Source organism: Mergibacter septicus (assembly GCF_003265225.1).
Taxonomy (GTDB): Bacteria; Pseudomonadota; Gammaproteobacteria; order Enterobacterales; family Pasteurellaceae; genus Mergibacter; species Mergibacter septicus.
Window position 1 is genome coordinate 288,357 of sequence record NZ_CP022013.1, and the last position, 57,671, is coordinate 346,027.

57 protein-coding genes, 1 tRNA gene and 1 other RNA gene (1 of these 59 only partly in view) are annotated in these 57,671 nt (G+C 36.6%); 28 read left to right on the plus strand and 31 right to left on the minus strand.

Annotated elements, in window-relative coordinates; genetic code table 11:
- The 4 genes from panF to CEP47_RS01415 form a co-directional block, all read left to right on the plus strand.
- Positions 1-693 carry the 3' portion of a sodium/pantothenate symporter gene (panF, locus tag CEP47_RS01400; protein ID WP_261919759.1) on the plus strand. 732 nt of this gene lie to the left of the window's left edge, so the window shows 693 of its 1,425 coding nt (coding positions 733-1,425); its start codon lies beyond the left edge, outside the window; its stop codon occupies positions 691-693.
- Between the two features lie 39 nt (positions 694-732).
- Positions 733-1,614, plus strand: a complete 882-nt coding sequence (gene prmA / locus CEP47_RS01405) for a 50S ribosomal protein L11 methyltransferase (RefSeq protein WP_261919758.1) — start codon at positions 733-735, stop codon at positions 1,612-1,614.
- Positions 1,615-1,879: 265 nt separating this feature from the next.
- Complete coding sequence (gene uhpT / locus CEP47_RS01410; RefSeq protein ID WP_261919757.1) at positions 1,880-3,265, plus strand: hexose-6-phosphate:phosphate antiporter; 1,386 nt, start codon at positions 1,880-1,882, stop codon at positions 3,263-3,265.
- Positions 3,266-3,675: 410 nt separating this feature from the next.
- Positions 3,676-5,682 (plus strand): BCCT family transporter, encoded by a 2,007-nt coding sequence (locus tag CEP47_RS01415; protein ID WP_261919756.1) that lies wholly within the window; start codon positions 3,676-3,678, stop codon positions 5,680-5,682.
- Positions 5,683-5,773: 91 nt separating this feature from the next.
- Here CEP47_RS01415 and arcA read toward each other — a convergent pair whose 3' ends face one another.
- From arcA to CEP47_RS01440, 5 genes are all read right to left on the minus strand, one after another.
- Positions 5,774-6,484: a two-component system response regulator ArcA gene (arcA, locus tag CEP47_RS01420; protein WP_261919755.1), complete on the minus strand. Its 711-nt coding sequence runs from the start codon at positions 6,482-6,484 to the stop codon at positions 5,774-5,776.
- A gap of 195 nt (positions 6,485-6,679) precedes the next feature.
- On the minus strand, positions 6,680-8,269 hold the full coding sequence (gene prfC, locus CEP47_RS01425) for a peptide chain release factor 3 (RefSeq protein WP_265482661.1): 1,590 nt from the start codon (positions 8,267-8,269) through the stop codon (positions 6,680-6,682).
- 336 nt (positions 8,270-8,605) lie between these two features.
- Entirely contained in the window at positions 8,606-11,710 is a 3,105-nt protein-coding gene (locus CEP47_RS01430) for a type I restriction endonuclease subunit R (RefSeq protein ID WP_261919754.1), read from the minus strand.
- Positions 11,711-11,874: 164 nt separating this feature from the next.
- The gene (locus tag CEP47_RS01435; RefSeq protein ID WP_261919753.1) at positions 11,875-13,170 is read right to left on the minus strand and encodes a restriction endonuclease subunit S; all 1,296 of its coding nucleotides are present in this window, start codon (positions 13,168-13,170) and stop codon (positions 11,875-11,877) included.
- Positions 13,167-14,735 (minus strand): type I restriction-modification system subunit M, encoded by a 1,569-nt coding sequence (locus CEP47_RS01440; protein ID WP_261919752.1) that lies wholly within the window; start codon positions 14,733-14,735, stop codon positions 13,167-13,169. The genes CEP47_RS01435 and CEP47_RS01440 overlap by 4 nt, the downstream gene beginning before the upstream one ends.
- Before the next feature lie 295 nt (positions 14,736-15,030).
- Between CEP47_RS01440 and CEP47_RS01445 the strand changes: the two genes are divergently transcribed.
- The 5 genes from CEP47_RS01445 to CEP47_RS01465 all read left to right on the plus strand — a co-directional run bounded on the left by CEP47_RS01445 (position 15,031) and on the right by CEP47_RS01465 (position 19,982).
- On the plus strand, positions 15,031-16,344 hold the full coding sequence (locus tag CEP47_RS01445) for a nucleobase:cation symporter-2 family protein (RefSeq protein ID WP_261919751.1): 1,314 nt from the start codon (positions 15,031-15,033) through the stop codon (positions 16,342-16,344).
- Between the two features lie 159 nt (positions 16,345-16,503).
- Complete coding sequence (gene rph, locus CEP47_RS01450; protein ID WP_261921015.1) at positions 16,504-17,220, plus strand: ribonuclease PH; 717 nt, start codon at positions 16,504-16,506, stop codon at positions 17,218-17,220.
- 23 nt (positions 17,221-17,243) lie between these two features.
- The gene (gene pyrE, locus CEP47_RS01455; RefSeq protein WP_261919750.1) at positions 17,244-17,885 is read left to right on the plus strand and encodes an orotate phosphoribosyltransferase; all 642 of its coding nucleotides are present in this window, start codon (positions 17,244-17,246) and stop codon (positions 17,883-17,885) included.
- A 140-nt stretch (positions 17,886-18,025) separates the two neighbouring features.
- Positions 18,026-19,291, plus strand: a complete 1,266-nt coding sequence (gene nadR / locus CEP47_RS01460; RefSeq protein WP_261919749.1) for a multifunctional transcriptional regulator/nicotinamide-nucleotide adenylyltransferase/ribosylnicotinamide kinase NadR — start codon at positions 18,026-18,028, stop codon at positions 19,289-19,291.
- A gap of 4 nt (positions 19,292-19,295) precedes the next feature.
- Complete coding sequence (locus CEP47_RS01465) at positions 19,296-19,982, plus strand: metallophosphoesterase family protein (protein ID WP_261919748.1); 687 nt, start codon at positions 19,296-19,298, stop codon at positions 19,980-19,982.
- 76 nt (positions 19,983-20,058) lie between these two features.
- Here the strand turns inward: CEP47_RS01465 and CEP47_RS01470 are convergent, their stop codons facing one another.
- The 11 genes from CEP47_RS01470 to prmB all read right to left on the minus strand — a co-directional run bounded on the left by CEP47_RS01470 (position 20,059) and on the right by prmB (position 29,898).
- A complete protein-coding gene (locus tag CEP47_RS01470) occupies positions 20,059-21,357 on the minus strand; it encodes an adenylosuccinate synthase (RefSeq protein ID WP_261919747.1) in 1,299 nt (432 codons plus the stop codon).
- A 119-nt stretch (positions 21,358-21,476) separates the two neighbouring features.
- Positions 21,477-22,409, minus strand: coding sequence for a protease modulator HflC (gene hflC / locus CEP47_RS01475; protein ID WP_261919746.1), 933 nt, complete (start codon positions 22,407-22,409; stop codon positions 21,477-21,479).
- Positions 22,409-23,659 carry an FtsH protease activity modulator HflK gene (hflK, locus tag CEP47_RS01480; RefSeq protein WP_261919745.1) on the minus strand — a complete coding sequence of 417 codons (1,251 nt, stop codon included), beginning with the start codon at positions 23,657-23,659 and terminating at the stop codon, positions 22,409-22,411. Before hflK ends, hflC begins: the two co-directional genes overlap by 1 nt.
- A 43-nt stretch (positions 23,660-23,702) precedes the next feature.
- Positions 23,703-23,779, minus strand: a tRNA-Arg gene (locus CEP47_RS01485).
- Positions 23,770-24,633, minus strand: a complete 864-nt coding sequence (gene rapZ / locus CEP47_RS01490) for an RNase adapter RapZ (RefSeq protein ID WP_261919744.1) — start codon at positions 24,631-24,633, stop codon at positions 23,770-23,772. The genes CEP47_RS01485 and rapZ overlap by 10 nt, the downstream gene beginning before the upstream one ends.
- A gap of 24 nt (positions 24,634-24,657) precedes the next feature.
- Entirely contained in the window at positions 24,658-25,185 is a 528-nt protein-coding gene (gene ptsN / locus CEP47_RS01495; protein ID WP_261919743.1) for a PTS IIA-like nitrogen regulatory protein PtsN, read from the minus strand.
- Positions 25,186-25,224: 39 nt separating this feature from the next.
- On the minus strand, positions 25,225-25,950 hold the full coding sequence (gene lptB, locus CEP47_RS01500; protein ID WP_261919742.1) for an LPS export ABC transporter ATP-binding protein: 726 nt from the start codon (positions 25,948-25,950) through the stop codon (positions 25,225-25,227).
- Positions 25,951-25,958: 8 nt separating this feature from the next.
- Positions 25,959-26,507 (minus strand): lipopolysaccharide transport periplasmic protein LptA, encoded by a 549-nt coding sequence (gene lptA, locus CEP47_RS01505; protein ID WP_261919741.1) that lies wholly within the window; start codon positions 26,505-26,507, stop codon positions 25,959-25,961.
- A complete protein-coding gene (lptC, locus tag CEP47_RS01510) occupies positions 26,491-27,054 on the minus strand; it encodes an LPS export ABC transporter periplasmic protein LptC (protein ID WP_261919740.1) in 564 nt (187 codons plus the stop codon). Before lptC ends, lptA begins: the two co-directional genes overlap by 17 nt.
- Before the next feature lie 142 nt (positions 27,055-27,196).
- Positions 27,197-28,894 (minus strand): D-lactate dehydrogenase, encoded by a 1,698-nt coding sequence (dld, locus tag CEP47_RS01515; protein ID WP_261919739.1) that lies wholly within the window; start codon positions 28,892-28,894, stop codon positions 27,197-27,199.
- 32 nt (positions 28,895-28,926) lie between these two features.
- Positions 28,927-29,898, minus strand: coding sequence for a 50S ribosomal protein L3 N(5)-glutamine methyltransferase (gene prmB / locus CEP47_RS01520; protein WP_261919738.1), 972 nt, complete (start codon positions 29,896-29,898; stop codon positions 28,927-28,929).
- Between the two features lie 160 nt (positions 29,899-30,058).
- On the opposite strand from prmB, the gene smrB reads away from it, so the two are divergent.
- Positions 30,059-30,595 carry an endonuclease SmrB gene (smrB, locus tag CEP47_RS01525; RefSeq protein WP_261919737.1) on the plus strand — a complete coding sequence of 179 codons (537 nt, stop codon included), beginning with the start codon at positions 30,059-30,061 and terminating at the stop codon, positions 30,593-30,595.
- Positions 30,596-30,606: 11 nt separating this feature from the next.
- Here the strand turns inward: smrB and era are convergent, their stop codons facing one another.
- From era to lepA, 4 genes are all read right to left on the minus strand, one after another.
- A complete protein-coding gene (gene era / locus CEP47_RS01530) occupies positions 30,607-31,542 on the minus strand; it encodes a GTPase Era (RefSeq protein WP_373463117.1) in 936 nt (311 codons plus the stop codon).
- 61 nt (positions 31,543-31,603) lie between these two features.
- The gene (rnc, locus tag CEP47_RS01535) at positions 31,604-32,284 is read right to left on the minus strand and encodes a ribonuclease III (protein ID WP_261919736.1); all 681 of its coding nucleotides are present in this window, start codon (positions 32,282-32,284) and stop codon (positions 31,604-31,606) included.
- 2 nt (positions 32,285-32,286) lie between these two features.
- Entirely contained in the window at positions 32,287-33,258 is a 972-nt protein-coding gene (lepB, locus tag CEP47_RS01540; RefSeq protein WP_261919735.1) for a signal peptidase I, read from the minus strand.
- Positions 33,259-33,268: 10 nt separating this feature from the next.
- On the minus strand, positions 33,269-35,065 hold the full coding sequence (gene lepA / locus CEP47_RS01545) for a translation elongation factor 4 (protein ID WP_261919734.1): 1,797 nt from the start codon (positions 35,063-35,065) through the stop codon (positions 33,269-33,271).
- Between the two features lie 339 nt (positions 35,066-35,404).
- Here lepA and rpmH point away from each other — a divergent pair, with 339 nt between their 5' ends.
- The 5 genes from rpmH (at position 35,405) to mnmE (ending at position 39,208) form a co-directional block, all read left to right on the plus strand.
- Positions 35,405-35,539 carry a 50S ribosomal protein L34 gene (gene rpmH / locus CEP47_RS01550; RefSeq protein ID WP_261919733.1) on the plus strand — a complete coding sequence of 45 codons (135 nt, stop codon included), beginning with the start codon at positions 35,405-35,407 and terminating at the stop codon, positions 35,537-35,539.
- Positions 35,540-35,552: 13 nt separating this feature from the next.
- On the plus strand, positions 35,553-35,912 hold the full coding sequence (gene rnpA / locus CEP47_RS01555) for a ribonuclease P protein component (RefSeq protein ID WP_261921014.1): 360 nt from the start codon (positions 35,553-35,555) through the stop codon (positions 35,910-35,912).
- Entirely contained in the window at positions 35,876-36,148 is a 273-nt protein-coding gene (yidD, locus tag CEP47_RS01560) for a membrane protein insertion efficiency factor YidD (RefSeq protein WP_261919732.1), read from the plus strand. The genes rnpA and yidD overlap by 37 nt, the downstream gene beginning before the upstream one ends.
- Positions 36,148-37,767, plus strand: a complete 1,620-nt coding sequence (yidC, locus tag CEP47_RS01565; protein ID WP_261919731.1) for a membrane protein insertase YidC — start codon at positions 36,148-36,150, stop codon at positions 37,765-37,767. Before yidD ends, yidC begins: the two co-directional genes overlap by 1 nt.
- A 79-nt stretch (positions 37,768-37,846) precedes the next feature.
- Positions 37,847-39,208, plus strand: a complete 1,362-nt coding sequence (mnmE, locus tag CEP47_RS01570; RefSeq protein WP_261919730.1) for a tRNA uridine-5-carboxymethylaminomethyl(34) synthesis GTPase MnmE — start codon at positions 37,847-37,849, stop codon at positions 39,206-39,208.
- Between the two features lie 204 nt (positions 39,209-39,412).
- Here mnmE and CEP47_RS01575 read toward each other — a convergent pair whose 3' ends face one another.
- The 3 genes from CEP47_RS01575 to zapA form a co-directional block, all read right to left on the minus strand.
- Positions 39,413-40,030: a 5-formyltetrahydrofolate cyclo-ligase gene (locus CEP47_RS01575; RefSeq protein ID WP_261919729.1), complete on the minus strand. Its 618-nt coding sequence runs from the start codon at positions 40,028-40,030 to the stop codon at positions 39,413-39,415.
- A gap of 28 nt (positions 40,031-40,058) precedes the next feature.
- Positions 40,059-40,248, minus strand: a non-coding RNA gene (gene ssrS, locus CEP47_RS01580) — 6S RNA.
- 68 nt (positions 40,249-40,316) lie between these two features.
- The gene (gene zapA, locus CEP47_RS01585; protein ID WP_261919728.1) at positions 40,317-40,646 is read right to left on the minus strand and encodes a cell division protein ZapA; all 330 of its coding nucleotides are present in this window, start codon (positions 40,644-40,646) and stop codon (positions 40,317-40,319) included.
- Positions 40,647-40,786: 140 nt separating this feature from the next.
- On the opposite strand from zapA, the gene CEP47_RS01590 reads away from it, so the two are divergent.
- From CEP47_RS01590 to CEP47_RS01605, 4 genes are read left to right on the plus strand one after another with little or no spacing between them, the layout of a single operon-like run.
- Positions 40,787-41,338, plus strand: a complete 552-nt coding sequence (locus tag CEP47_RS01590) for a YecA/YgfB family protein (protein ID WP_261919727.1) — start codon at positions 40,787-40,789, stop codon at positions 41,336-41,338.
- Positions 41,339-41,369: 31 nt separating this feature from the next.
- Positions 41,370-42,701, plus strand: a complete 1,332-nt coding sequence (gene pepP, locus CEP47_RS01595) for a Xaa-Pro aminopeptidase (protein WP_261919726.1) — start codon at positions 41,370-41,372, stop codon at positions 42,699-42,701.
- Positions 42,702-42,724: 23 nt separating this feature from the next.
- Positions 42,725-43,918, plus strand: a complete 1,194-nt coding sequence (gene ubiH, locus CEP47_RS01600; RefSeq protein WP_261919725.1) for a 2-octaprenyl-6-methoxyphenyl hydroxylase — start codon at positions 42,725-42,727, stop codon at positions 43,916-43,918.
- 9 nt (positions 43,919-43,927) lie between these two features.
- Positions 43,928-45,142: an FAD-dependent monooxygenase gene (locus tag CEP47_RS01605; RefSeq protein WP_261919724.1), complete on the plus strand. Its 1,215-nt coding sequence runs from the start codon at positions 43,928-43,930 to the stop codon at positions 45,140-45,142.
- On the opposite strand, the gene CEP47_RS01610 is transcribed toward CEP47_RS01605, so the two are convergent.
- From CEP47_RS01610 to fkpA, 5 genes are read right to left on the minus strand one after another with little or no spacing between them, the layout of a single operon-like run.
- Positions 45,139-45,441, minus strand: coding sequence for a DsrH/TusB family sulfur relay protein (locus CEP47_RS01610; RefSeq protein WP_261919723.1), 303 nt, complete (start codon positions 45,439-45,441; stop codon positions 45,139-45,141). The two genes, CEP47_RS01605 and CEP47_RS01610, sit on opposite strands and share 4 nt — an antisense overlap.
- A gap of 15 nt (positions 45,442-45,456) precedes the next feature.
- The gene (tusC, locus tag CEP47_RS01615; protein ID WP_261919722.1) at positions 45,457-45,816 is read right to left on the minus strand and encodes a sulfurtransferase complex subunit TusC; all 360 of its coding nucleotides are present in this window, start codon (positions 45,814-45,816) and stop codon (positions 45,457-45,459) included.
- Entirely contained in the window at positions 45,813-46,193 is a 381-nt protein-coding gene (tusD, locus tag CEP47_RS01620; protein WP_261919721.1) for a sulfurtransferase complex subunit TusD, read from the minus strand. Before tusD ends, tusC begins: the two co-directional genes overlap by 4 nt.
- Positions 46,193-46,900, minus strand: a complete 708-nt coding sequence (locus CEP47_RS01625; protein ID WP_261919720.1) for a helix-turn-helix transcriptional regulator — start codon at positions 46,898-46,900, stop codon at positions 46,193-46,195. The genes tusD and CEP47_RS01625 overlap by 1 nt, the downstream gene beginning before the upstream one ends.
- A 59-nt stretch (positions 46,901-46,959) precedes the next feature.
- Positions 46,960-47,685 (minus strand): FKBP-type peptidyl-prolyl cis-trans isomerase, encoded by a 726-nt coding sequence (gene fkpA / locus CEP47_RS01630; protein ID WP_261919719.1) that lies wholly within the window; start codon positions 47,683-47,685, stop codon positions 46,960-46,962.
- 128 nt (positions 47,686-47,813) lie between these two features.
- Between fkpA and CEP47_RS01635 the strand changes: the two genes are divergently transcribed.
- Positions 47,814-48,035, plus strand: coding sequence for a SlyX family protein (locus CEP47_RS01635; protein ID WP_261919718.1), 222 nt, complete (start codon positions 47,814-47,816; stop codon positions 48,033-48,035).
- A 61-nt stretch (positions 48,036-48,096) separates the two neighbouring features.
- Here CEP47_RS01635 and uspA read toward each other — a convergent pair whose 3' ends face one another.
- Positions 48,097-48,519, minus strand: a complete 423-nt coding sequence (gene uspA / locus CEP47_RS01640) for a universal stress protein UspA (protein WP_261919717.1) — start codon at positions 48,517-48,519, stop codon at positions 48,097-48,099.
- Between the two features lie 153 nt (positions 48,520-48,672).
- Here uspA and mazG point away from each other — a divergent pair, with 153 nt between their 5' ends.
- Positions 48,673-49,470, plus strand: a complete 798-nt coding sequence (gene mazG, locus CEP47_RS01645) for a nucleoside triphosphate pyrophosphohydrolase (protein WP_261919716.1) — start codon at positions 48,673-48,675, stop codon at positions 49,468-49,470.
- Between the two features lie 52 nt (positions 49,471-49,522).
- Here the strand turns inward: mazG and bamE are convergent, their stop codons facing one another.
- Positions 49,523-49,972: an outer membrane protein assembly factor BamE gene (gene bamE, locus CEP47_RS01650; protein WP_261919715.1), complete on the minus strand. Its 450-nt coding sequence runs from the start codon at positions 49,970-49,972 to the stop codon at positions 49,523-49,525.
- Between the two features lie 77 nt (positions 49,973-50,049).
- The gene (yejK, locus tag CEP47_RS01655; RefSeq protein WP_261919714.1) at positions 50,050-51,093 is read right to left on the minus strand and encodes a nucleoid-associated protein YejK; all 1,044 of its coding nucleotides are present in this window, start codon (positions 51,091-51,093) and stop codon (positions 50,050-50,052) included.
- Between the two features lie 132 nt (positions 51,094-51,225).
- On the opposite strand from yejK, the gene CEP47_RS01660 reads away from it, so the two are divergent.
- The 7 genes from CEP47_RS01660 (at position 51,226) to CEP47_RS01690 (ending at position 57,660) form a co-directional block, all read left to right on the plus strand.
- A complete protein-coding gene (locus CEP47_RS01660) occupies positions 51,226-51,462 on the plus strand; it encodes a DUF1414 domain-containing protein (protein WP_261919713.1) in 237 nt (78 codons plus the stop codon).
- A gap of 22 nt (positions 51,463-51,484) precedes the next feature.
- A complete protein-coding gene (locus tag CEP47_RS01665) occupies positions 51,485-53,272 on the plus strand; it encodes a DUF3413 domain-containing protein (protein ID WP_261919712.1) in 1,788 nt (595 codons plus the stop codon).
- 22 nt (positions 53,273-53,294) lie between these two features.
- Positions 53,295-54,740, plus strand: a complete 1,446-nt coding sequence (rmuC, locus tag CEP47_RS01670; RefSeq protein WP_261919711.1) for a DNA recombination protein RmuC — start codon at positions 53,295-53,297, stop codon at positions 54,738-54,740.
- Between the two features lie 103 nt (positions 54,741-54,843).
- Positions 54,844-55,587 (plus strand): hypothetical protein, encoded by a 744-nt coding sequence (locus CEP47_RS01675; RefSeq protein ID WP_265482662.1) that lies wholly within the window; start codon positions 54,844-54,846, stop codon positions 55,585-55,587.
- A gap of 37 nt (positions 55,588-55,624) precedes the next feature.
- Positions 55,625-56,086 (plus strand): YchJ family protein, encoded by a 462-nt coding sequence (locus CEP47_RS01680; protein ID WP_261921013.1) that lies wholly within the window; start codon positions 55,625-55,627, stop codon positions 56,084-56,086.
- 24 nt (positions 56,087-56,110) lie between these two features.
- Positions 56,111-57,067, plus strand: a complete 957-nt coding sequence (locus CEP47_RS01685) for an aminodeoxychorismate synthase component I (RefSeq protein ID WP_265482663.1) — start codon at positions 56,111-56,113, stop codon at positions 57,065-57,067.
- Positions 57,068-57,090: 23 nt separating this feature from the next.
- Positions 57,091-57,660, plus strand: coding sequence for an aminotransferase class IV family protein (locus tag CEP47_RS01690; protein WP_261921012.1), 570 nt, complete (start codon positions 57,091-57,093; stop codon positions 57,658-57,660).
- The last annotated feature ends 11 nt before the right edge of the window (positions 57,661-57,671 follow it).

A 57,671-nucleotide genomic window follows, 5' to 3' on the forward strand; every position in this document is an offset into this window, starting at 1 on the left:
TGGATTTTAGTTTGTTTTGGGGTTGTGGGTTTACCTCATACGGCAATTCGTTGTATGGCATATAAAGATAGTAAAGCGTTACATAATGGAATGATTATTGGTACATTAGTATTAAGCATTATTATGTTGGGAATGCATTTATCTGGTGCATTAGGAAGAGCAATCATTCCAGATTTGAATATACCAGATTTAGTTATACCTACTTTAATGGTACAGGTTTTACCACCAGTTGTGGCAGGTATTTTTCTTGCTGCACCAATGTCTGCGATTATGTCAACCATTGATGCACAGTTAATCCAATCGTCTTCAGTATTCGTCAAAGATCTTTATTTGGCGTATAAACCAGAAATGGCAACTAATCAAAAACGCATTAGTTTATTGTCAACGGGAATTACTTTATTCTTATCCTTTTTCTTGATTTTAGCTGCACTCAATCCACCTAAAATGATTATTTGGCTAAACTTATTTGCTTTTGGTGGCTTAGAAGCGGCATTTTTATGGGTAATAGTGTTGGGATTGTATTGGGAAAAAGCAAATGCAATTGGGGCGATTTGCTCAATGCTGGTTGGCTTGGTAACTTACATTGTATTAACTACATTCGGATTAAAAATATTTGATTTTCACGCTATTGTGCCAGCACTAAGTTTAGGCTTAATTGCGTTTTTAGTCGGCAATAAATTTGGTGAACGTTAATTTTTTATAGCATTTTTTTAAATATTAGAAGGAAAAAATATGGCTTGGGTACAACTTCGTTTGAATAGTACTGATAAAGAAGCAGAAACAATTAGCGACTTTTTAACAGAAATAGGTGCGGTATCCGTGACTTTTATGGATAGTCAAGATACCCCAATTTTTGAACCTTTACCGGGGGAAACACGACTTTGGGGTAATACTGATGTTGTTGCATTATTTGATGCAGAAACTGATATGGCATTGATCTTAGCCGCGTTAAAACAAAGTGGTTTAGTAGCGGCAGAGTTTGCATATAAAATTGAACAAATTGAAGATAAAGATTGGGAAAGAGAGTGGATGGATAATTTCCACCCAATGCAATTTGGAAAAAAATTATGGATTTGTCCAAGCTGGCGACCTGTACCAGATCCCAATGCCGTAAACGTGATGCTTGATCCCGGATTAGCTTTTGGTACAGGCACTCACCCAACTACGGCATTGTGTTTAGAATGGCTAGATAGTTTAGATCTCAAAGGTAAAACGATTATTGATTTTGGGTGTGGTTCAGGCATATTAGCAATTGCAGCTTTAAAACTAGGGGCAAAACAAGCGATAGGAATTGATATTGATCCGCAAGCATTACAAGCAAGTTATGCTAATGCACAGCGCAATGGGGTTGAAGATCGTTTACACTTATATTTACCAACAGAACAGCCTGATAATTTAAAAGCAGAAGTCGTGATCGCGAATATTCTGGCAGGTCCACTAAAAGAATTATCTCCAGTGATTAGTCAATTAGTTTTACCACAAGGGGATCTTGGCTTATCTGGAGTATTAAATACACAAGCTCAAGCGGTGATTACTGCTTATCCTACAAGTTTTGCTTTTGACCCTGTGGTTGAAAGAGAAGAATGGTGTCGTATTACTGCTAAGGCAAATTAAGTACTTAAAAAATAAAAGGGATAGTTTTGATCTGCCCCCAAAAAGTTAGACTACATTTTAATATTGGATAGCATTATTGTTTTTGCTGAATACTTCTTTTTGAGTAATCTCCTAAGTTTTTTTGGAGTTAGATCAAACTCCCAAGCTTTTCACCTTTTCCTTTTCAAGTGGTGTGCTATACTTCGCAAATTTATTTTATCTTGAAAAAATATTTCAGATTGAAGTAAAAGCAATTCAAATTATTAATCTTAACACGAGGTGTTGTATGCTTAATTTCTTACAAGAAGTAAGAAAACCTACATTAGACTTACCAGTAGAAAAACGTCGTCAAATGTGGTTTAAACCGTTTATGCAGTCATATTTAGTCGTATTTATTGGCTATATGACAATGTATTTAATCCGTAAGAATTTTAATGTTGCTCAAAATGATATGATAGCAACTTATGGATTAACTAAAACAGATTTAGGCTATATTGGTTTAGGTTTCTCTATTGCATATGGTATCGGAAAAACGGTTGTTTCTTATTATGCAGATGGTAAGAATACGAAACAATTTATTCCATTTATGCTGATTTTATCTGCGATCTGTATGTTAGGCTTTAGTGCTAGTATGGGAGCAGGCAGTGTGAGTATCTTTTTAATGGTGGCATTTTATGGATTAAGTGGCTTTTTTCAAAGTACAGGTGGTCCATCAAGTTATTCAACCATTACAAAATGGACACCACGTAATAAACGTGGCTCATACCTAGGTTTATGGAATATGTCACATAATATCGGTGGTGCAGCAGCAGCTGGTGTAGCCGTTTTTGGTGCAAATGTGCTGTTTGATGGACACGTAATCGGTATGTTTATCTTCCCATCGGTAATTGCCTTAATTGTTGGTTTTATTGGTTTGCGTTATGGTTCTGATTCCCCAGAAGCCTATGGTTTAGGGAAAGTTGAAGAACTGTTTGAAGAGCCATTGAGTGAAGAAGATCTTGATGCCGAAGAAAATAAACTAACAAAATGGCAGATCTTTGTGCAATATATTCTAAAAAATCCAGTAATTTGGTTGCTTTGTTTTGCAAATATTTTCTTGTATATCGTACGCATTGGGATTGATCAATGGTCACCTGTTTATGCTTATGAAGTATTAGGCTTCTCGAAAGATTATGCTATTTCTGGTTTTGCCTTGTTTGAAATTGGGGCATTAGTAGGAACATTAATGTGGGGAGCTTTATCCGATTTAGCGAATGGACGCCGTGCCTTGGTTGCTTGTGTTGCTTTAATTGCAATTGTGTTTGCTCTTTCACTTTATCAATTTGCAAATAGTGAAGTGATGTATTTAGCCTCAATGTTTATTTTAGGCTTTTTAGTTTTCGGGCCACAACTTTTAATTGGGGTTGCTGCTGTTGGCTTTGTACCGAAAAAAGCAATTAGTGTCGCTGATGGGGTTAAAGGTACTTTTGCCTATTTAATTGGTGATAGTTTTGCAAAATTAGGTTTAGGTATGATCGCAGATGGCACCCCAATTTTTGGATTAACAGGTTGGAGTGGTACTTTTGCTGCATTAGACGTTTCAGCGATAGCTTGTACCGCTTTACTTGCCATTGTGGCGATTGCTGAAGAACGTAAAATTCGCTATTTAAAACGTCAAAAATCGACTAAATAGATAAAAACGTCAATAAATAGAAAGTTAAATACCTAGCAATTTATGCTAGGTATTTTTATTTCGTTAGAATCAAGGATGGTTAAATAATTGCTTTGAACTAATATTTTATACTGAAAAATGCTTTTTTGTAATATACTAAACTACATAATTTGTCTTTTTTAGCATAATATGTTAGTATGTTTCTAATTTGTACACCACATCTTGAACGCTTTTTAGAATTACACGAGATAGGTTTATTGTGAATGGGAAAGTTATAGATACTTATATTGGTATTGATAGCATTTGACCAATTCAATCAATCTTAAATTTCATACCATTATCAGAACTAAATTTAGTCTGAACCTTATATAAAAATTTCTTTATAAAATATAGTGTTACAAATTATTTTGAATGTTAAATGGGAGCTAATTTTGACTATTCTACATAATTTGCGTACTTCAAGTACGTTTAGAACGCCGATATTCCTACCGAGTATCATTTTTATTTTTGCTGTTGTTATTTTTTGTACTGTTTTTCCTCAGACAGCACAAACTGCTTTAAATAGTACAAAAAGCTGGATTTTTACCCACTTTAGCTGGTTTTATGTCTTAGCCGTATCTATTTTTATTCTCTTTTTAATTTTGCTTTGTGCTGGACGTTTAGGGGATATTAAATTAGGTGGTGAAAATGAAGAGCCAGAATATCCTTTCCTTTCGTGGATGGCAATGTTATTTGCTGCGGGTATGGGAATTGGGTTAATGTATTTTGGTGTTGCAGAGCCAATATTACATTATGCGGCTCCACTCAACCCAGAAGCGACTCAGACGGAACGGATTGAAGATGCGATGTTAATGTCCTTCTATCACTGGGGGATTCACGCTTGGGCAATTTATGCCGTAATTGGACTTGCTTTATCTTATTTTGGCTTTCGTTATAAATTACCTTTAACCATTCGTTCAGGTTTTTATCCATTACTCAAACATCGTATTAGTGGTTTTTGGGGGCATTTAATTGATGTAGTTGCATTATGTAGCACGGTTTTTGGGGTTACCACCACTTTAGGATATGGAGCTTTACAACTTGATGCAGGATTAAATGCTATTGGTTGGATTGATAATCGCAGTTTTTCAACCCTATCGATCATTATTGTGATTGTGATGGTATTAGCGATGATCTCAGCGATTACTGGGGTATCAAAAGGAGTTCGCCGCTTGAGTGAAATTAACTTAGGTATGGCGTTATTGTTATTACTTTTTGTTTTAGTGGTGGGACCAACCTTATATTTTTTCACCAGTTTCTCACAAAATTTAGGTAACTATTTAAGTAATTTGATTAGCTTGAGTTTCCGAACCTTTGCAAATGAACCAGACAAACATAGCTGGTTTAATGCGTGGACGATAGTGTATTGGGCGTGGTGGGTTTCTTGGGCACCATTTGTCGGATTATTTATCGCTAAAATTTCTCGTGGGCGTTCAATCCGTGAATTTATTTTAGGGGTTTTATTTGTTCCTTCCCTATTTAATGCTTTATGGATGACCGTATTTGGTAATAGTGCAATTTGGATTGATGAACAAACTCAAGGTAGTTTAACCGCTTTAAAAGATAATACTGAAGCGTTGTTATTTGGCTTTTTTGATCAGTTACCAGCTGGAATGATTGCTTCAGTGATGGCATTGATTATTATCTCACTATTTTTTGTAACCTCTGCCGATTCAGGTATTTATGTTATTAATAATATTGCCTCACAAGGGAAAGATAAATCGCCAGCTTGGCAAAGTGTTTTCTGGGCGGTGTTGTTAACCTTATTGGCTTTAGCTTTATTACGTTCTGATGGTTTATCTGCATTACAGACTATGACCTTGGTTATCGCTTTACCTTTTACCTTCATTATGTTGCTTCTTTGTGTTGGTTTATGGCAAGGTTTAATGGTTGATAATCAATATTTTACGAAGAAATTTGCCCATGGTAGTGCTTTATGGACTGGAAAAACGTGGAAAGAACGTTTAGAGAAAATCTTAAACCAACCACAACGTGCAGATATTCGTTTATTCTTTAGTAATGTTGTTGAGCCTGCGTTTATAGATATTATGAATGAATTACAGTCTTATGGCTTGAATGCAGAAATTAAACACAAAAATCCAAAATCATTACAAATGGCATTGGTGATTAAGAAAGATAATATTCAGAATTTCTTATATGGAGTACGCTGCCAAAAACGGACATTATCTAATGTTTTAATTGAAGATGATAGTTTGCCACATATTGAAAATCGTAATATTTATGAACCAATTACTTATTTTAATGATGGTCGTGAAGGCTATGATGTCCAATATATGACAAAAGATGAAATGATTGCAGATATTCTCAAGCAATATGAACGTTATATGAGTTTAGTCTTAGATGATACTCACGATCTCATCACCAATGATCTAACCTAACTTAAAAGAAAAGTCTGAAAAATTATTTTCAGACTTTTCAAGTGTTTAAGTTTATAAGATAAAAGGTCTGAATTTTTTCAGACCTTTTCTTTTATTCTAATTCCCCACAAAAACGATACCCTTCACCGTGAATAGTGGCAATTAATTCAGGGGTATCTGGGTGGTCTTCAAAATGTTTACGAATACGGCGAATGGTAACATCAACTGTCCGATCATTTGGACGCAATTCACGTCCAGTCATACGGCGTAACAGTTCATCTCGAGTTTGGATTTTTCCCGGATTTTCACAAAAATGTAACATCGCCCTAAACTCACTACGTGGAAGTTTATGAGGTACCCCTTCAGGGGTGATTAAAGTACGGCTGTTTAAATCCAATGTCCAATTATTAAAGCGGTAGTAATCAGGGTGTTTTTCGTGTTCTCGCCCTTTATCCTGCATTGTCCGTTGTAATAAATTTCTTGCACGGATAGTCAATTCTCTTGGATTGAAAGGTTTAGTAATATAATCATCAGCCCCAATTTCTAAACCAAGAATTTTATCCACTTCATTATCACGTCCAGTTAAGAAAATTAATGCTGTATTTGTGTTTTCTCTTAATTCTCTAGCAAGTAGTAAACCATTTTTACCCGGGAGATTAATATCCATAATAACAAGATCAATATGTTTTGACGTGAGTAAACTGTGCATTTGCACACCATCTGACGCTTCAAATACATTGTATCCTTCGGCTTCAAAAATAGATTTCAAGGTATTACGGGTTACGGGTTCGTCTTCAACGATGAGAATGTGTGGTGTACTCATATTTTTTCCTAAAAATATTATGAGATATAGCAAGATTATATAGTTTAATTAACGAAATATTTTATAGTTCGGGGGTATATCCGACAACTGAAAAATGTTAAATTTGTTACATTTCATTTAATTTTATGATCTTTATCATAAAATCAATGCTTGAGATAAAAAAAACAGCACTAAAGCGTGCTGTTTGATTAGGAATTAATGTTCACGAGTTTTAAAGAATTCAACGTCTGGATAGCGTTCTTGGGTTAAATTTAGGTTTACCATTGTTGGTGCAATGTAAGTTAAATTATCTCCCCCATCAAGTGCTAAGTTTTGTTCATTTTTGCGTTTAAATTCTTCAAATTTTTTCCCATCAGCACATTCAACCCAACGAGCGGTTGCTACATTAACAGTTTCATACACCGCTTCAACGTTATATTCACTTTTTAGTCGAGCAACAACAACATCAAATTGAAGAACACCAACCGCACCAACGATTAGATCATTATTCGCTAATGGACGAAAAACCTGCACCGCTCCTTCTTCAGAAAGTTGGACTAAGCCTTTTAATAATTGCTTTTGTTTTAATGGATCTTTTAACCGAATACGGCGGAATAATTCAGGTGCAAAGTTTGGTATGCCCGTAAATTTTAGATCTTCCCCTTGAGTAAAGGTATCACCAATTTGAATGGTACCGTGGTTATGTAACCCAATGATATCACCAGCGTAAGCAGTTTCAGCGTGAGAACGATCGCCTGCCATAAAGGTCAACGCATCGGAAATCACCACATCTTTATTAATTCTAACGTGGCGGAACTTCATCCCTTTTTCATATTTGCCCGAAACAATCCGCATAAAGGCAACACGATCTCGGTGTTTTGGATCCATATTGGCTTGAATTTTGAAGACAAATCCTGTTAGTTTTTCTTCATGTGAGTCAACTAAACGGCTATTTGTTTGGCGAGCTTGAGGAGCTGGCGACCATTCTGTTAAGCCATCTAACATATGATCAACCCCAAAATTACCTAATGCCGTGCCGAAGAAGACAGGAGTTAATTCTCCTTTTAAGAATAGATCTAAATCAAACGGATTGCTTGCCCCTTGCACTAATTCTAGTTCATCTCTTAACTGGCTTGCCAAATCACTACCAACCGCTTGATCTAACTCGGGATTATTTAGCCCTTTAATGATCCGTACTTCTTGGATAGTATGCCCTTGCCCTGTTTGATATAGATAAGTTTCATCTTTATAGAGATGATAAACCCCTTTAAATAGCTTGCCACATCCAATTGGCCAAGTAATAGGAGAACAGTGAATTTTCAAAACACTTTCAACTTCATCTAATAACTCCATCGGATCTCGAATATCACGGTCAAGTTTATTCATAAAAGTTAAAATTGGCGTATCTCGCAACCGTGTTACTTCCATTAATTTAATTGTCCGCTCTTCAACCCCTTTAGCAGAGTCGATCACCATCAGACAACTGTCAACAGCAGTTAAAGTACGATAAGTATCTTCAGAAAAATCTTCGTGTCCAGGAGTATCTAACAAGTTGACTAAACAATCGTTATAAGGAAACTGCATAACAGAGGTGGTAATTGAAATCCCACGTTGTTTTTCCATCTCCATCCAGTCTGATTTAGCGTGCTGACTAGAACCTCGCCCTTTTACCGTTCCAGCGGTTTTAATCGCTTGTCCGTAAAGTAACACTTTTTCAGTAATAGTAGTTTTCCCTGCATCAGGATGCGAGATGATTGCGAAAGTTCTTCGCTTATTGATTTGATTAAGAAAGTTTTGATCTGGCATGGATAACTTCTTTTCGTTCATATACGGATTTGCATATACATTAAGAGATTTTCTCTTGTATTTTAATCCGTAGGTTAATTGTAATTGGAGGGTATTGTCCCTGATCTTCAAATGATAAACAATTAATGATGATCTAATTGGTTACTATTTACTCTCATTACTCTCAGTGGTGTGTTTCTTATAGAGAGAAGAGGTGCTCCAATGTTGATTTTTAACATTATGCTTTTATTCCTCTACTAGAGCTTAATCCTTTCTAAATGCTGTTTACAAAGAGAATAGATACACTGAAATCTAGATCACTACTTTGATAAACAGCATTGCGATAGATTGTAATTTTTATATTTGCCCACCTATCCCTTTGAATTTTTGAATAAAATCTGAGATTTTTTGGAAAACAGTTTGCTTTTTCGTTCGATATTGTGGATTCAAAGGGCTAAGTTTTGGTAATGCTTCATTCAGTTCTATACCATTTTCAGAGGCATAGCCTCGTTTAAGTGATGTGGATATATAGCGTTTAGCGGCGTCTTCATTGAGTTTTTCAGTGGCAATGATGGTATCGGCTTCATGTTTTTGTTCTGCTTGGGCAAACTTGAAAAAAGCATCAATAATACTAGCCTTATCATTGAATTCATCCAGATCTGTTTGGTTAATAAAATCGACTATTAAGCTCTCTTTCGCCCTATTATCAAGACCACCTCGAATTATACGACAGGCTTCTTCAATCACATCTTCTTTGGATTTGTTTTTCTGATTGTGGTCAAAAATCAGTTCAAGAATATAATCAAGGTTAATTTCTTGAGATTTAAGTAAATCAACCTCAAAGACGACATCTTCCCAATTTATAGTTGACTTATCTTTCTCCTGACCTGTATTTTCACGGCGTAGCCAATCACGAATATCATTATAAGTAGAGCGATAATCTTGGATAGCTCGTTCACTTAGCATATTGATGGTTTGTATTGCCTTAATATCATCATCGTTTAGATAGTGCCTTAACTTAAATTCTTCAACAGCTTGTTCATCACTGGTATCTAAGTTTTGTAAGGCTTTTAAAGCAGCAAATTGATCGTAGTTTTGTAAAATATTTTCTGCTTTTAGGTATTCATTAAAAAGTTTGACAAAGTCTTTCTTATCTTGTTCTTTTTCAATATTTTGTGGGTTTGGAAAGCGTTCTTGCAAGGCTTTTATAATATCAATAAAGCCTTGACGTGCTTGGTTAGTAGCAATATCGTTAAAGCCTTCCATATATTCTTTGTAACTCTTTTCCAGTACCACCTCTTTAGTATTTTCATTACCAAATAGAGTAATAGCATCAATGGTTGCTTGCTCTAGATCTCGGAAAGTAACAATATTACCAAAGGTTTTAGTTGCGTCATAAATACGGTTAGTACGAGAAAATGCCTGTATCAAACCGTGATAGCGTAAATTTTTATCAACAAATAAAGTATTGAGTGTAGGGGCATCAAAGCCTGTCAAAAACATACCGACCACTATCAACAAATCTATTTCTTGATGCCTAACTCGCTTGGCAAGATCACGGTAGTAATTTTGAAAGCCATTACTATCCACGTCATAGTTAGATTTAAACATCGCATTGTAATCTTTAATCGCAGCACTCAAGAACTCTTTCGCACTGCTATTCATCACACTCACTTCATAGCTTTCATCTGGGATATCACCAATGGCATCTTGTTCTTCGTTAGCCGCAAATGAGAATATCGTTGCGATACGTAAAGGTTTTTTTGTTTGTTTATTCTCAGCTTGTAATGTTTTAAAGGTTTCATAATATGCTTTAGCGGCATCGACACTACTTACCGCAAACATGGCATTAAACCCTTTTCCACTCGAATCATTTCGATGCGTTTTTTGATTAAAATGGTTCAGAATGTATTGTGAGATTTCACGGATTCGCTCTGGATGTAAAAATGCTTGTTTATTTTCGGCTGTACTGAGTTTTTTGTCATCTTGTTCAGTCTCAATGTGTTTAAATTTTGGGCGAACATCGTTATAGTCCACTTTGAATTTAAGCACTTTTTCATCACGAATCGCATCAGTGATCACATAAGAGTGTAATTGCCGACCGAATACGTCCTTCGTGGTTTTACCATCTAGAGAGTTTTGTTCGAAAATTGGTGTACCTGTAAAGCCAAACTGATAGTATTTTTTAAATTTCTTCTGTAGGTTTTTCTGTGCTTCACCGAATTGACTTCGATGGCATTCATCAAAAATAAATACAACTTGCTTATTGTAGATAGGTAAATCACTCTCACTTTTGATTAAGTTGTTGAGTTTCTGGATAGTGGTTACCACAATTTTATTGTCATTCTTATCAAGGTTACGTTTAAGCCCTGCGGTACTGTCTGAACCGTTTACACTATCAGGTGAGAAACGTTGGTATTCTTTCATCGTCTGATAGTCAAGATCTTTTCTATCCACCACAAAGAAGACTTTATCTATAAAGTCTAAATTTGTTGCTAATTGTGCCGCTTTGAAACTGGTAAGGGTTTTTCCTGAACCAGTGGTATGCCAAATATATCCGCCGCTTTCAGTGCTACTCCAATTCTTGCTGTTAAAAGCACTTTTTATCTTCCATAAAATACGCTCGGTAGCTGCAATTTGGTAAGGACGCATCACGAGTAAGGTATTGCTGACATCAAATACCGAGTAACGCAAGATCACTTCAAGTAACGTTTCTTTTTGGAAAAAGGTAGCGGTAAAGTCTTTCAGATCCTTAATGAGAGTATTGTCTGATTTTGCCCAATTCATCGTAAAATCGAAACTGTTCTTATCACGTTTCGTGGTATTGGCAAAATAGCGAGTATCTGTGCCATTTGAGATTACAAAAAGTTGTAAGTACTTGTACAACGAATTTTCAGCATTAAAGCTCTCTTTGCTGTATCGGTGTGTTTGGTTAAAGGCTTCTCGAATTGCTACACCACGTTTCTTCAATTCAATTTCAACTAAAGGCAAGCCATTGACTAAAATTGTTACATCATAACGGTTGGTATAGCTTCCTGTTTGTGTGAACTGATTAATAACTTGCACTTTATTGCGAGCAATGGTTTTCTTATCGAACAGGTAGATGTTTTCGATATGCCCATCATCAAAGACAAAATCGAAAATATAATCACTGTGCACTTTACGGGTTTTGTCAATGATCGTATCGTTTTTTGGGGTTAAGTATTGTTCACAAAAGCGAATCCATTCAGCATCAGTAAACTCAACGTCATTTAGGCTTTGTAATTGGGTGCGGATATTCGCTAACATCGCCTCTTGAGAATTTAATTGTAGATACTCATAGCCTTGGTTTTTGAGATCCCGAATTAGCTCACGTTCTAAATCTGCTTCTGTTTGATAGCCCTCAGCAACTTGGTCTTGCCGTGTATATTTATCTAAAACAATAAAATTAGTTGATTCAGCAATTGTTTTGTAACTGGCCATTTGTTGATATCCTTTTTCTGATTGCCTTGGTCTAACAAATTTTTAACTACAGGGTTAAAGTCGGACTCTCTTTTTTGTTGTTTATTAAATTGTTAATATCCCCGTTGGGCGTGGTGTAAAGTAAAAACTCAGTGATTTGTCTTGTAAGGTCAGTGTTTTACTCATTAATCCGCCTTATCTGGATCAGGTTTAGGGAAATTTAACAGTAGATCACGATAATATTCGTATTGTTTTTGGCGTAATTCTATTTCACGTGGAAGACCTTCTTGGAGCGAAGTTGTTAACGTGTCGAATTTATCCAAAATAGATGCAATACGTGCTTGTTCAGCAAGTGATTTTTCTGGATTATTTGGGTATGGAATGGGAACAACGATTTTAGCTAGATCAGTGCTAGAAACCCTGCGAACTTTTGCTCCAGTTATGTATTTTCTTTTCTGTGCTTGGAAATTTTCTGTTAGGAAAAAGTGTGCTAAATACTTAACATTTTGCTTATGTCGAAATAACATCATATCACCTGAAATTGCGACATCATTTCCTAACCATGCAAGAGGCTTTACCACATCCTCGTCATTTTCTGATGTTGTTGCAAGCAATAGGTCATTGTAATTTGCTTTTCTTAATTTTTTCCCCAATTCATCTGAGATATAAGAGAAAGTTTCATTTGCTGTCAGACCATATTTGGTATAAATTTGACCATAATGTATAGCAGGAAATCCCTTTGTTAGAAGGTCTTTTTTTTGTAATCCATTACCACGTATAAAGTTCCCAATTTCACCTAGCGTCTTCCACTCCACTTCATCTTCTTTAAAACTCAATAATTGGTTACGGTAATAGTTGTATTGTTTTTTCCGCATGTTAAGCTCGGCGGTCAGCTCGGCGGTCAGCTCGGTAAATGTATCCAGAATGCGTACAATTTCCGCTTGTATTGCTAGTGATTTTTCAGGATTGTTTGGGCATGGAATGGGGACTAGGATTTTTTTAAATCTGGCTTTGGATATATTAAAGCGGGTCACTCCACTTGCTGATTTGGCAATCTCTGCCCGCATGAATCTGCTACGGAATAAGTACTTTGAGAACTCAGGCATCATCTTGACATCATCATTGAACCTTACACCAAACGAGAAGCTATTTAGGTAGACAGGTTCTTTGAAATCGATCGTGACTGCAGAAGACATTCCTGCTTCTACTGCAATTTCCGATGATCCTGTAAATAAAATATCACCATATCGAACTTTATGTTGACGTTCATTCTCGCTCACTTTTACGAGTTCCAGCTGGTTTGGATCAACTTCAATGTTATTGAAAATATTCTTATAGGAAATGTATTTAGCATCCCCACTCTCAAAATCAGCCTTATTCTTACCAGTAAGACCACTGTAAATTTCAGCGATATCAGCAAGCTGCTTCCACTCTACTTCTACATCTTCAAGTAGCTTTTCCAAATAGCTTAAATTATTCATACCTCAACCTCCCCACCTTCAATTTCCGCAATAATCATATCAATATCACGGCGAAGTTGGTCGATTTTGGCAGCCGTAGTTTTAAGTTCGGCATTCAGTTTGGTAATGTCGATAACCTCACGAGTGTCTTTCGTTTCCACATAGCTACTTACTGATAGGTTATAATCGTTGGCGACTATCGTATTTAGTTCAACCGATTGAGCAAAGTGTTTAATATTTTCTTTGCTCGCAAACACGTTGATGATTTTTTCGATATGTTCATCAGTCAGTACGTTCTTGTTGGTTTCTTTTTTAAACAGTTCACTCGCATCAATAAATTGGGTGGTAGTATCGGCTTTGTGTTTAGATAGCACTAGGATATTTACGGCAATCTTAGTCCCAAAGAACAGATTGGGGGCGAGTGAAATCACTGTTTCAACATAGTTGTTATCAACCAAATATTGGCGAATTTTTTGTTCAGCACCACCACTACCACTACGGGAGAAAATAGTGGGGAAGCAGACAATCGCTGCACGCCCTTTGCTTGATAGGTAGTTCAGTGAATGAAGGATAAAAGCAAAGTCTGCTTTCGATTTTGGAGCCAAGATACCAGCTGGTGCAAAGCGTTCATCGTTGATTAAGGTTGGGTCATTATCTTTGTTCCATTTCTGTGAATAAGGTGGATTGGATACAATCGCATCAAAGGGTTTGTCGTGTAAAAAATGCGGTTCGGTTAAGGTATCCCCAAGTTGGATATTAAACTTGTCATAATTAATGTTATGTAAAAACATATTCATACGAGCTAAGTTGTAGGTGATGGGAGTTCTTTCTTGCCCAAAGAAGCCTTCTTCAATCAGATGAGAATCAAAATGTTTCTTGGCTTGTAAAAGCAATGAACCTGAACCTGCTGTAGGGTCATAGATTTTATTCACGCTGGTTTGCCCGTGCATAGCGAGCTGAACAATCAATTTTGAAACATGTTGAGGGGTGAAATGTTCACCACCAGACTTGCCAGCATTGGCGGCATAGTTTGAAATAAGAAATTCGTAAGCATCGCCAAATAAATCGATCTGATTGTCTTCAAAGTTACCAATGGTTAAACTTGCTACGCCTTTTAATACGGCTGTAAGGCGTTCATTTTTTGCCTTTACTGTATTACCGAGGCGATTACTGGTCGTATCAAAGTCGTCAAATAAGCCTTTGATGTCTTTTTCTGAATCGTAGCCACTGGCGGAGCTTTCAATATCGGTAAAAATTTTTTTTAAGTCAGTGTTTAAATTGTCATTCTTGTCTGCATTAGCGACCACATTACTAAATAACTGGCTAGGATAGATAAAATAACCTTTGGTTTTAATTGCATCTTCTTTGATCAGGTTGATGTTTTCATCATCATCAGACATCGCTGCATAATTAATGCTTTCATCATCACCATTCATATAGTTGGCAAAATTTTCACTGATAAAACGATAGAATAGTGTTCCTAATACATATTGTTTGAAATCCCAACCATCAACCGAACCTCTTACTTCGTTAGCAATAGCCCATATCTGGCGTTGAAGTTCAGCACGTTGTTGTAAGCTCGTCATCTCTTAATTCCTATTTGTAACTTGTTATATTTTACTCTCTAAATTTTACAACTTATTATTCTAGCACAAGTTTTTGTTATTACCTTTCTATTTTTAATCGGTATATATCTAAGCAAAATTTTATTTAGGCGTGGAGTTTTTCGATCAAATGAAAGTTATTTTATAGCAGAAAAATTAGCATTATTTTAATCTGATTTCAAAAAAGCAATCGTTTGCTTAGCTGAAAATAGCTGTGTATAATCGCCCGAGTTTTTCCCACCTTTGTTTAATTATTACGATTTGATAAGTAGGTTCTATGCTTAAGTTACTTTATACCGTTGAAGATAAACCACCTTTTGGTTTGATGTTGTTGTTGGCATTTCAGCATTTATTAGCTGCACTCGGTGGAATTATTGCCGTACCGTTAGTGATTGGTAATGTACTCCATTTGCCAGTACCAGATACCATTACTTTGGTGAATGCGGCATTGTTGATTTCAGGTGTTGTTACACTTGTGCAGTGCTTAGGAATAGGTGGCGTTGGGATTCGGTTACCTAGCGTGATGGGAACGAGTTTTACTTTTGTCGCAGCCGCATTAGCAATAGGCTTTAGTCAAGATGGTGTGGCAGGTATTTTAGGGGCATCACTAGTCGGATCGTTGGTGATGATTATTGGAAGTTTCTTTATGCCAGCAATTCGCAAACTCTTTCCTCCAGTTGTAACAGGCACGGTGGTAACGATGATCGGGCTAAGTTTGGTGCCTGTTGCGGTGGATTGGTTTGCAGGTGGGCAACGAGGCGATGCAAATTATGCTACCCCTGAAAATTTGGCAATGGCAACTTTCGTATTGGTGTTGGTGATTGTCTTGGTGCAGTGGGGGAAAGGTATTTTCTCAGCCGCAGCAATTGTTATTGGTATGATGTCTGGTTATATTTTGGCATTGCTACTTGGTTGGGTTAACTTCGATCAGGTTAAGCAAGCACAACTTTTTGCAGTGCCACAACCCTTGCATTTTGGTTTAAGTTTTCCAATCGCAGGGATTATCGGAATGAGTATTGCTTATTTGGTAACTATTGTGGAGTCTAGCGGTAACTTTTTGGCGTTAGGTAATGCAACACAAACCGAGATTACTGGTAAGCAGTTGCGTGCTGGGGTGTTGTGTGATGGGCTAGGTTCAGCATTAGCGGCAGTGATGTCAACGACACCATTTTCCTCTTTTTCACAAAATATAGGCGTGATCTCTTTAACTGGTGTAGCAAGTCGCTATGTTGTTGCTACAACAGGTGTTTTATTAATGTTAGCTGGATTGTTCCCATTTTTAGGGGCGTTGATTGTCTCAATTCCATTACCAGTGTTAGGTGGTGCAGGGTTGATGATGTTTGCAATGATTATTGCGGCTGGTATTCAGATGCTTGATAAAGTGGAACGTAGCAGACGAAATGGTTTAATCATTGCCATTTCATTAGGTTGTGGATTAGCGGTAACGACACGCCCAGAAATTTTAGAAAAATTACCTTCTTTTGTGCGTGAGATTTTTGGCTCAGGCATTACGGTAGGCTCGTTATTGGCGTTGAGTTTAAATTTAATTCTGCCGCAAGATGAAAAAAAGCAGGAAAAAAATAACGCTTAATGAAAAAGAGCAGAGTTTTTACTCTGCTTTTTTTATATTCAGAGAATGTCGTTTTTCATTCTCTAGTTTATAAGAAATTTTGACTTAATCTTTGCATTATTCAGCGGTGGTCTGTGTTAGAATACGCCATTTTTAGAATATTTGTGGAGAAAGATGATTATGCGTCCAAATCAACGTGGTGTAGCAGAAGTTCGCCCAGTGAAATTTACTCGTCATTATACAAAGTATGCTGAAGGTTCAGTATTGGTTGAGTTTGGTGAGACTAAAGTGTTGTGTACAGCGAGTGTTGAGGAGAGTGTACCTCGATTTTTAAAAGGGCAGAATCAGGGTTGGATTACCGCAGAATACAGTATGTTACCAAGGGCAACCCATTGTCGCACTCAACGTGAAGTGGCAAAAGGAAAGCAGAGTGGTCGCACAATGGAAATTCAACGCTTAATTGGTCGAGCTTTACGTGCAATGGTTGATCTTTCAGCCTTAGGAGAACGTACCATTACTTTAGATTGTGATGTTATTCAGGCTGATGGTGGTACACGTACTGCGGCAATCAGTGGTGCGGCGGTCGCTTTGGTTGATGCAATTACGGGGTTACAGCAAAAAGGTTTGTTAAAAGTCAACCCAATTAAAGGATTGGTTGCCGCAGTTTCGGTTGGGATTGTTGATCAGCAAGCGGTGTGCGATTTGGAATATATTGAAGATTCGGCTGCTGAAACGGATATGAATGTGGTGATGATGGAAGATGGGCGTATGATTGAAGTACAAGGTACTGCTGAAGGTCAGCCATTTAGCCATGAAGAGTTGTTAACCTTATTAGCGTTAGCAAAACAGGGGATTGAACAGATTATACAAGCTCAATCCAAGGTATTAGCAGATTAATTGTTTAGTTTAAAGGAGTGATTATGCAGACCTACAAAAAAGAATTTATTGAATTTGCCTTAGAGCGAAAAGTGCTGAAATTTGGTGAATTTACGTTGAAATCTGGGCGAAAAAGTCCTTATTTTTTCAATGCAGGTCTGTTTAATCAAGGACAGGATTTAGCGAAGTTAGGTGAGTTTTATGCACGAGTGATCGAAACTCATCAACTTGATTATGATCTGTTATTTGGACCTGCCTATAAAGGAATTCCGATTGCAACGGCGGTGTCGATTGCTTTGGTCAATTTATTTAATATCAATAAACCTGTCTGTTTTAATCGAAAAGAGGTAAAAGATCATGGTGAAGGGGGAAATTTAATTGGTAGCCCATTACAAGGTCGAGTATTGTTAGTTGATGATGTTATTACAGCAGGGACAGCGATTAGGGAGTCTATGCAACTTATTGAGGCAAACCAAGCAACCTTATCTGCGGTGGTGATTGCATTTAATCGGCAGGAGCGAGGAAAAGGAGAAATCTCGGCTATTCAGGAAGTAGAACGGGATTATCACTGCTCAGTTTTTTCAATTATTACTTTCGATGATTTACTGCAATATCTATCACAATCATCACAATATCGTGATTTTTTACCGCAAATGCAAGCATATCGTCAAAAATATGGGGTTTAAGAAAATTAAAGAATAGTAATAAACCTTTTATTTAATTTACCATTTTAATTAAAAAGTATATGACAACAGCGGTCGGGAGGCTTATTATCCAAACCGCTGATTTTTTATTTATCACTAAAAGAACGGGAAAATTATAAATAATGGCTGACTTTTCTTATCTGCAACAGAAGCGTAAGCAACTAGGATTGCGTGTTAAGGATCTGTGTGAACAAGCAGAAGTAACTCGAGCCTATTTTAATCAGTTGACCAGTGGCAAGATCAAAAATCCAAGTGCGGTGAAGTTAAAAGCGTTACACCGTGTGTTACAAATTGTCGATTTAGAAGAAAAGCTGGTAGGGGTGATTTTTGGGAAGTTTTACCCTGTGCATACTGGTCATATTAATATGATCTATGAGGCTTTTAGTAAGGTTGATGAATTACATATCGTTGTCTGCAGTGATACAGAACGAGACTTGAAACTCTTTTATGATAGTAAAATGAAGCAGATGCCAACGGTAGAAGATCGTTTACGTTGGATACAGCAGATCTTTAAATATCAACAAGGTCAAATTTTTATTCATCATTTAGTGGAAGATGGGATTCCTTCTTATCCGAATGGCTGGGCTGGTTGGGCAGAGCGTGTGAAAGCACTTTTTGCAACAGAACATTTCTTGCCTAAAATTGTGTTTAGTAGTGAAGTACAAGATAAAGAACCTTATGAGAAATATTTGGGATTAGAGGTAAATTTAGTTGATCCACAACGCCATTTCTTCAATGTATCGGCAACAAAGATTAGAAATCAGCCATTTCATTACTGGAAATTTATTCCCAAAGAGGTTCGCCCATTTTTTGCTAAAACGATTGCGATTGTTGGGGCAGAGCGTAGTGGAAAGAGTGTGTTAGTGAATAAGTTAGCCGCTGTTTTTAATACCACCTCTGCTTGGAATTATGGACGAGAGTTTGTCTTTGAACAATTAGGCGGGAATGAACAGGCGATTCAATATTCCGATTATCCCTTAATGGCGTTAGGTCATCAACGTTATGTGAATTATGCACTACGGCAAGCCCATAAAATTGCGTTTATTGATACTGATTTTATTACCACCCAAGCTTTTTGTATTCAACGTCAAGGCAAACCTCACCCTTTTTTAGATTCTATGATCAAGGAATATCCGTTTGATGTAACAATTTTATTAAATTGCCAACCAAAAGGAGAGGTAGCTTGGACGGGGAAAACGTTACAACAGCGTTTGCGTTTTCAGCAATTATTGAAAACACTCTTAGAAAAATACAAAGTTCCTTATATTGAGATTGAGACTAACGATCATTTTATTTGCTATAACCAAGTAAAAGTGATTGTAGAACGTATCTTGAATAATGAAGAAGTTGCGACAAGTTTTGACGATAAAACAATGAGTAAAGGATAGATGAATGTTATTATTTGCAGGAGATCCACACGGTAGTTTTGAGCATTTATATCCATTATTACGAGAGTATGGACAAGTAAGTTTAGTGATTTTAGGGGATTTGCAGTTAACCAACCCGAAAGAATTGGAGCCTTTAGCCAGCTTATGCGAGCTTTGGTTTATTCACGGCAACCACGATAGCAAAACGGTTGAAGCATTTCGTGCAATTTGGGGCAGTCATTGGCAACAACGTAATTTGCACGCCAGAGTAGTTGAGATTGAAGGTGTAAAAGTTGCTGGTTTGGGTGGTGTTTTTCGTGGTCAAATTTGGTTACCACCGAATCGCCCATTATTTTTTGATCCTATCCATTATTGTCAATATTGCTCTGCTGAAAAAATCTGGAATGGTGGATTACCGCTTCGCCATCGTACTTCTATTTTTCCTTCGGATATTGAACAATTACAACAGCAACAGGCAGATATTTTAGTCAGCCATGAAGCACCAAAACCGCATCCACAAGGCTTTCGGGTGATTAATCAGTTAGCGGAAAGAATGGCAGTAAAAACGGTTTTCCACGGTCATCATCATGATAATTTTGATTATGCAAATCATCGCAATAGTCCGAAAAATTACCGTATTTTTAATATCGGTTTTCGTAGTGTTAGTGATATTGAGGGGAATTATCTCTTGATCGGTGTTGATGATCGTTAATATTTATGTAGAAACGATAAAAAGGTCTAGCTTTAGCTAGACCTTTTTAGTGATTGAGAGCCTTCTTGAATTTAGGTTAAACCGCAAAAGGATCTTGTAAGATCATTGTTTGAACACGATCAGGGCCAGTAGAAAGGATAGAAATTGGCACGCCAGTAATTTCTTCAATCCGTTTAATGTAGTTGCGAGCATTTTGAGGTAATTGTGTGAGATCTGTTACCCCAAAAGTATTTTCTGTCCAGCCGGGTAAGGTTTCATAAATTGGTTCGATTCCTTCCCAATCTGCAGCGGCTAGTGGTGAATATTCCACGATTTCACCATTCGGCATTTTGTATCCAGTACAGATTTTTAGTTCTTCTAAACCATCTAAAACATCTAATTTAGTCATACAGAAACCCGAGATCGAGTTGATTTGAATTGCACGGCGTACTGCAACCGCATCAAACCAACCACAACGGCGAGGACGCCCTGTAACAGCACCAAACTCATTGCCTTTTTCAGCAATTCTTGCACCGACTTCATCAAATAATTCAGTGGTGAATGGGCCACCGCCAACACGAGTACAGTATGCTTTGATAATTCCAAGGACGTAATCTAGGTTACGAGGACCGAAACCAGAACCTGTCGCAACACCACCCGCAGTGGTATTTGAGCTAGTCACATAAGGGTAAGTACCAAAGTCGATATCTAACATAGTACCTTGTGCACCTTCAAAGAGGATATTATCGCCACGTTGACGAGCTTGATGAAGGATTGTTGTTACATCGGCAACCATTCCTTTGAGAATCTCAGCAATGGCTTTAATTTCCGCTAAGGTTTGTTCATAGTCGATAGGTTCTGCTTTATAGTAATGAACTAATTGGAAATTATAGTATTCTAGGATTGTTTTTAATTTTTCAGCGAATTGTTCCATATTAAAGAGATCGCCGACACGTAAACCACGGCGAGACACTTTATCTTCATAAGCGGGACCAATACCACGCCCAGTGGTACCAATTGCTTTTTTACCTAATGCTTTTTCTCTAGCGTGATCCATTGCTACATGGTAAGGCAAAATCAGTGGACAAGCTTCGGAGATCAATAGACGTTCACGCACATTGACACCACGAGCTTCTAATTCACCCATTTCTTGCATTAATGCACTTGGCGAAAGTACAACACCATTGCCTATAACACAGGTTACGCCATCACGCAAAATACCAGATGGAATTAGACGTAATACGGTTTTTTCACCGTTGATAATTAAAGTATGTCCTGCATTATGCCCGCCTTGATAACGTACGACATACTTTACTCTATCGGTAAGTAAATCAACGATTTTACCTTTTCCTTCATCGCCCCATTGGACGCCTAAAATAGCAACACTTTTGCCCATAGTTATTTTTACCTTTGTTTGATAGTAGTGATTAAAAGAATGAACGACCACGCTAAATTATCTATTCATAGAAAAATAGGGTGGTCGTGATAAATAGCCGTTAACCTGTTAATACAAGATTAATTTGCTGGTTTTGTTGCCACAGAATCAATAGATGTGGCTGGTTTTGCTGTCGGTGGCTGCATAAAACGGAAAAATTCGCTATTCGGTTTTAAGATCAGTAAGTTACCCTGATCTTTGAAACTATCAGCATAGATTTTTAAACTTTTAATGAAGTTATAAAATTCAGGGGCTTTTCCAAAACTATCAGCATAAATTTTTGCTGCAGTTGCATCACCTTCCCCACGCAATTCTTGTGCTGTTTTATTTGCATTCGCTAAGATAACTGTTACCTTACGATCTGCATCAGCTTGAATAAAGGCAGCTTGTTCTCGACCTTGTGAACGGTGTTCACGTGCTACGGCATCACGTTCAGCACGCATACGTTGATAGATTGAAGCAGATACTTCATCAGGTAAGTTGATCTGTTTAATTCTCACATCAACGACTTTAATACCTAAATCAGAGGTGCTATCAGCACTATTATTTAACGCATTGCGGGTGTCTAGCATGACTTCCCCACGTGTGCCAGAAACAATATCTTTAATGGTTCTTGCCCCAATTTCTGAACGTAGGCGATCATTAACTTTACGTCTTAATAGGTTTGCTGCTCGAGTATAATCTCCACCGCCTGTTGAGGTGAAGAATTTACCAAAATCAACAATTTTCCATTTAACGTACGAATCCACTAAGAGATCTTTTTTCTCCACAGTAACAAAACGATCTGCCTGACCATCTAGGGTTTGTAACCGAGCATCAAGCACTTTTGGGGTATCAATCAACGGGAGTTTAAAATGTAATCCGGGTTGATAGACAACGGTTTTATTGTCGCTATCACGTTGTACTTTACCAAAGCGTAACATAATCGCACGGCTACCTTCGGTAACAGTGAAGATACTTAAATAAACCAACAGCGCAATAACTAAAACAGCAGGGACTAAAAATTTACGCATTATTCAAATCTCCCATGTCGAGTATTTGGTTGTGGTTGAATTAGAGTTTCCCTTTCTTGAGGGTAATGTATTTGCACTGGTGATGTAGGTAAATCACTTACTTTTGGTTGTAATTTACTACTTGCTTGAGGTGCAGTTTTTGTTACCGTTTTTTGATTAAGTAATTGCTCTAACGGTAGAACAGTCAGATTGTTACCTGTGTTATCTAGTAATATTTTTGGTGTTGCCGTCATTATTTTTTCCATATTGTCTAGATATAAGCGATCTTTCATAATTTGTGGATTCGCCTTAAATTCAGGCAATAATTGATTAAAGCGTTCTGCTTCCCCTTGTGCATTTAATACAACTTGTTGTTTATAAGCATTTGCTTCTTCAATAATTTTTTGTGCATTACCACGTGCAATAGGTTCACGTTCACGTGCATAAGCTTCAGCTTCACGAATTAAACGTTGTTCATCTTCTTGTGCTTTAATTGCATCGTCAAAAGCATCTTTTACAGCTTCAGGTGGTCGAGCAGATTGGAAATTGACATCAACGACTTCTAATCCCATATGGTATGGTTTAATAATCTCATTCAGTTCTTTCCAAGTTCTTTCTCTTACAACAGAACGTCCAGTGGTTAAGATATCGTCCATTGTCATATGGCCGATAACATAGCGTAATGCACTATCTGTTGCTTGGCTTAAGCTATCTTGAGGTTCAACAACATTAAAGAGAAATTGTGCTGGATCTTGGATACGATATTGTACGGTCATTTCAACCGTTACCATATTTTCATCTTGTGTCAGCATTGAGCCTTGAGCTCGTAGTTCACTGATACGTTCAACATTAACAGGGATAATTTGATCGATGAAAGTTGGTTTCCAATTTAAACCCGGTTGAACAATACCATTTACTTTACCAAAACGTAAAACAACACCTCGTTCAGCTTCCTTAATTGTATAAAAACCGCTAATGACCCATAGAATAATAGCTATCACAATAGCGATAGGTAGGAATTTACCTAAGCCGAAACTTCCATTATTTTGGTTAGCATTACCACCATTGCCTGTTAGTTTTTTTAGCAGGTTTTCAAAGATTTCAACTAAATCAGGTAATTCTTGATTGTTAGTATTACCTTTGCGTTCAGTTTGATCAGACGTATTATTTCCTTGCGGTTGCTTCGGATCACGTCCATTTGATTCGGATGTTCCTGGCTTTGCCCAAGGATCTTGGTTTGAGCCGTTGTTGTTTCCGTGATTCCACGACATCATTTTCTCCATTTGTTGACGTTATGAATAAAACATAGCAAATTGGCGGACACGGGCGGATTTGAACCGCCGACCTACCCCTTAGGAGGGGGTTGCTCTATCCTGCTGAGCTACGTATCCAAAATATTCATTTTTGTTAATGAATTGTGTTGAATTTTAACGTTTTTTCCTTTGGTTTGGAAATATTTCCCTAATTGTTCAGCTACATAAACCGAACGATGTTTACCACCAGTGCAGCCGATTGCAATAGTGAGGTAGCTACGATTATTTTGTTCTAAGAATGGTAGCCAATTTTCAATATAGGTACGAGTTGAATAAATAAAATCATCTACTACTTTATGCTGTTGTAAAAATTGAATAATTTCAGGATCTTGCCCTGTAAATGAGCGTAGTTCCAGTTCCCAATGAGGATTAGGAAGAAAGCGTGCATCAAAAACATAATCTGCATCTTTAGGAATGCCGTATTTAAAACCAAAAGATTTCACTACTATTTGTAACGCTTTATCACTTGAACCAAGTAACAACTGACGTAATTTTTCTGTCAGTTGATGAGTTGAAAGTGATGAGGTATCAATAATATTGTTAGCATATTGTAATAGTGGGGCGAGTTTTTCTTGTTCCAGTTCAATTGCTGTTTCTAAGGGTAACCCTTGTCCTGATAAAGGATGTAGGCGGCGAGTATCGCTATAACGCCGAATTAAGTTATTACTATCACAGTTTAGAAAAATAATTTTTGTTTGGCAGGTATTTGGTAATTGCTGTAATACACATTCTAACTCAGTTTGAGTTGGAGGTAGATTCCGAATATCTAAGCTAATAGCGGTAGCTTGTTTTTGTTGCGGAAGTTGGTTTAGGAGTTGAGGTATAAATTCTAGCGGTAGGTTATCAATACAGTAGTAACCTATATCTTCTAAGGCTCTTAGTGCAACCGATTTTCCTGCACCAGAACGTCCGCTGATAATGATAAGCTCCATAATTCTACCTTTTACAATCTCGTGTTATGTTGGATTTGAGCCAACTAAAGTATCATTTTCTGCCAGTTCAGTAGGTGTTGTATTTTCTTTTGCTACCGCTTGCTGATCTGATAAGGTAAATGCCATCCAGATTTCTTCAATATTAGATGCTGCACGAAGTTGCTTGCATAGATTTTTATCACTTAAGCGTTCGGCTAAACTTGGTAAAATTGAGGCACACTCGCCACAACAAGCTTCAGGAATCATAACAGCAAAAATCAGATCAACTTGGCGATGATCGGGGGCTTCATACTCAATAGGATTTTCAAGTTGGCAAAATACGGCAATCGGGTTGTTGCCTTGTGGTAATTTAGCGTGTGGAATAGCAATGCCATTATTAATCCCCGTATTGCCCATTTTTTCTCTTGTACAAAGGGCTTCAGAACAAGCAATTGGATCATCACCAGTTTGTTCTGCAATTAGATTAGCGATTAATTCAAAAATACGTTTTTTACTTGAGCTAATTAGCCCTTGACGAATGTTATTTATATCTAGTAATTGTGTAATTTGCATAAAAATGAGCTATGCTTCGTTTCAATAATACCGATTAATTTAGAGTTTGAATTCGTGCCCTAAATAAACTTGTTTTACGATTTCATTATTTAGTATTTCAATTGGACTACCAGTGGCAATCACTTTGCCTTTACCTACAATATATGCTCTTTCACAAACATCAAGCGTTTCACGAACATTATGATCTGTGATTAATACACCAAGCCCTCGATCCCGTAATTCTTTAATGATATTTTTTATATCAATGACAGAAATAGGATCGACACCGGCAAAAGGTTCATCTAATAAAATAAATTTAGGGTTGGCTGATAATGCTCTTGCAATTTCAACTCTTCGTCTTTCTCCCCCTGAAAGGGATTGCCCTAAATTATTACGAATATGTGTAAGGTTAAATTCTTCTAGTAGCTCTTCTGCTTTGTCTTTTTGTTGATTATCATCAAGATCTTGACGTAGTTGTAAGATAGACATTAAGTTGTCATAGACGGTTAAACGGCGAAATATTGAGGCTTCTTGTGGTAAATAGCCAATACCTTTTTTAGCACGTTGATGCATAGGTAAAGCACTAATATCTTGTTCATCAATTTTAATTGTACCACCGTCTTGGTGTACTAAACCTACAACCATATAGAAAGTCGTCGTTTTACCTGCACCATTTGGGCCTAACAAGCCGACAATTTCCCCTGAGCAAACATTTAAACTGACACCATTAACAACTTGGCGACCTTTATAACTTTTGGATAAATGTTCTGCTGATAATACCGCCATTATTGTTCCTATTGTTGTGTTGATTGTGGAGCTGTTTTTGGATTACGTGCTTGTTGTAATTGATTTGGTAAAAGCACTGTTTTTACTCTACTGCCATCAAAACCTGCTTTTAATTGCTGTTTTTTGACATCGTAAGTAATTAAATTACCACTAATTTTGCTATCTTGTTGTTGTAAAGAAGCGTTTCCGCTAAGTTGCAAAAATTCTTTTGCAACATCATAGTGCACTTTATCCGCTTTACCTTGGACAAGTTTACCATTATCAAGTTGTTGTTGAAATGTAACTGGCTTGCCGAAAGCTTCAATCAGATCAGTGTTTTTATTGTTATCTTTTTTATTTGAACGAATAATGATGACTTTATCTGCATTAATTTTCATAGAACCTTGAGTAATCACTACCTGATCGGTAAAAGTAACTAAATTTTTTTCAAGATCAAGGGTTTGCTTATTTGAAACAACATTAATTGGTTGTTGGCTATCATTAGTCAGTGCAAACAGGGTTGTGGTAGAAAACATTAATGCAAGTGTTAAGAAAATATGATTATGGCTTAATTTCATAAGATGTTTTAACCTGTTCTTTGAGGATCGCTGTTTTCGTGCGTAAGTTACCAATAAGTTTCTTGCCACTTGTAACAAAATTTTGTCCGATAATACTGGCTATTGTATCAGAAGTTATCTCTTGTGTCGTTAGGTTAACTTCAGCTTGTTCAGTTTCAATTTTTTCTAATTTCGCATCAGGGGTTAGGTTTTGAATACGGACGTTTCCATTCAGCAAAAGATCGTTTTTTTTATTTAAAATAGCTTTGTCTGCTTTTAATACCCAGCTTTTGAGTATTTGACCATTATTCATTTCATAAATATATACTAAGGGCTTTTCAAAAATAGTTTGTTCGGTTTTAGCATAATATTTTACTGCGGTAGCACTGGCGACATACTGAATTGAACCATTAGGAGAATAGACGGTGGTACGCATATTTTTCCCAATATATTCAGGGGCATTGAGATCTGATGCGAGTTGTAAGGGTTGTGGTTGGTTTAGTGTATAAAACCAAGCCAGTAGTATAGCAGCAATAATAGCTAAAATAATATTCCAAAATCTATTCATAAATTCCTCAGCGATTAAGCAAGGGCGAATAATAGCATAATTTACTGAGTATCGTCATTGCCAGTGCATAGATTAGCGTAAAAAATCAAAGTGCGGAAAATATTAAACTATCCGCACTTTACCTATTGATTTGCTTTTTATTTTACGCTTGCCAGTTTTTCTTTTTCGAGGTTTTACCTATTCCGGGGTTAAAGGTATTGGTTGGATCGAGTTGCTGATAGAAATTTTTTAATTCAGGTTTAGCATGGTAGAGATGTCCCACATTATGTTCTGCTGGATATTCGGCACCACGTTGATCTAATAATGCTAACAGTTGTTGTTTTAATTGATGGACATCTTCCCCTTTTTTCGCAATATAATCTTGATGGAAGACATGGCACATAAAATGCCCATAATAGAGTTTATGGATAAATTTTTGATCCAATTCAGGTGGCAGAACTTCTAACCAGTCCGATTGATTGCGTGGTAGTGCAATATCCAGTGCAACAATATCTTCTACGGTGTCGTGATGAACCGCACGATAACGACCAGCAGCACCAGCGGCAACAAAGCGATGAAGCATTGCAGCTTGTGCTTCTTCAGCATTACAGATAAAGAAATCTCCTGATTTATCAGAAAAATAGTGTGTTAAAAATTGTTTTGCTTCTTCAATGCCATCACCTGCCATTTTTAATATTAAATGGTGTTCGTACTTTTGGCGGTATTCAAGCATTTTGGCTGGCAAGTGTTGAGGTAATAAGGTTGAAATAAATTGCAGTAGTTTGTCAGATAAACTTTCAGGTAAAAAACTAAATTTACTGCATATCCGATCAAAGCGATTTTTCATTGCAAAGAGTTTTGGCAGGTTATTCGTGCCAAGTTTTTTTATTGCCCAAAAGGTATCTTTGCCATATTTTGTGGCAATATCAAAACCTTCACGGTGAATAAATTCGCCTGATACAGGTAAGTTTTTAAAGCTACCTAAGATAGTTCTTCTTACCGCATTAAGATCGGCAATATCGTTAGTGCCGATATAAAAGACTTGAGTTGTTTTTTCTAAGGGAAAGGTATCAAGACGTACAGCAAAAACCATTACTTTACCAGCACAGCCTGACGCTTCATATAAACGGCGAGGATCAGCATTAAAGCGAGCAGGCGTATCTTCATCAATTTGGCGAACATGTTGGCAATAATGATGATCATGCCCTTGACCGGCTTCCAAATTAATATCTGTTGCTTGATATTGTTGTTTTTCTAGGCGTGATAGGATTTCTTCTGGGGTATCCCCTAATTCAATTCCTAGATGGTTAATTAGTTCTAATTCACCTTGTTGATTAACACGAGCAAAAATCGACATTTGAGTGTAGGTAGGACCACGTTGTACCAAAGACCCTCCTGCATTGTTACACACACCACCGATAACTGAAGCTCCAATACAAGAGGAACCGATAACTGAATGTACTTCACGATTATGTTTGGCTAATTCAGTCTCTAATTTGAATAAGGTACTACCCGGTAAGCAAACGACTTGTTGAGCTTGGTTAATTAACTGAATCTGATCTAAACGCATTGTACTAATAATAACAATATCACGATCATAATCATCGCCATCAGGGGTTGAACCTCCTGTCAACCCGGTGTTTGCCGCTTGAGTAATGACGATCACATCTGCTGCAACACAAGCTTTTAAAATGTACCATTGTTCAATTAATGAACCCGGTATGGCTACAGCGAGTGCTTTTCCTTTACCAAAACGAAAACCTTGGCGGTATGGCAAAGTCTCATTAGGATCTGTAAGCAGATATTTTTTACCAACAATTTGTTGCAGTTGTTCAATTAATGTTTGTGGCTGTGTCGTCATATTTATCTCCTACGTGTAGATAGTTATTCTACTTAACGATAGCTTGCAAATTGATCTTGTACTGAGAGTAACTGATCTTTGGTGAGCATAAAGATACCATCACCACCATGTTGGAATTTTAACCATTCAAAAGGTACATTAGGGAATTGTTCGATTAAATGCACCATACTATTTCCCACTTCACAAATTAGTACCCCGTTATCATTGAGGAAATCAGCTGCTTGCGCAAGAATGCGTTTAACGAGGACTAAACCATCTTGTCCTGCACCTAATGCTAATTCAGGTTCATGAAAAAATTCTGCTGGCATATCTGCTAGATCTTCTGCATCAACATAAGGTGGATTTGAGACGATCAGATCATATTTGCTAGCAACTAAATCATTAAATAAATCAGACTTAAACGGGAATACCTGATCATTAACGTTATGACGATCGATATTAATTTCAGTAACTTGTAAGGCATCGTCAGAAATATCAACCGCATCAATTTCAGTATTAGGGAATTTTTCAGCACAGGCGATTGCAATACAGCCACTACCAGTGCAGAGATCTAGAATTTGTTTTGGTTCACTTTTTAAAAAACCTGTAAACCCATTTTGAATTAATTCAGCAATCGGTGAACGTGGTACGATAACTCTTTCATCAACATAAAATTCTAAACCACAAAACCACGCAGTATTGGTTAAATAAGCAATTGGTTTACGAGTTCCTAAACGCTCGATCACCAAATGAATAATATGTTGTCTTTCTTTCTGAGTTAAACGAGAGTTGGCGTATAATTCAACGGGGAGATCGATTGGTAAGTGTAAAGCGGATAGAACAAGTTGGACAACTTCATCCCACGGATTATCATGTCCATGACCATGAAAGATATCAGAAGCGTTAAAACAGCTATATGCCCAGCGTAAATAATCTAAGAGAGAGTGCAAATCTTGACTAATGTTTCCTTGTTCTTGTTGAATGCCTACAACCAGTTCTTGATTATATAAAATCGGCGAAGTCATAAAAAAATCCTTTAACTATTTTCTGTATATTTATGAAATATATAAATTATTAGTGTAAAGTGGCTTTTTATATCATACTTTTATAATTCAATGTACACTTTAGCCAAATAAATGTGACGAAATTCTCAATTAAAGAGAAATGTTAGTAAAAAGGAAGGTTATGCAATTAAGTGATGAAGAAAAGCGTTTATTTCGACAAGCCGTACAGGGAACAAAAATCCTGACTCAAAATACGCTTGAACCACAGAGTAAATATAGAAATAGACTTAAACAAAATACTTTTTTAAAAATAGAAAATGAAAAACGCCAATTAAGGGAGCAGAACGATACCTTATTTTATTTTTCTGATGAATATGAACCACTATTAGATGAAGAAAAAGTAAAATATTTAAGATCTGGAGAAGATAAGCATTTACTTAAACAGCTTCGCCGAGGAGATTTTATACCCGAATTATTTTTGGATTTACACGGTTTAACCCGAGAACAGGCAAAGCAGGAACTTGCTGCATTGATTTTAGCCTGTGAAAAAGAGAATATTATCTGTGCTTGTGTGATGACAGGTTATGGTACTTATACCTTAAAGCGACAAATTCCACGTTGGCTGGTTCAACATCCAAAAATAATCGCCATTCATCAAGCCCCCAAAGAGTGGGGTGGTGATGCGGCGATTTTAATTTTAGTCGAAACGATTAAATAATAAGATGATGATTATTCATCAATGTAACCTAGGCTGCGTAGGGCACGTTCATCATCTGCCCAACCAGCTTTCACTTTAACCCAAAGTTCAAGATGGACTTTATTATCAAATAAACGCTCCATATCTCGGCGAGATTCAATACCGATAGTTTTAATTTTTTGTCCGTGATGACCAATCACGATTTTTTTCTGTCCTTCACGTTCAACTAGAATAAGGGCATTAATTTCATAGGTGCCACGTTGATTTAATTTAAATTGTTCGATTTCTACTGTGACTGAATAAGGTAATTCTTCCCCCATAAAACGCATTAATTTTTCACGGATAATTTCCGATGCCATAAAACGTTGTGAACGATCGGTAATGTAATCTTCAGGGAAATGGTGGATACCTTTACGCAAGGAATGGCGGACAATTTGTTCTAATTTGTGAACATTGTTACCACGTTGAGCTGAAATAGGAATAATATCTTTAAACTCAAATTGTGTAGTGATATGTTGAATAAATGGTAAAAGTTCATCTTTATTCTTAATATTATCAATTTTATTAATGGCTAATACCACTGGTGTTTTGGTTTTGCGTAATTTATTTAAAACCATTTCATCATCAGTTGTCCAATGTGTACCATCAACGACAAAAATAATTAGATCAACATCACCAATCGCACTACTTGCTGCACGATTCATTAAACGGTTGATTGCACGTTTTTCTTCAATATGTAATCCGGGCGTATCAACATAGATAGCTTGGTATTTTCCTTCTGTATGAATACCAACAATGCGATGTCGTGTTGTTTGTGCTTTACGAGAGGTGATAGAGATTTTTTGTCCTAAGATTTTATTTAATAGAGTTGATTTTCCTACATTAGGGCGACCAATAATTGCAATAAAGCCACAATAGCTTTCATTGTCTTGGGCTTCGATTATTTCTTCAGTGATTATATTGTTCATTTATTTATCCAGAGTTAGTGAATATTAGGCATAAATGCTAGATTGCCTGATATTCATTCGGTTATTTTATTTCTAAAGCCACTAATATGGCTTTCGCTGCGGCTTGTTCAGCTTTTCGCCGACTACTGCCTTTTCCTGAAACAGTTAATTCAGGTTTTGATGTTTTACATTCAACGGTAAAGGTTTGGTTATGTGCTTCCCCTTTGATATCAATAACATCGTAAAGGGGTAAAGGTAAGCGTTTCCCTTGTAGATATTCTTGCAAACGTGTTTTAGGATCTTTTTGATTATCACCGGGTTGAATTTGTGTGAGTAGTTCTTGATACCACTGTTGAATAACAGGCATAACCGCTTGCCAACCAGCATCAAGATAAATTGCACCAATAATCGCTTCAACGCAATCAGACAGAATAGAATCCCGCCGAAAGCCGCCACTTTTTAACTCCCCCGGACCTAAAGTGAGATAATCTCCTAGTTGAAACTCTCTTGCGAGCATCGCAAGTGTTTTTTCTCGCACTAAAGTAGCACGCATACGGCTAAGATCACCTTCATTTACCTGTGGAAATTTATGATATAAGGCTTCACCGATAGTAAAATTGAGAATAGAATCGCCTAAAAATTCTAAGCGTTCATTATGTAATGTTGCCGCACTGCGGTGTGTTAAAGCCTGTTTTAATAATGCAGGCTGTTGAAAGTGATAACCAATTTTCTTTTCTAATTTAATAAGATTTTGTTGCTTCATTATTACTGAATTTTTTTAAAGAAACGATCTGTACGAATTCCTGTTGGAAATTCCCCTTCTTTACGTTTGAGACTAAGTACAACAACAGTTGCTTTCCCAACTAAGTTTTTTTCAGGGATAAATCCCCAGAAACGACTGTCATTACTATTATCTCGGTTATCGCCCATCACAAAGTATTCACCTTGAGGTACAGTCCATTCACCAATCGTTTCACCAGCTTGTTTATAATAATATGGTGCAAAATTTAAGGGTTCAGGGTTAAGCAGAATCTGGTGAGATACTGCACCGTTTTCAGTTTTTTCTATTTGTGCTTCATTATGGTAAACAAATTCTGGGTTTGCTTTACCTACGGAATAGGTATAGGTCTGGCTTGAGCAGTTTTCTTTACCGCAGGCTGGTGTGATCGTTAAAGTTCGAGTGAAGGCATCGTACTTAATATGATCACCGGGTAAACCAATCACACGTTTAATGTAGTCAACATTAGGTTGAGGTGGTGCTTTAAATACAACGACATCTCCTCGTTTTGGTTCGCCAGTTTCGATCAATTTATGTTGGAAGATGGGATCTTTAACGCCATAAGCATTTTTATCTACTAAGAGAAAATCACCAACTCTTAAAGTTGGTTCCATTGAACCAGAAGGTATTTGGAATGGCTCATAAAAGAAGGAGCGTATGATAAAAATGATCGCAATAATAGGAAACATTGAAGATAAATATTCAACGCTTTCTGAAACAGGTTCTACTCGATTTTTTTCTGCGTCTGTTAATGTTTTACCACTGCGAGTTTCAAGGCGATTAATTTGGCGTTTACGTTTTGGTTCTAAGACAAACCAATGATAGCCCCAGAAAATTCCTGTGATGATTGTTAGTAGTAGGAAGATGATTGACAATACATTGGGTAAACCTAAAGCGTCAAATACCTTCCATAAAATAAAACAGAGCAGTAATAAAATCGGGAGTAAATACTTTGACATAAAGTGCTCCTTATTTCTCTTTTCCAACGTGTAAAATGGCTAAAAATGCTTCTTGAGGTACTTCAACATTACCTAACGATTTCATACGTTTTTTACCTTCTTTTTGTTTCTGCAATAGTTTTTTCTTACGGCTAACATCTCCGCCATAACATTTTGCTAAAACATTTTTACGTAATTGTTTTACCGTTGAACGAGCAATAATATGGTTGCCAATCGCAGCTTGAATTGCAATATCAAATTGTTGGCGAGGAATTAACTCTTTCATTTTTTCAACCAATTCTCGACCACGATATTGGGCGTTATCTTTGTGAACAATTAATGCGAGCGCATCAACACGTTCACTATTGATCATAATATCAACTCGTACCATATTAGCGGCTTGGAAACGTTTAAAACCGTAGTCTAAGGAAGCATATCCACGTGAGGTTGATTTTAAACGATCGAAGAAATCAAGTACCACTTCTCCCATCGGGATTTCATAGGTTAAGGCAACTTGGTTACCATGATAAACCATGTTGGTTTGAACCCCTCGTTTTTCTACACATAAGGTAATGACATTCCCTAAATATTCTTGTGGAACAAGCATATTACATTCAGCAATAGGCTCACGAATTTCAGCAATATTATTTAATGGTGGTAATTTTGACGGACTATCGACATAAATAACCTCACCATTAGTTTGTTCTACTTCATAAATAACGGTTGGGGCAGTGGTGATAAGATCAAGATCATATTCTCTCTCGAGACGTTCTTGGATTATTTCCATATGTAATAATCCCAAGAAACCACAACGGAAACCAAAGCCTAAAGCTGTTGAGTTTTCAGGTTCATAGAATAATGCCGCATCATTTAAACTTAATTTACCTAAGGCATCTCGGAAAGCTTCATAATCATCAGAACTGATAGGGAATAAACCAGCATAAACTTGAGGTTTAACTTTTTTAAAGCCGGGTAATGCTGAGGTTGCTGGATAATTGTGGGTGGTTAAGGTATCCCCTACTGGTGCTCCTAAAATATCTTTTATTCCACAGACAACCCAACCGACTTCGCCACATTTTAATTCTGTTGTATCTAGTTGTTTTGGGGTGAAAATACCAAGACGATCAACACCGTAACTTTGACCGGTACTCATCACTTTGATTTTATCGCCTTTTTTTAGTATCCCATTTTTAATTCGGACTAAAGAAACTACGCCAAGATAGTTATCAAACCACGAATCGATAATTAAAGCTTGTAGAGGAGCGTTAGGATCTCCTGTAGGGGCTGGAATACGTTTGACAATATCTTCTAAAACATCTTCAATGCCCACCCCTGTTTTGGCGGAACAACGAACTGCTTCTATGGCATCAATACCAACAATATCTTCAATTTCTTCGGCGACACGTTCTGGATCGGCTGCAGGTAAGTCAATTTTATTTAAAATTGGCACAACCTCTAGATCCATTTCAATTGCAGTATAGCAGTTAGCTAAAGTTTGGGCTTCAACCCCTTGACCTGCATCAACAACTAATAAAGCTCCCTCACAGGCTGCTAATGAACGAGATACTTCATAAGAGAAATCAACATGTCCGGGCGTGTCAATAAAGTTTAATTGATAAGTTTCACCATCTTTTGCTTTATAATTTAAGGTAACACTTTGTGCTTTGATCGTGATGCCACGTTCACGTTCTAGATCCATTGAATCAAGAACCTGTTCTGCCATTTCCCGATCAGAAAGACCACCACAGGTTTGAATTAAGCGATCTGAAAGAGTTGATTTGCCGTGATCGATATGGGCAATAATTGAGAAATTTCTTATATTCTTCATATTTAAGGTATTTTAATTGATATAGTCTTAATCTAGTCGAAAATCATAACTGGCAGATTGTACAGTAATATTTGTGAAACCGCTATATCTAACGTGGTGAATAATTAAAAGTGAAAACTAATTACTGTGACGGAAATAGGCTAAAGTCTATATTAGCATTTGACGAATGCTAAAATTGTGATTAAAATTGCACTCCTTTTTATATGGTAACTTCTGCTTAGCAATAATTATCTTCATTTTTAATGCTATATTTAGGCTTAGGTTTTTAACAACTTGCAGAAATTTAGCCAGAACGAGATAAATTTTGCCGAGCAATTTTTTAATTAGGTAGATGAAACTATGAAACGCACATATCAACCGTCAGTTTTAAAACGTAACCGCACTCACGGTTTCCGTGCCAGAATGGCAACTAAAAACGGTCGCAAAGTATTAGCACGCCGTCGTGCAAAAGGTCGTGCTAGTTTAAGTGCATAATCCGTGTACTTGTGTGATTAAGCAAGGCTTTTCAAGGGAGTTACGTCTGTTAACTCCCGATCAATTTAGATTCGTGTTTGAGCAACCTCTTCGTGCATCTACACCAACAATCACTATTCTTTCCCGTCCTAATCAATTAGAGGTTCCACGCCTAGGTTTGACCGTTGCGAAAAAGCACGTTAAGCGAGCGAATCGTCGCAATCGTATCAAACGGATTTGTCGTGAAAGTTTTCGCTTAAAACAGCAAGATTTACCCTGCTGTGATTTTGTGATTATTGCTAAAAAGGGCATTGATGAGGTGGATAATCAGACTTTGTATCTAATGTTGGAAAAATTATGGCAACGTCTCATTCGCCTTTCGCCAAAGTCTTAATCCTTTTGATCCGTTTTTATCAGGTGGTAATTAGTCCATTAATTGGCCCTCGCTGTCGTTTTACACCAACTTGTTCTGCTTATGGTTTAGAAGCAATTAGAACATATGGTGCAGTAAAAGGGGGTTGGCTAACATTAAAACGTGTACTAAAATGTCACCCTTTAGGTTCTTCCGGATACGATCCTGTTCCGCCACGAACAGAGCATCACAACCATAGATATAGAGAAAAAAAATAATGAACTCACAACGTAGTTTACTCGTTATTACCTTACTTTTTATTTCTTTCCTAATTTATCAACAGTGGGAAATAGATAATAATCCACCACCAGTTACTTCACCAACTCAATCTCAGACTCACAATAGTGCGTTACCACCTAGTTCACAAGCAGAAAACTATGCGGTGAAAGTGAAAGGAAAGGTAGTCAGCCTGCAAAGTGATGTATTACATTTAGATATTGATACTGTAGGTGGTGATGTTATTCAAGCGGACTTATTAAAATATCCAGATGAGTTACATTCAAAACAACCATTTAAATTATTACAAGATAATAAAGAGCTTATTTATATCGCTCAAAGTGGTTTAGTGGGTAAAAATGGTAGTGATAGTGTTGATGGGAGAGCTATCTATCAAACTAATGACGAACACTTTGTTTTACAAGAAGGGCAAGATCAATTAGTCGTACCTTTTACTTATCAAAAAGATGGGGTAACTTACCGCAAAATTTTTACTCTAAAACGTGGTAGTTATGATGTACAGGTTAATTTTGAAGTTACTAACAATAGTGGAGAAACTATTGAGGTTCAACCTTATGGTAAATTAACCCATACAGCAGTGGAAGATACTAGCCATGTGATTATGCCTACTTATACTGGTGGAGCATATTCATCTCAAGAGACAACTTATAAAAAATATAAGTTTGAAGAGATGGTAAAAGATAATTTATCCGTCAATACTAAACAGGGTTGGGTGGCAGTATTACAGCATTATTTTGTTTCTGCTTGGGTACCTGATCAGACGGTTGAAAATCATCTTTATACCCAGTCTTATGCGAATGATAATTTAGTCAGTATTGGTTATCGTGGGCCTGTTACACAAATTGCAAATGATTCAACAAAAACACTTACCAGCCAATTATGGTTAGGACCAAAATTGCAGCAACAAATGGAAAAAGTGGCTGACAATTTAGATTTAACCATTGATTATGGTTGGGCATGGTTTATCGCTAAACCATTATTCTTGTTATTGCAATTTATTCATAGTTTAGTTCATAACTGGGGATTAGCTGTCATTGGCGTTACTATCGTGGTGAAAGCACTACTATATCCACTTACTAAAGCCCAATATACTTCTATGGCTAAAATGCGAATGCTGCAGCCGAAAATCCAAGAAATGCGTGAACGTTTTGGTGAAGATCGCCAACGTATGAGTCAAGAAATGATGGAATTATATAAGAAAGAGAAAGTAAACCCATTAGGTGGTTGCTTACCAATCTTATTACAAATGCCTATTTTCATTGCACTTTATTGGACATTCTTAGAAGCGGTTGAATTACGTCAAGCTCCATTCTTTGGTTGGATACAAGATCTTGCTGCACCAGATCCATACTATATTCTGCCAATATTAATGGGAGCATCGATGTTATTATTACAAAAAATGTCACCAACACCAGTAGCTGATCCAATTCAACAGAAAGTAATGTTATTGATGCCAGTAATCTTTACCTTCTTCTTCCTGAATTTCCCATCAGGCTTGGTATTATACTGGTTGGCATCTAATATTATTACCATAGTACAACAACAACTTATTTATCGTGGTTTAGAGAAAAAAGGATTACATTCTCGCCAGAAAAAATAGTATTGGATAGAATTAGATTGAAAAGGCATCTCTTTGAGGTGCCTTTTTCGCTAGAATTAATAAGCATAAGGAAAAAGAGATGTTAACAGAAACAATAGTTGCACAAGCTACTGCACCTGGACGTGGTGGTATAGGTATTTTGCGAATTTCAGGACCACTTGCAGTTCAAGTTGCTGAAAATGTGTTAGGCAAATGCCCTAAACCGAGAGTGGCAGAATATTTACCCTTTAGAGATAGTGATAATAGTATCTTAGATCAAGGAATAGCACTTTATTTTAAAGCACCAAATTCCTTTACTGGTGAAGATGTACTTGAATTACAAGGGCATGGTGGGCAAGTTGTTTTAGATTTATTGTTAAAACGAATTTTACAAATTAAAGGAATTCGTATTGCTCGTCCCGGTGAATTTTCAGAGCAAGCGTTTCTTAACGATAAAATGGATCTCGCACAAGCGGAAGCGATAGCTGATTTGATTGATGCGAGTTCTGAACAAGCCGCACGTTCCGCATTAAAATCTTTACAGGGAGAATTTTCAAATAAAATCAATCAATTAGTTGATAAGATTATCTATTTGCGTACTTATGTCGAAGCTGCAATTGATTTTCCTGATGAAGAAATTGATTTTTTAGCTGATGGTAAAATCGAAGGGCTGTTAAATGAAATTATTGCTCAACTTGATCAAGTTCAAGCTCAAGCGAAACAAGGTTCATTGTTGAGAGAAGGTATGAAAGTGGTGATTGCTGGACGACCTAATGCAGGAAAATCTAGTTTACTAAATGCGTTGGCAGGAAGAGAAGCGGCAATTGTAACTGATATAGCAGGTACAACCAGAGATGTTTTAAGGGAGCATATTCACTTAGATGGAATGCCTCTCCATATTATTGATACAGCAGGTTTACGAGAAGCGACTGACGAAGTAGAGCGTATTGGTATTGATCGAGCGTGGATAGAGATTGAACAGGCAGATAGAGTACTTTTTATGATTGATAGCACCACAACGCCTGAAAGTGATCCTGCAAAAATTTTACCTGAATTTATCACACGCTTACCTTCTTCATTACCCATTACAGTTATTCGGAATAAAGCAGATTTAAGCCATGAAATAGAAGGCATTAGAGAAGAAAATGGTTACTCTGTTATTCGCTTATCAGCTAAAACGTCTCAAGGGTTAAGCCAATTAATTGATCATTTAAAACAGAGTATGGGATACCAAACGGTAACTGAAGGCGGATTTTTAGCTCGTCGTCGTCATTTAGAAGCGTTAAATAAAGCGGCTGAACATTTAGAGTTAGGGCATATCCAACTCACTCAATTCCACGCAGGTGAATTACTGGCAGAGGAATTAAGAATGACACAAAATGCTTTGAGTGAAATTACAGGTCAATTTACAGCAGATGATTTATTAGGCAATATCTTTAGCTCTTTCTGTATTGGGAAGTAAAGAATATATAAAAAATTATGAGATAGGTTCTAGATTATGCTGTTTTGAATGAAAGCAACAAGAAGGTAAAACAGCAGTATTAAATATCGTAATCGTTAGTTTCAAGTGAAGGTCTAGACCTATCAATTTATTATATAGGTTTGTTGTCAAATGAGATTTTAGTATCAAGAATAATATTCTGATAAGTTGTCTAGTGATTGGTTATTAAGCGACTAAAACCTTTGCTAATCCGATGTCCCATGCTTGAGTTGGAATTTTTTTTACTTGCTGGCAGGCATAGGCTAAGCCCACTGGGTAGATTGACGTTTGCTGCCAGTTTTGTAAAGTACGGTCATAAAAACCCCCACCCATTCCTAATCGATTATGTTTGGAATCAAAGCCAACTAAGGGTGTGAAGATGATGTCTAATTGGTTCAAGGGTAATATTTGGCGTACATCTAGCTTAGGTTGAAATATCCCAAATTTATTTTTTACCATTGCGGTGTTAGGTCGATAATTGATGAATAAGAGATAACCGGGACTAAATGGGTGTAATACGGGAAGATAAACTTCTTGTTTTTGTTGCCATAGAGCGTGAATTAATGGGGTGGTATCAATTTCGTGATCAAAAGGTAAATACAAGGCGATATGTTTAGCTTGGCGTTGTTGAATAAGTTTTAACGCTTGTTGGCTAATATTTTGGCTAGCTTGTTGTTGCTGATTGAGAGAGAGTTTTGCTCTTTTTTGGCGTAAAGTTTGACGTAATTGTTGTCTTTGTTGGCTAATTTGTTGTGGGGTTTTTGTCTGTGGTATTGCTAGAGAAATGGTTGATGGGGCTAGCATAGTAGTGTCTTTATTATTAGAAGAAAATGAAGATCCCGGAAATGCCGTTATGAGTGTCAGTCCTTGAACCCAAAGGTTCAAGGGAGTCGGTAAGGCAACTTTTAGGCTTCTCAGTTCAGCGAACTGCTGAGCTTGCTCACCAGTTGCGGGTAACCAACTCTAAATAATGCGAGTATCGGCTCAGGGACATAACCCATTGACGAACATTCCAGGAAATTTGTAGGAATACTACCGTAAATTTAGCATTTTGACTAGGTTTAAACACAGAAAATTAAAATTGGATTCCTTATTTCTGATTGTCTGATGTTAAATTAATCCGTAATGGGCGAGTATTAGCTAAAATATCGCTGAGAGAATGATCCATTTGTTGAATACGATCTGTTACCACATTAGTTTGAGTGCTATTTTTGAGTTTTTCCTGTTCTAATTCATAACTTAGATTTAAACCCACAATCGCTAAGACTTTTTCTAGTTGTAAGATATTGGTGCGAGCTTTTAATTCATTAACACGTTTTTCTAAGTTTGCAGCGGCAATTTTTAAGGCTTGGTGTTGATCTTCTGGGCAACTTAACCGTAAATTTTGACCAAAAATATGCAAATCAATATTTTTAGACATAGATTTACCTCTTTTATTGATTTAAAGGAGAGAATACGAAGTATTATGCCATAGCTACGCATTTTCGTCATAGTTTAATTGGTCGTAAATAAATGATAGTGGTAGAATATTGTTTTTAAAAATTTGATCGAAAATTAATTATGTCTATTACTTCATTACAATTTAATCAAGAACTAAAACAAGCGGGTATTTCTTTAAATGGGGTTGAGTTGCACGGTTTTTTAAGTGGCTTAATCTGTGGTGGTATCCAAGATGATAGTTGGCAAACCTTGATGTTCCAGTTTAGCAATGATAATCACGCTTATCCCACAACTCTATTAACGCAAATAACGGATTTTTATCAAAAAACCAGTCAAAAATTAGCTGATGTTGGAAGTTTTGAGTTTTCTCCTGACTTAGGTGGTAATGAAGATCCTTTTTCTCGAGCAGATGCTTTAAGCGAGTGGACAAATCATTTTTTGCTTGGCTTAGGTTTAGCACAACCGAAATTAGATAATGAGCAAGGTGATATTGCAGAGGCATTGGCAGATTTGAGAGAAATTTGTCAGCTGGGTTATGATTTAGATGAAGATCAAGAAGAATTGGCTATTGCATTAGAAGAGGTTGTGGAGTATATCCGTACGATTGCAGCATTATTCCATACCTATTTTTCCAGCACTCAAATTCAAAAAACTCAGGTGAGTGTACATTAAATTATTAATTATCTAACAACGTAGGTGATATATGGATCTCAGTTATATGGCAGAATTGCCACAACAAGATTTTCAACAACGGCGGCAACAACTTTTAGCACAAATGCAAGATAACAGTGCTTTGTTAGTTTTTTCTGCCCAAGAATGTTATCGGAATGCTGACTGTGCCTATCCATTTCGACAGGATAGTTATTTCTGGTATTTAACGGGATTTAATGAACCTGATTCTGTGTTGTTATTAAAGAAAAAGGGACAAAGTTGGCAAAGTGTGATTTTTGTTCGTCCAAGTGATCCCTTAATGGAAACTTGGAATGGTCGCCGTTTAGGGGTTGAGAATGCGGCTGAAAAATTGTTGTTTGATCGTGCAATAAGTGTTGAAACATTGGATAGTGAGTTAACTAAGCTTTTGAGTGGTGTAACTACGCTTTACTATGCTGAAGACATACAGCCGTGGGGCGATAAACAAGTGAGAAAGTTACTTTCTACAATGCGAAAACAAAGTCGGCAAGGGATTAAAGTACCATTAGAACAACATTGTTGGCGATCTTTATTAGATGAAATGCGTTTGTTTAAATCTGATAATGAAATTCGTTTAATCCAACAAGCTGGGCAAATTTCGGCGTTAGCTCATATTCGTGCGATGCAACAGTGCCGCCCTAATTGTTTTGAATATGAATTAGGAGCTGAGATTGTTCATGAATTTAGTCGTTTTGGTGCAAGATTTGAGGCATATACATCAATTATCGCAGGTGGTGAAAATGCGTGTATCTTGCATTACACGGAAAATGATATGCCATTAAAAGATGGTGATTTGGTTTTGATTGATGCTGGCTGTGAGTTTGCAATGTATGCGGGGGATATTAGTCGGACTTTTCCTGTCAATGGTAAATTTAGTCAACCGCAACGAGAAGTTTATCAGATTGTTTTAGAGGCTGAAAAAAAAGCGATTGAGTTATTAGTAAATGGTAGTTCAATTAAGCTAGCCAATGAAGCAGTGTTACGTATTCTAGTCGCTGGCTTAGTTAAACTTGGGATCTTGCAAGGAGAAGTTGAGCAACTGATTGAAGATAAAGCGTATTTACGTTTCTATATGCACGGCTTAGGGCATTGGCTAGGTTTAGATACACATGATGTTGGTGACTATGGTACTCAGCGAGACCGTCTGTTAGCACCGGGAATGGTGTTAACTGTTGAACCGGGATTGTATATTCCAAATGCTGAAGATATTCCTGTTCAATATCGAGGGATTGGGATTCGGATTGAAGATAATCTTTTAATTACTGAGTATGGCAATAAGAATTTGACCGCAGCGGTTCCGAAAGAGATCGATGAAATTGAAAGGTTAATGCAAGGTAATATTTAATCATTAAGTGGTGAGTAACGTTTATGCAGCAGTACGATATTATTATTAACGGTGGTGGGATTAATGGTTTAACTTTGGCTTTGGCGATTAATAGTTTTTCCCAACCACGTCAATTAAGGATAGCGATTATTGAACGTTCACCACATCAACACCACCAAGGTACGGGATTTGATGCTCGCAGTATTGCATTATCCGTTGGAACTTGTCGTAAATTGGCTAAAATTACATTAGCGAACCAAACTAATTTATGGCAGCAGTTTCAACCTTATATTGAACCTATCTTTAATATTCATGTTTCTGATCAAGGGCACGCTGGATTAGTTGAGTTTAGTGCAGAAGAATTGCATTTATCTCAACTTGGTGCGGTAATAGAATTAACTGCCGTAGGCGAAGTACTTACCAAAGCATTGCAACAAGCACCTAATATTGATTTTTATTGTCCAGAACAGATTACCAGTGCTGAGTTTTCACCACAGCAAGTAAAAGTCTGTTTGTCTAATTCAATGGAATTAACCTGTTTACTATTAGTCGGGGCTGATGGTAGCTACTCTAAAACGGCTAAAATGGCAGGAATTGAAACTTCTATTGTACGAGATTATCAACAAACCGCTGTGATAGCGAATATTTTATCTAGTGAACCACATCAAGGTAGAGCTTTTGAACGTTTTACCTCACAAGGACCACTTGCTTTATTACCGCTACAAAAGAATCTACTTTCACTGGTATGGTGTTTAAAAGAGGCGGAGCAGATCCTTTCTCTAGATGAAGATACTTTTTTACGACATTTACAACAGCAGTTTGGTTGGCGATTAGGACGTTTTAAGCAAACAGGGCAACGTTATGCTTACCCATTGTGTTTGTCTCAAGCTGAACGTCATACTGCAACTCGCTTGGCATTAGTTGGTAATGCAATGCAAAGCTTACACCCAATTGCAGGACAAGGGTTCAATTTAGGAATAAGAGATCTTTTTGCTTTAGCTAAAGCGATTGCTGATTGTCAGGATATTGGTTCTCCTACTATGTTACAAGCTTATACTCAAGCACGTCTTAATGATCAACGCCGTACAATCACATTAACTGATAGTTTAGTTACTATTTTTGCAAATGATTTTTTACCGCTACAAATCACTCGAAATTTAGGTTTAGGTTTGTTAGCTAATTCAAAATACTTACGACAACAATTTGTAAAACCAATGTTAGGTTGGGTATCTGCTTAGGGAAAGAAAATGAAAAGTTTTGATCTTGTGATTATTGGTGGTGGAATGGTTGGTTTAGCTTTGGCACAAGCTTTGGCGCAGGCTAATTGTCGTATTGCGATTGTTGAAGCTTATCCACCTGAACAACAATTAGAACAGATTGGCAATCGAGTCAGTGCTTTGAATTTAGCTTCTCAAGCTTTTTTAGAACAACTTGGCGTGTGGCAACAGTTACAGCAATGGCGAGCCACGTCTTATGCGGCAATGCAAGTATGGGAAAAAGATAGTTTTGCTAAAATTACGCTAGATACGAAAGGATTGGGCGTTGAACATCTAGGGCATATTGTTGAAAATCATTTGATTCGTCAGGCTTTATGGCAGAAAGTAAGTCAGAATCCAAATGTTGAAATTATACTCGGTCAACCACATCAATTAGGGGTGAATGACAGTAATGCGATTTTAAGTTTAACCCATGGAGAAATGCTAGTTGCTAAATTAGTTGTTGGGGCTGATGGTGCAAATTCTTGGTTACGTCAACAAGCCGATATTCCACTCAATTTTCGAGATTATCAACACACGGCTTTAGTGTGTAATGTTGAAACCACTGAACCGCATCAACAAATTTGTCGTCAGATTTTTAGCCATAATAGTATCCTTGCTTTTTTACCATTGCATCAACCTAATCTCAGTTCAATTGTGTGGTCTTTAGATCCATTACAAGCTAGAGAGTTAGTGGCTTGTGATGAAAAAGACTTTAATCAAGCATTAACAGTAGCGTTTGATAATCGTTTAGGCTTAACTCAGGTACAATCCCCTCGTAATATCTACCCACTTACCGCACGTTTTGCTCGAGATTTTGCTCAAGCTAGAATTGCTTTAATTGGTGATGCGGCACATACCATTCACCCTTTAGCTGGATTGGGAGTTAATCTTGGGTTTATGGATGCTTTGGCTTTAGCTGAACAGATTACCACCAATTTAAATGCAGGTTATGATATTGGTGATTATCGTCGTTTACGTTATTTTGAACGTTGGCGAAAAACTGAAGCAACAAAAATGTTGACTGCAATGCAGGCATTTAAAACCTTGTTTGAAGGGAGTACACCGATAAAAAAATTGATTCGAGGAGCAGGCTTAACTTTTGTTGATAATTTCTCTCTAATAAAAGAACAATTTATTCTTCACGCTACGGGCTTATCTGGCGATTTACCAGAGAGCGTAAAGTATTGCTTAGATTTTGTCTAATAGGCAAAGTGTGGTGAGTATTTTTCCGTTTTTTCTACTAATTGCTCTAATGATATTTTTTCAAAAAGTGTTTGATATTTAAGTGGAAGACGGTTGAATAACAGATGGAGATTTCGGGCAGTAAAATCAACATCTAAAATACTACAACGAATAGGTAGGTGAGAGAATAATTTAGGTGTTTTAAGTGCAAGTAATACCCCATCTTGCCACAGAATCAGAGCGTCATTTTCAGTGATATTGCTAAGTATAGCGTTTAAAAAATGTTGATCGTAGTGAGCATGAGCAAAGGTGTAGAGCATTATTTTTTCCTAAAATTAGAAGGTTAAGATTTTTTCTGCTTGCTGTAATGTAGCAAAAAAAGATTTTTGATCTAGTGGTTGGCAATTTAGTTGTAAATCTTGGATATTAAGTTGATAGCGTTCTAAATCTGGTTGATAGATAAAACGGTTTTCAATTTCGTATAGATCCAAGAGTTTAAATACCGCTGGCGTATTTTTTTGTAAAATCAGATCTGCTTGTTGTTGCACTAAGAGATTGCAGATCCCATCATTAAGAAAAAAAACACTGAGTTCATTTTCATCACAATAGGCAGCCATTGCCAGTAAAGCATCTAATCCTTCACGGCTACGGCTATTTCCGTAAGGTGGTTGGGTAAAAACAAACGCAATTTTCATAGTGTTATTACTCGATCTGCTAGTAGTACCGCTTGACTAAATTCCCCTAAACCTGTCAGAACAAAACCATCAGCCAGATTATTTTGTTGATGATTAGCTGATGTTTCAGGATTAACAATCCCTCGTCGTTGTGCTGCTGCAATACAGAGAGATAATGGAATGTTATGTCGCTTAGCTAACTGCTGCCACGCTTTAACTAAATTAAATTCATCATTTGCAGGGTAAACAAATTGGTTTCCATGGGTAACGCCTGCCTGTGAGAAAAAAATTTGGGTAATTGTATGCCCTTTTGCTAATAGTGCCTGTGCGATTTGATAAGCTAAAAAAGAGGCTTGGCTACCATAAACAGGCTGAGTGATAGATAAAACGTAGCGCATTATTTTTGTTCGTCCTGCTTGATTTGACGAATATAAAGATAAACAGTGTGGCGAGAAATATCTAATCGCTCAGCAACTTGATTAATAGCATCTTTAATATCAAAGATACCTTTTTCAAATAACGAGATCACAATCTGACGATTTTTATTATTATTGGCAACATTCCGATCGTTGGTAATATCTTCAATTGTTTGTTCAACAGTTTGTGCGACTAATTCTTCAACAGAAGATGCAAAGTTTACTTCCGATGTTCCTCGAGCTTGCTCTTGGCTAGGTAACAACCCTTGTAAAAATTGGGACATTGGAACATCAAGGTTAAAATTGATACATAATAAGCCAATAATACGTTGTTGTGGGTTACGGATTGCTATACTGATTGATTTCATTAAACCGTTGTTTTTCGAACGAGTAAAATAAGGTTGAGGAGTGCTTTCAGTCGTCATTTGATGTAGTGAGCGTAATGCGAGATCTGTTAGTGGAGAACCAACTTGACGGTTTGTATTATGCCCATTAGCAATACAGATAGCAGAATGTTGCAAATTTTCTAGAGAGTGCAAGACGATTTCACAATGAGAACCAATTAATGCTGCTAAGCCTTGAACAACAGGGATATAAGAGTTAAGTATATTATGATCTTCAACACTGAAAGGGGGATTTTCCCCAGAAAAATTATCATCATCAAATAGATCTTGCTTATATTCGTTCACGTTTTTCTTCCTATTAAAATAGAAGCAGCGAAACTGCTTCTATATCTAGATAAGGTTAATTATTTATCGGCAGGTTTATGCGATAAAAGTTCAATCTCAAAAATGAGAGTTGAATTTGGTGGAATAGCACTGCTTCCGCTTTTACCATAGGCTAATTCAGGTGGGATAACAAGTTCAATTTTTCCGCCATCTTTAATTAATGGAATACCTTCAATCCAACCCGGAATCAAGTTATCTAAACGGAATTCAATTGGTTCGCCACGTTGATAACTACTATCAAAAACCTTACCATCAATTAGAGTGCCTTTATAGTTAACTTTGACGATATCACTTGGTTTGACTGTAGTCCCACTGCCTTGGCGTTCGATACGATATAAAATACCCGATTTAGTGCTTTTTACACCTTTTTGTTTTGCAAATTCAGCACGGAATTTATCGCCTTTTGTTGTATTTTCTGCTGCAATTTTATCAAGCTCTGTTTGGGCAGCATTCGCAAGAGTAGTTTGTAATAGTTGTAATTGTTGGCTAAAAGCAGCATCGTCCATTTTGCTTTTGCCATTTAAACTGTCTTTGAAACCAGCAATAATTTCTTTATTGTTATAGTTAATATAATTTTTTTGGCTTTCAGAGAGTTGTTCAACGTTTTTTGCCATTAATACGCCTAGTGCATAAGATGATTGATCAATAAATTTAGGATCTTTTAATGTATCGCTATTCGCAAAGGCTGGTGCACTAACTATCGCAGTGATGAGACTTGTTAGGAATAGTTTGCGTAACTTTTGCATATTTAAACCTCATTTATTTAGTTTTAGTAGAAAATTTGTTTCTCACTAGGAATTATACGTATAATAGCGAGAGTACCTTTCATTATAGAAAGCCACTTATTTGATGTAAATAAAACTGAAGAAAAACTATGAATAAATTGTTATTTAATCCAGAACGTCTTGATGAACTCGAAATGAAAGTTACTTTTCAAGAAAAGGTAATTGAAGATTTGAATCAGGCTTTAGTAGAACAACAATTTGTGTTAGATAAATTACAGTTGCAAGTAAAATATTTAGCACAAAAGTTAAAAACTATCCAACCTTCTAATGTTGCTACTCAAGCAGAAGAAACGCCACCACCACACTACTGATTGAAGCACTATTTAGTAAAATGTGGTGATGGCTTTGTCGCATATTAGGTTGAAGGTTTAATTAATCTTTTAATGGAACGACTAACATATCAATCGCAATAGAATTCATTACTTGGCGAGTTGAGGACATTAATTTACTCCAAAAATCTTGGTGATGACCAACTACTAATAAATCAACATTATATTTTTCGATTGCATCGGATAAAACTTGTTCTAAATCACCGCTACCACTTAATGTTTCCGCAATTGGGTAACCTGCTTGATTAGAGAGTTCGACCAGAGCTTGGTGGGTTTCATCAGAAATACGATCTTGCATTGATGTCATATTGATATCAATTAAGCCAGTGTAGAGATCGGAAAAATTAACATCAACATGAATAATCGAAAGTTTCGCTTGATTTCTTTCAGCCACTTTTTTCGCTTTTTCAATTAGAAAAGTGCTTTCTTCAGAAAGATCGACCGCAACTAAGATGTGGTTATACATTGTGTACCTCCGAATACGAACTTAATGATCAATTTTTATTAGAAATACTATCACGAGTGTTAAAAAAAAAGTATGCATTAGATCACACAAATAAAAATTTCATTATAATTAATCGCATTATTTTCGTTGAAAGCGTTTTAGAGGGATATGGCAATGAATAAAATAGATAGAATGCAAAAGTTTATTGAGATTATTGCTCGGTTGCGGGATCCTAAAAATGGTTGTCCTTGGGATCTTGAACAAAGTTTTGAAACGATGTCGCCTTATGTTTTGGAAGAGGCTTATGAAGTTGTGGAAGCCCTTGAACAAAATGATCCTATTAATTTAAAAGAAGAATTAGGTGATCTCTTATTACAAGTTGTGTTTTTAAGCCAGCTAGCAAGTGAAGCAAATCTTTTTACTTTTGATGAGGTGGTAGAAAGTGTGAGTGAGAAGATTGTACGGCGTCATCCTCACGTTTTTGGCAAAGTTAAAGCAGACACCAGTGAGCAAGTATTACAAAATTGGGAACAAATTAAGCAACAGGAACGTCAAGAAAAGGCACAATATTCTGTTTTAGATAATATTCCTTTAGCTTTACCTGCATTAGTTCGTGCTGAGAAAGTACAAAAACGTTGTGCTAAAGTTGGGTTTGATTGGGATAGTGTGTCGCCAGTGGTGGAAAAAGTACAGGAAGAATTAGATGAAGTAAGACAAGAGCTTATCCGAGAGCCACAAAATCAGCAAGCGATTGCAGAAGAAGTAGGCGACTTGTTATTTGCTATGGTGAATTTAAGCCGACATTTAGATCTACAAGCAGAGCATTTATTGCGTAAAGCAACACAAAAGTTTGAACGGCGTTTTAAGAAAGTAGAGCAAGAGGTCAAGCAACAACAAAAAACATTCGAGATGATGAATTTGGTTGAATTAGATCTAATCTGGGATCAAGTTAAACGAGAAGAGCAAGAGTAAAAATAAAATCCACTTTTCAATAGATAAAAGTGGATTTTTTTATGGGATTAATTTATTTCCAAAATTGCCACCAAGATTTTTTAGTTTTACTGGTATCTTGTGAAGTACTCGTTTCAGTTGGTGCAATGACACTAGTTGGTGTAATGATAGGTGTACGATCAATGGTTTTTTCTGATAGAGGATTATCTAACTGAAAGTCAGTAACCAAACCGTTTTGATTGAAATTGATAGTTAATTTATGTTCGATAGGTTTTTCGTGTCCATTTTGGATGAGTTGAACATAGTACCAAGTAAGTGAATTAAATGGATCAACGAGTAGTGGAGTTCCAAGTAAGTATTGAACTTGCTCCGCTGTCATACCTTTTTTTAATTGTGCCACTTTATCGCTTTCAAGATAGTTGCCTTGTGGTACATCAATACGATAAACGAGTTTATTTAAGGATGAACAGGCGGTAACACCAAAAATAAGCGTTAATATCATTAAAACAGATTTTAATTTCATACTGTTTTTTACCTTTATTATTTACAAAATTAGAAAAAAATCGTTCAGATAATACCTAAACCTGTGATAAATGCAACTTATTCTGCGGTTTGTTTGCGTAATTGGTCTTTTAAATTTGGTGGTAAACCTTGGATAGTCAACGTATCTGTTTTTTCATTCCAGAAAATACGCTGGTTTAGTAAAGCTAGATCGAAACTTAGCGTAATACCTTTCCCTGAACCTGATAATTTCGTTAAACTTTTTAAGGTTGAACGAAGTGGTGGAATACTTTCTTCTAAACCATAATCTTGAGTGTGAGCAAACTCAGCGAAATTTTGTTGGTTTAAGGTTGGCATTGTTTCGGCTAATTCCGTGAGAGTAATTTCTTCCCCGTTACTTAGCTGATTTTTACAGTAATCAAAAACTTGCTTTTTGACAGCTTGAGTTTGTGGCATATTGAGATCTGCTTGTTCACAATAATCGCTAACTGCTTGTAGTAAACATTGATTTTGAGTTTGAGGATTTAACCCTTCTTCGGCAGATAAGAAATCCATAAAAAAGTCACCAATTTTTCTACCTACTCGCCCTTTTAGAAAGGTGAGGTAGCGATTAGAGTTAGCGTTTAGTTGTAATTCTGTCAGATTGATACGAGCAACAATATCAAAGCTATTGAGATCGAGGTAATGCGTCTGTTGGATATTTAACCCTTCATCAACTAGCATACTGGTTTTATTATCAAGTAGTGCAATAAAAAGATAATCTGTGGCTAAAAATTGATAGCGAGAAAGAATAAAAGTCCCTCCCGTAGTAAAGGTATATTTATTTAATTCTTGGCTCAGCATTGCAGCACAATTTTGGCTAAAGGTAAGAAAATCTCTCTCATCTTCTAAATATCGGTTGAGTTCTTGGGCAAAAACGGAATTTTCTTGGAAGACTGCATAAGATTTATTTTTTCCTTGATATACTTGATGAAGTTGCAACATCATTTGCCCAACATCTTGATCATTGGGTAATAGTTCTTGACGTAAATGGGTAATAAATTGGCGAGTAGGTGGATTTTCAACACCTTCTGTAAGATCTTGTTTGGAAGTTGGATCAAGGCTAAGTTGATGCAAAACAATCTGGTTTACATAAATTGTCATAAGAAAACCTATTACTATTTGAATGAAAATAGCCATAATTATAATAGATTTATCAGTGCTTTTTTAGCGATAATCTACAAAAATCTGCTATCATAACCAGATACGATATTATTTTAACGAAGAGACAAGTGTATGGCATTTCATTCAAAATACCCGAATCAACAAGTTGAAGAAATTTTAGCAGAATTAATTACTGTATTAGAGAAACACCAAGCTCCATTAGATCTCTCTTTAATCACATTAGGTAATACAGTAAGTAATTTATTAATTAATAGCGTTGGCAGCCCACAAAGATTGGTATTAGCTCGAGCATTTTCACAAGCATTATTAGATTCAATTGAACAAGTAGAAAAAGCATCAAAGCATTAAACTTTAGTTAAAGGAACGGGTAATGTTGCGGTTTCAGCGAGAGAAGATCTATCAAAATCGAGAAGAAATTTCTCGTAAAATTACTTGGGGACATTGGTTTGCCTTTTTCAATATTATTTGGGCGATTATTATTGGCTCACGTTATGCGTTTCTTTCTGATTGGCCAAGTACCTTTTTAGGGCGAGTGTATTTTTTTATCAGTATTCTTGGCCATTTTAGTTTTATTGTTTTTGCGTTTTATCTGCTATTAATCTTTCCACTTAGCTTTATTATAAAAAATAACCGTACTTTTCGTGGTGTATCTGTCATTATTGCGACATTATCAATTACAGTCTTATTAATGGATACTGAAATTTATAAACGATTTTATATTCATTTATCTTCAATGGTCTGGGATTTGGTGGTGAATCCTGATAATGGTGAATTATCTCGAAATTGGCAGCTTTTTTTCACACCAATGCCCATCATTTTGCTGGTACAGATGCTATTTTCGCATTGGTCGTGGCAAAAGCAACGTAGTTTAGAAAGACAGAAGTGGATAAAACCCGTTTCTTATCTATTCGTTTTCGCTTTTATTGGTACACATTTAATCTATGCGTGGGCAGATGCCACTTTTTACCGCCCAATCACGGCACAACGTGCGAATTTACCACTTTCTTATCCATTAACAGCGAGATCATTATTAGAAAAAACAGGGTTATTGGATCGGTTAGATCTTGAAGCTAAAAGTACAGCTAATGGGCGAAATGATGCGTATCCGATAGAATATCCTAAACGTGCGTTACACTATACTAGTGGTTTGGCACAACAACCGAATATTCTTTTGATTAATTTATCGGGCTTGCGTTATGATGCAATTACCGCTAAAAATATGCCAGAACTGGCAAATTTTGCCACGATGTCAGCAAATTTTACACGTACTTATGCGGCGGGAAATGATCCTCAACGAGGTTTAGTTGGAATTTTATATAGTTTAAGTGGTAGTTACTTAGATAGTATACTATCACAACGGATTGAACCTGTATTCTTACAACGTATTGCTCAACTGGATTATCAAAGAGAAGCATTTTTCAGTGGTAATCAATCTCATTCATTAGCACAGTTATTGAGTTTTACCCTGCCAACCACGCAACTGGTTAATGATCCGCTTTTAGTTAAGCATTGGCAAGAGTGGTATCAACATTTACCAGAGAATCGCCACTGGTTTAGTTTACTTAATTTCAATTTATCGCAAGCAGTAGAGACAAAACTAAAACAACAGCAATCCACTACCGATAAGCTAAGTTTAGAACAAACCTATCAACAAGTTTTAGTCGATACAGATCAATTATTAGCACAAATTTTGACGACATTAGGTGAAGAATTAGAGCATACCTTAATCATCATAACCGCAGACGTAGGTTACGATTTTGATGCGACATCCGTACAACTTGGAAATTTTTCACCTAATTTACTGCGAGTACCCTTATTAATACATTGGCAATCAATAAAGCCACAAAGTTACCAAAGATTATCAAGTACATTGGATATAGTACCGACCTTACTACAAGAGGTGTTCCATATTGAAAACCCAACGATAGATTATGCGTTAGGTAAAAATTTATTTAGTGATGATCCCGCTGGTTGGAGATTAGCGTCTAATAACCGCTGGCACGTTATTATTACAACCAATGGCGATCAGTATCAAATTGATTTAAAAGGAAATTATTATAAATATAATCAGGAATATCAAGAACAGCGTTCTAGCCGTCCGCCGCTAGGTTTATTTTTATCCGCTTTTGGTAAAGACCGCAGTTTTATTGAAAAATAATTTGATTAAAGGAAAGAAAAGAATGAGTAGTTCAGTATTGTATTTTCTTATTGTCGTGTTATTGGCAATCATTATTTTGCTATTTTTCATTGCAGAAAAACGTAAACGAGAGGCACTCGAAACTCAAGTTAATTTAGCGAAAAATATTGATGATTATAATCAATTAGTTAACAAAGTAGAGCAGTTATCACAATTAAAACAGCAAGCCGAACAAGACAAAGTTAAGGCAGAAACGAGGCTTGAAGGGATATTAACGCAGTTGAATCAAAGTCAACAGACTCTACAAGAGAAAGAGCAACACTTAAACCAGCTTTTTACAAAAATTACCGATCTTTCGCAACAACTTACCGAATTAAGAACGACACAAAATGAACGAGAGAAACATTTTGCTGAATTACACCAGCAAAGTGAACAGAATAAAGCACAATTAGCCCTTGAATTTCAGAATTTAGCGAATCGGATTTTTGATGAAAAAAGTAAAGGGTTTATTAATACAAGTCAGTCGTCGTTAGATACTTTATTAAAGCCCTTTAGAGAACAGATCGAAGGTTTTCAGAAGCGTGTCAATGAAGTACATTCTGAAACTTTAAAAGGAAATGCGACTTTAGAAGCCGAACTCAAAAAAGTCTTAGAAATAGGCTTAAATATGTCGCAAGAGGCAAATAATCTCGCTTCTGCTTTAAAAGGGAATAAAAAAATTAGCGGTAATTGGGGAGAAGCACAGTTAGAGCGTACTTTACAAACAGCAGGCTTAGTTGAAGGCGATCATTATATCAGCCAATTCAAAGCCAAAGATCAAGAAGGAAAGTTACGTTATCCTGATTTTGTTTTAAAGTTGCCTGATGATAAACATTTAATTTTAGATAGTAAAGTGTCTTTAGTCGCTTATGAAAAAGCGATAGTGGCAGAACAAGAGAGTGACATTAATTTACATTTAAATGAACACGTTGCAGCTATTCGTCAGCATATTAGCGATCTTTCAAGTAAAAATTATTCTGATTTAATCGGAATAAAAAGCCCTGATTTTGTATTGATGTTTGTTCCGATTGAACCTGCTTATATTGAAGCTTTACGCCATGATCCAAGCTTATTTAACTTTGGTTATGAAAAGAGTGTGATTTTAGTGTCGCATACTACGTTAATGCCGATTTTAAGAACAGTAGCAAATTTATGGCGAATTGAACAAGGGAATGCACAAGCGAGAGAGATTAGTGAACGCGCGGGTGAAATTTATAATCAAGTTTGTGTTGTGGCTGAACGTTTAATGAAACTTGGTAATAGTTTAAATACCGTTAGCGGTCATTACAATAGTACGGTGGTAGCCATGGTTGGGCAGCAAGGGCTACACGGTAAAGTTGAACGCTTTAAAGCGTTATCAACCAAAGCAAATAAGTCTTTACCTCATATTGATCTTCTACAATCAGATATTGAAAATAGCCGTTTATTACCTTTAGTTGATCAGAATTAATCTTGAAAAAAATCGAAAGTGTGAAACGTAATTTGAGGTTGTACAGAATTAATACTCATAACATAAAAGAAGGAAAAAGAAGATGTATTTAATCAGGAGAGTAATGGTAATGGTTACTTTGTTGATAGTAAGCCTAATTCCATTATCATCTAATGCAGAGAATATTGAAAAATATCAGAATGCTAAGATAGCAGTGAATTATCAAGGAAGTGTTGGGCAGTTAGCCCAAGATATGGCATATCGTTTGGGGATTGGCTATTACACCAGCAAAGTCGATCCTAATGTTAAAGTCAAGGTGGCACAAAATAGCAGTAAATCAATTCAATTTTTATTAGATACGGTTAATGCTCAACTGCAAGAGTCAAGTTTACAGTTTATTTTATTAAATGATCAGGTAACTTTAGCATTAAAACAAAAAGGGAGTGATAACTACATTGGCCCAATTACCTTTGAAGAAAGTAATGCTGAACAGACAAATGATGTGATTTCAACGCAACAGATCGCCGTAGAAGATCAAGCAAGTGCGGAGAAAAAAATGAAAGAAATTATTGCATTAAGTCAGGATCAAAAGTTGTTAGACAAATATGCTCAGCGGAAACAGCCAGTCTATCGTATTAGTGATGCAAAAGCGGTTAATTTAGAACAAGTGAGAACTACCAAAATTAGTACATTTCTTATTTTTGCGAAAGATGTTGATGTTAATAAGTATAAGATTGAAGGGAAATTCCAAGAGATGACTAAGTTGAATAATGTGGTTGCAATTTTACATACTAAGCAGCAACCTACTGATAAAATTACAATTATTGCACCGAATGGTACAAAACAAGAATTGATTAAAGTCCCATAAATTAAGGTTTAAAGTGAAAGTTAGTTTAGCAGATACAATGCCTTGCCCTTGTTGTTCTGGTCAGTTATATCAAGAATGTTGTCAGCCCTTTCATCAAGGAGAGCCAGCCTGTAATGCTGAACAGTTAATGCGTTCTCGTTACAGTGCTTTTGTCTTAAATAATGTTGATTACATTATTAACACCACCCTACCTGTACAACAAATTAGCTTAGATCGCCAAGCGATTGCCGCTTGGAGTAAGCAGACGAATTGGGATGGTTTAGAGATTGTACGCTATTTACCTAAATTAACGGCAAACCACGCAATGGTCGAGTTTAATGCTTATTATCTGGAACAGCAAAAACGCCTTGTTCATCAAGAATTATCCCTTTTTGTGTTTACAAATCAGAGGTGGTATTTTGTTGATCCTAACGTACTGGAAAAAGTATCGCCTAAACAGCCTTGTTTATGTGGTTCTGGACGTAAATATAAACAGTGTTGTGGGCAGTTTTTTCGCTAATAATAGATCACCTTGAAGGTAATAATGATTGCTGATCCTTTTTTCTTTCTAATTGATTTTGAACAAGAAAAGCCGATTATATGTCCTTTAGCTGAGATGGCTGAGTTAGGATTATTTGTACAAATGCCGGGAATGGATAACTTAGCGGATTTACCCGAAGCGATAAAGACAAAGGCTTTGCCTACATTACAATGGCAAACTTTCCCTTTGCCGTTTGAAACTTATCTACAAGGCTTTAAAACAGTACAACAAGCCATTCAATTAGGGAATAGTTATTTACTCAATTTAACTTATCCAACGTTACTGAAAACCAATTATAGTTTGTCTCAACTGTTTCTAGCGACACAAGCACCATATAAATTGTGGTATCAAGATCATTTTGTTTGTTTTTCTCCAGAATGTTTTGTGCGGATCAAAGGGAATACCATTTATTCCTATCCAATGAAAGGAACGATGAATGCAGAACAAGCAGAAGCGAAGCAACAACTTTTAGCTTCAGAGAAAGAGTTGTGGGAACATTATACTATTGTCGATTTAATCCGTAATGACCTTGCGATGGTGGCGAGTAATATCCAAGTTGATCGTTTTCGTTATTGTGAAAAGATTATCACAGAACGAGGGGCTATTTGGCAGACAAGTTCAGAAATTAAAGGGGAGTTATCTTCTGAATGGCGTCAAGATCCTCTACAAATTTTAACTAAATTATTGCCAGCAGGTTCAATTAGTGGTGCCCCAAAGCAAAAGACCTTAGAAATTATTCAACAAGCTGAACAACAAAAAAGGGGATATTATACGGGAATTTTCGGTTATTTTGATGGTGAAAACCTCGAAAGTGCCGTGATCATTCGCTATATTGAACAGCAAAATGAAGCCCTGTATTTTCGTAGTGGTGGTGGGATTACTGCACAGAGCCAAGTAGCAGTTGAATATAATGAGTTACTAGAAAAAGTTTATTTACCACTCAAAAAGATCACAAAATGAAATCAAGATCTGCACAACAATCTCTGTTTCCGCTTTTTGAAACGATAGCGATTAAAAAAGGTAAAGCCCAGAATTTAGCCTTACATCAAGCTCGTTATCGCCATTCATTATTGCGTTATTATGGTTCGGTACAAGGTGAGGTGAATTTAGCTGAGCTTATTCAAGTTCCGACCAATTTAATCGACAGTGATCTAATTCGTTGCCGTATAGATTATAACCATTCACAGCAAAAAGTGCAGTTTTTTCCTTACCAGCCACGCCGTATTCGGCATTTCCAGCCTCTTATTTGTGAGCAAGTAAACTATGTTTTAAAATATAGTGATCGAACACAGTTAGAGGCTCTTTTCGCACAGCGTGGTAATTGTGATGAAATTATTATTGTTCAAAATGGAAAATTGACGGATTGCTCAATTGGAAATTTAGCCTTGAAACGGCAAGGTGAGTGGTTCACGCCAGATACCCCTCTTTTATTTGGAACAAAGCGGCAGCAGTTATTGCAGGAGCAACGCATACATCTACGATCTCTTTCTTTGACTCAGCTGGATTTATTTGAAGAAATTTGTGTTATAAATGCACTAAATGATTTAGCCTAAGCAAAAGGTGA

Bases quoted from the DNA above. Each gene is read 5' to 3' on its own strand.
- prmA (WP_261919758.1), top strand. From the start codon at position 733: ATGGCTTGGGTACAACTTCGTTTGAATAGTACTGATAAAGAAGCAGAA.
- uhpT (WP_261919757.1), top strand. From the start codon at position 1,880: ATGCTTAATTTCTTACAAGAAGTAAGAAAACCTACATTAGACTTACCA.
- arcA (WP_261919755.1), bottom strand. From the start codon at position 6,484: ATGAGTACACCACACATTCTCATCGTTGAAGACGAACCCGTAACCCGT.
- prfC (WP_265482661.1), bottom strand. From the start codon at position 8,269: ATGCCAGATCAAAACTTTCTTAATCAAATCAATAAGCGAAGAACTTTC.
- CEP47_RS01430 (WP_261919754.1), bottom strand. From the start codon at position 11,710: ATGGCCAGTTACAAAACAATTGCTGAATCAACTAATTTTATTGTTTTA.
- CEP47_RS01435 (WP_261919753.1), bottom strand. From the start codon at position 13,170: ATGAATAATTTAAGCTATTTGGAAAAGCTACTTGAAGATGTAGAAGTA.
- CEP47_RS01440 (WP_261919752.1), bottom strand. From the start codon at position 14,735: ATGACGAGCTTACAACAACGTGCTGAACTTCAACGCCAGATATGGGCT.
- CEP47_RS01445 (WP_261919751.1), top strand. From the start codon at position 15,031: ATGCTTAAGTTACTTTATACCGTTGAAGATAAACCACCTTTTGGTTTG.
- rph (WP_261921015.1), top strand. From the start codon at position 16,504: ATGCGTCCAAATCAACGTGGTGTAGCAGAAGTTCGCCCAGTGAAATTT.
- pyrE (WP_261919750.1), top strand. From the start codon at position 17,244: ATGCAGACCTACAAAAAAGAATTTATTGAATTTGCCTTAGAGCGAAAA.
- nadR (WP_261919749.1), top strand. From the start codon at position 18,026: ATGGCTGACTTTTCTTATCTGCAACAGAAGCGTAAGCAACTAGGATTG.
- CEP47_RS01465 (WP_261919748.1), top strand. From the start codon at position 19,296: ATGTTATTATTTGCAGGAGATCCACACGGTAGTTTTGAGCATTTATAT.
- CEP47_RS01470 (WP_261919747.1), bottom strand. From the start codon at position 21,357: ATGGGCAAAAGTGTTGCTATTTTAGGCGTCCAATGGGGCGATGAAGGA.
- hflC (WP_261919746.1), bottom strand. From the start codon at position 22,409: ATGCGTAAATTTTTAGTCCCTGCTGTTTTAGTTATTGCGCTGTTGGTT.
- hflK (WP_261919745.1), bottom strand. From the start codon at position 23,659: ATGTCGTGGAATCACGGAAACAACAACGGCTCAAACCAAGATCCTTGG.
- rapZ (WP_261919744.1), bottom strand. From the start codon at position 24,633: ATGGAGCTTATCATTATCAGCGGACGTTCTGGTGCAGGAAAATCGGTT.
- ptsN (WP_261919743.1), bottom strand. From the start codon at position 25,185: ATGCAAATTACACAATTACTAGATATAAATAACATTCGTCAAGGGCTA.
- lptB (WP_261919742.1), bottom strand. From the start codon at position 25,950: ATGGCGGTATTATCAGCAGAACATTTATCCAAAAGTTATAAAGGTCGC.
- lptA (WP_261919741.1), bottom strand. From the start codon at position 26,507: ATGAAATTAAGCCATAATCATATTTTCTTAACACTTGCATTAATGTTT.
- lptC (WP_261919740.1), bottom strand. From the start codon at position 27,054: ATGAATAGATTTTGGAATATTATTTTAGCTATTATTGCTGCTATACTA.
- dld (WP_261919739.1), bottom strand. From the start codon at position 28,894: ATGACGACACAGCCACAAACATTAATTGAACAACTGCAACAAATTGTT.
- prmB (WP_261919738.1), bottom strand. From the start codon at position 29,898: ATGACTTCGCCGATTTTATATAATCAAGAACTGGTTGTAGGCATTCAA.
- smrB (WP_261919737.1), top strand. From the start codon at position 30,059: ATGCAATTAAGTGATGAAGAAAAGCGTTTATTTCGACAAGCCGTACAG.
- era (WP_373463117.1), bottom strand. From the start codon at position 31,542: ATGAACAATATAATCACTGAAGAAATAATCGAAGCCCAAGACAATGAA.
- rnc (WP_261919736.1), bottom strand. From the start codon at position 32,284: ATGAAGCAACAAAATCTTATTAAATTAGAAAAGAAAATTGGTTATCAC.
- lepB (WP_261919735.1), bottom strand. From the start codon at position 33,258: ATGTCAAAGTATTTACTCCCGATTTTATTACTGCTCTGTTTTATTTTA.
- lepA (WP_261919734.1), bottom strand. From the start codon at position 35,065: ATGAAGAATATAAGAAATTTCTCAATTATTGCCCATATCGATCACGGC.
- rpmH (WP_261919733.1), top strand. From the start codon at position 35,405: ATGAAACGCACATATCAACCGTCAGTTTTAAAACGTAACCGCACTCAC.
- yidD (WP_261919732.1), top strand. From the start codon at position 35,876: ATGGCAACGTCTCATTCGCCTTTCGCCAAAGTCTTAATCCTTTTGATC.
- yidC (WP_261919731.1), top strand. From the start codon at position 36,148: ATGAACTCACAACGTAGTTTACTCGTTATTACCTTACTTTTTATTTCT.
- mnmE (WP_261919730.1), top strand. From the start codon at position 37,847: ATGTTAACAGAAACAATAGTTGCACAAGCTACTGCACCTGGACGTGGT.
- CEP47_RS01575 (WP_261919729.1), bottom strand. From the start codon at position 40,030: ATGCTAGCCCCATCAACCATTTCTCTAGCAATACCACAGACAAAAACC.
- zapA (WP_261919728.1), bottom strand. From the start codon at position 40,646: ATGTCTAAAAATATTGATTTGCATATTTTTGGTCAAAATTTACGGTTA.
- CEP47_RS01590 (WP_261919727.1), top strand. From the start codon at position 40,787: ATGTCTATTACTTCATTACAATTTAATCAAGAACTAAAACAAGCGGGT.
- pepP (WP_261919726.1), top strand. From the start codon at position 41,370: ATGGATCTCAGTTATATGGCAGAATTGCCACAACAAGATTTTCAACAA.
- ubiH (WP_261919725.1), top strand. From the start codon at position 42,725: ATGCAGCAGTACGATATTATTATTAACGGTGGTGGGATTAATGGTTTA.
- CEP47_RS01605 (WP_261919724.1), top strand. From the start codon at position 43,928: ATGAAAAGTTTTGATCTTGTGATTATTGGTGGTGGAATGGTTGGTTTA.
- CEP47_RS01610 (WP_261919723.1), bottom strand. From the start codon at position 45,441: ATGCTCTACACCTTTGCTCATGCTCACTACGATCAACATTTTTTAAAC.
- tusC (WP_261919722.1), bottom strand. From the start codon at position 45,816: ATGAAAATTGCGTTTGTTTTTACCCAACCACCTTACGGAAATAGCCGT.
- tusD (WP_261919721.1), bottom strand. From the start codon at position 46,193: ATGCGCTACGTTTTATCTATCACTCAGCCTGTTTATGGTAGCCAAGCC.
- fkpA (WP_261919719.1), bottom strand. From the start codon at position 47,685: ATGCAAAAGTTACGCAAACTATTCCTAACAAGTCTCATCACTGCGATA.
- CEP47_RS01635 (WP_261919718.1), top strand. From the start codon at position 47,814: ATGAATAAATTGTTATTTAATCCAGAACGTCTTGATGAACTCGAAATG.
- uspA (WP_261919717.1), bottom strand. From the start codon at position 48,519: ATGTATAACCACATCTTAGTTGCGGTCGATCTTTCTGAAGAAAGCACT.
- mazG (WP_261919716.1), top strand. From the start codon at position 48,673: ATGAATAAAATAGATAGAATGCAAAAGTTTATTGAGATTATTGCTCGG.
- bamE (WP_261919715.1), bottom strand. From the start codon at position 49,972: ATGAAATTAAAATCTGTTTTAATGATATTAACGCTTATTTTTGGTGTT.
- yejK (WP_261919714.1), bottom strand. From the start codon at position 51,093: ATGACAATTTATGTAAACCAGATTGTTTTGCATCAACTTAGCCTTGAT.
- CEP47_RS01660 (WP_261919713.1), top strand. From the start codon at position 51,226: ATGGCATTTCATTCAAAATACCCGAATCAACAAGTTGAAGAAATTTTA.
- CEP47_RS01665 (WP_261919712.1), top strand. From the start codon at position 51,485: ATGTTGCGGTTTCAGCGAGAGAAGATCTATCAAAATCGAGAAGAAATT.
- rmuC (WP_261919711.1), top strand. From the start codon at position 53,295: ATGAGTAGTTCAGTATTGTATTTTCTTATTGTCGTGTTATTGGCAATC.
- CEP47_RS01675 (WP_265482662.1), top strand. From the start codon at position 54,844: ATGGTAATGGTTACTTTGTTGATAGTAAGCCTAATTCCATTATCATCT.
- CEP47_RS01680 (WP_261921013.1), top strand. From the start codon at position 55,625: ATGCCTTGCCCTTGTTGTTCTGGTCAGTTATATCAAGAATGTTGTCAG.
- CEP47_RS01685 (WP_265482663.1), top strand. From the start codon at position 56,111: ATGATTGCTGATCCTTTTTTCTTTCTAATTGATTTTGAACAAGAAAAG.